This window comes from Pantoea pleuroti (assembly GCF_014156615.1).
Classification (GTDB): domain Bacteria; phylum Pseudomonadota; class Gammaproteobacteria; order Enterobacterales; family Enterobacteriaceae; genus Pantoea; species Pantoea agglomerans.
In genome coordinates this window covers 57,672-113,077 of record NZ_SBFD01000006.1, presented here as the reverse complement: position 1 = coordinate 113,077, position 55,406 = coordinate 57,672, and the positions used below count along the sequence as shown (strand labels likewise).

58 protein-coding genes and 1 other RNA gene (1 of these 59 only partly in view) are annotated in these 55,406 nt (G+C 55.9%); 25 read left to right on the top strand and 34 right to left on the bottom strand.

Annotated features, from left to right (window positions below; translation table 11 throughout):
• Window positions 1-54 precede the first annotated feature (54 nt).
• The 8 genes from EPG66_RS15220 (at window position 55) to EPG66_RS15185 (ending at window position 4,335) form a co-directional block, all read left to right on the top strand.
• A complete protein-coding gene (locus tag EPG66_RS15220; RefSeq protein WP_010699781.1) occupies window positions 55-729 on the top strand; it encodes a DedA family protein in 675 nt (224 codons plus the stop codon).
• On the top strand, window positions 729-1,076 hold the full coding sequence (gene mzrA / locus EPG66_RS15215) for an EnvZ/OmpR regulon moderator MzrA (protein WP_031590949.1): 348 nt from the start codon (window positions 729-731) through the stop codon (window positions 1,074-1,076). Before EPG66_RS15220 ends, mzrA begins: the two co-directional genes overlap by 1 nt.
• 194 nt (window positions 1,077-1,270) lie before the next feature.
• Window positions 1,271-1,645: a DUF1090 domain-containing protein gene (locus EPG66_RS15210; protein ID WP_031590951.1), complete on the top strand. Its 375-nt coding sequence runs from the start codon at window positions 1,271-1,273 to the stop codon at window positions 1,643-1,645.
• A 35-nt stretch (window positions 1,646-1,680) separates the two neighbouring features.
• A complete protein-coding gene (locus EPG66_RS15205) occupies window positions 1,681-1,986 on the top strand; it encodes an ElaB/YgaM/YqjD family protein (protein WP_010256532.1) in 306 nt (101 codons plus the stop codon).
• A 2-nt stretch (window positions 1,987-1,988) separates the two neighbouring features.
• A complete protein-coding gene (locus EPG66_RS15200) occupies window positions 1,989-2,384 on the top strand; it encodes a phage holin family protein (RefSeq protein WP_031590952.1) in 396 nt (131 codons plus the stop codon).
• Window positions 2,384-2,668, top strand: coding sequence for a YqjK-like family protein (locus EPG66_RS15195; protein WP_010256526.1), 285 nt, complete (start codon window positions 2,384-2,386; stop codon window positions 2,666-2,668). The genes EPG66_RS15200 and EPG66_RS15195 overlap by 1 nt, the downstream gene beginning before the upstream one ends.
• 202 nt (window positions 2,669-2,870) lie before the next feature.
• Window positions 2,871-3,284 carry a DoxX family protein gene (locus EPG66_RS15190; RefSeq protein WP_039390592.1) on the top strand — a complete coding sequence of 138 codons (414 nt, stop codon included), beginning with the start codon at window positions 2,871-2,873 and terminating at the stop codon, window positions 3,282-3,284.
• 76 nt (window positions 3,285-3,360) lie between these two features.
• Complete coding sequence (locus EPG66_RS15185; RefSeq protein WP_115758032.1) at window positions 3,361-4,335, top strand: glutathione S-transferase family protein; 975 nt, start codon at window positions 3,361-3,363, stop codon at window positions 4,333-4,335.
• Between the two features lie 357 nt (window positions 4,336-4,692).
• Here the strand turns inward: EPG66_RS15185 and EPG66_RS15180 are convergent, their stop codons facing one another.
• The 4 genes from EPG66_RS15180 to rsmI form a co-directional block, all read right to left on the bottom strand.
• Window positions 4,693-5,106 carry a hypothetical protein gene (locus tag EPG66_RS15180; protein WP_223265983.1) on the bottom strand — a complete coding sequence of 138 codons (414 nt, stop codon included), beginning with the start codon at window positions 5,104-5,106 and terminating at the stop codon, window positions 4,693-4,695.
• Between the two features lie 13 nt (window positions 5,107-5,119).
• Window positions 5,120-5,812, bottom strand: coding sequence for a hypothetical protein (locus tag EPG66_RS15175; protein ID WP_069025417.1), 693 nt, complete (start codon window positions 5,810-5,812; stop codon window positions 5,120-5,122).
• A gap of 1,207 nt (window positions 5,813-7,019) precedes the next feature.
• An RNA gene (gene rnpB, locus EPG66_RS15170) (RNase P RNA component class A) lies at window positions 7,020-7,398 on the bottom strand.
• A gap of 33 nt (window positions 7,399-7,431) precedes the next feature.
• Window positions 7,432-8,298, bottom strand: coding sequence for a 16S rRNA (cytidine(1402)-2'-O)-methyltransferase (rsmI, locus tag EPG66_RS15165; RefSeq protein WP_031594361.1), 867 nt, complete (start codon window positions 8,296-8,298; stop codon window positions 7,432-7,434).
• A 62-nt stretch (window positions 8,299-8,360) separates the two neighbouring features.
• On the opposite strand from rsmI, the gene EPG66_RS15160 reads away from it, so the two are divergent.
• Genes EPG66_RS15160 through dolP form a run of 4 tightly spaced genes read left to right on the top strand, consistent with a single transcriptional unit; the run spans window position 8,361 to window position 11,927 of the window.
• Window positions 8,361-10,385: a penicillin-binding protein activator gene (locus EPG66_RS15160; protein ID WP_182687387.1), complete on the top strand. Its 2,025-nt coding sequence runs from the start codon at window positions 8,361-8,363 to the stop codon at window positions 10,383-10,385.
• Window positions 10,343-10,738 (top strand): YraN family protein, encoded by a 396-nt coding sequence (locus EPG66_RS15155; protein ID WP_031594359.1) that lies wholly within the window; start codon window positions 10,343-10,345, stop codon window positions 10,736-10,738. The genes EPG66_RS15160 and EPG66_RS15155 overlap by 43 nt, the downstream gene beginning before the upstream one ends.
• A gap of 14 nt (window positions 10,739-10,752) precedes the next feature.
• Window positions 10,753-11,340 (top strand): DnaA initiator-associating protein DiaA, encoded by a 588-nt coding sequence (gene diaA, locus EPG66_RS15150; protein ID WP_010256507.1) that lies wholly within the window; start codon window positions 10,753-10,755, stop codon window positions 11,338-11,340.
• A gap of 14 nt (window positions 11,341-11,354) precedes the next feature.
• Window positions 11,355-11,927, top strand: coding sequence for a division/outer membrane stress-associated lipid-binding lipoprotein (gene dolP / locus EPG66_RS15145; protein ID WP_010256504.1), 573 nt, complete (start codon window positions 11,355-11,357; stop codon window positions 11,925-11,927).
• Between the two features lie 52 nt (window positions 11,928-11,979).
• On the opposite strand, the gene EPG66_RS15140 is transcribed toward dolP, so the two are convergent.
• Entirely contained in the window at window positions 11,980-12,684 is a 705-nt protein-coding gene (locus tag EPG66_RS15140) for a pirin family protein (protein WP_010256500.1), read from the bottom strand.
• Window positions 12,685-12,813: 129 nt separating this feature from the next.
• On the opposite strand from EPG66_RS15140, the gene EPG66_RS15135 reads away from it, so the two are divergent.
• Entirely contained in the window at window positions 12,814-13,713 is a 900-nt protein-coding gene (locus tag EPG66_RS15135; protein ID WP_013359142.1) for a LysR family transcriptional regulator, read from the top strand.
• A gap of 9 nt (window positions 13,714-13,722) precedes the next feature.
• Here EPG66_RS15135 and EPG66_RS15130 read toward each other — a convergent pair whose 3' ends face one another.
• The 11 genes from EPG66_RS15130 to pmbA form a co-directional block, all read right to left on the bottom strand.
• Window positions 13,723-15,645, bottom strand: a complete 1,923-nt coding sequence (locus tag EPG66_RS15130) for a BglG family transcription antiterminator (protein ID WP_031594357.1) — start codon at window positions 15,643-15,645, stop codon at window positions 13,723-13,725.
• A gap of 107 nt (window positions 15,646-15,752) precedes the next feature.
• On the bottom strand, window positions 15,753-16,493 hold the full coding sequence (gene dagF, locus EPG66_RS15125) for a 2-dehydro-3-deoxy-phosphogluconate aldolase (protein WP_143991037.1): 741 nt from the start codon (window positions 16,491-16,493) through the stop codon (window positions 15,753-15,755).
• Window positions 16,490-17,611, bottom strand: a complete 1,122-nt coding sequence (locus tag EPG66_RS15120) for a DgaE family pyridoxal phosphate-dependent ammonia lyase (RefSeq protein ID WP_182687385.1) — start codon at window positions 17,609-17,611, stop codon at window positions 16,490-16,492. The genes dagF and EPG66_RS15120 overlap by 4 nt, the downstream gene beginning before the upstream one ends.
• Entirely contained in the window at window positions 17,595-18,725 is a 1,131-nt protein-coding gene (locus EPG66_RS15115; protein WP_182687384.1) for an amidohydrolase/deacetylase family metallohydrolase, read from the bottom strand. Before EPG66_RS15115 ends, EPG66_RS15120 begins: the two co-directional genes overlap by 17 nt.
• A 43-nt stretch (window positions 18,726-18,768) precedes the next feature.
• Complete coding sequence (locus tag EPG66_RS15110; RefSeq protein WP_010256482.1) at window positions 18,769-19,410, bottom strand: DUF4310 family protein; 642 nt, start codon at window positions 19,408-19,410, stop codon at window positions 18,769-18,771.
• Window positions 19,411-19,421: 11 nt separating this feature from the next.
• Complete coding sequence (locus EPG66_RS15105; RefSeq protein WP_008925780.1) at window positions 19,422-20,198, bottom strand: DUF4311 domain-containing protein; 777 nt, start codon at window positions 20,196-20,198, stop codon at window positions 19,422-19,424.
• Window positions 20,199-20,326: 128 nt separating this feature from the next.
• Window positions 20,327-20,626 carry a DUF4312 family protein gene (locus tag EPG66_RS15100; RefSeq protein ID WP_010256479.1) on the bottom strand — a complete coding sequence of 100 codons (300 nt, stop codon included), beginning with the start codon at window positions 20,624-20,626 and terminating at the stop codon, window positions 20,327-20,329.
• A gap of 2 nt (window positions 20,627-20,628) precedes the next feature.
• Window positions 20,629-20,985 (bottom strand): SFCGS family glycine-rich protein, encoded by a 357-nt coding sequence (locus tag EPG66_RS15095; RefSeq protein WP_010256477.1) that lies wholly within the window; start codon window positions 20,983-20,985, stop codon window positions 20,629-20,631.
• 13 nt (window positions 20,986-20,998) lie between these two features.
• On the bottom strand, window positions 20,999-21,334 hold the full coding sequence (locus EPG66_RS15090; protein ID WP_031594489.1) for a glycine dehydrogenase: 336 nt from the start codon (window positions 21,332-21,334) through the stop codon (window positions 20,999-21,001).
• Window positions 21,335-21,629: 295 nt separating this feature from the next.
• Window positions 21,630-22,016 (bottom strand): cytochrome b562, encoded by a 387-nt coding sequence (gene cybC / locus EPG66_RS15085; RefSeq protein ID WP_031594490.1) that lies wholly within the window; start codon window positions 22,014-22,016, stop codon window positions 21,630-21,632.
• A 63-nt stretch (window positions 22,017-22,079) separates the two neighbouring features.
• Entirely contained in the window at window positions 22,080-23,420 is a 1,341-nt protein-coding gene (pmbA, locus tag EPG66_RS15080; RefSeq protein WP_182687382.1) for a metalloprotease PmbA, read from the bottom strand.
• A 115-nt stretch (window positions 23,421-23,535) separates the two neighbouring features.
• Between pmbA and yjgA the strand changes: the two genes are divergently transcribed.
• Complete coding sequence (gene yjgA, locus EPG66_RS15075; protein ID WP_010256467.1) at window positions 23,536-24,081, top strand: ribosome biogenesis factor YjgA; 546 nt, start codon at window positions 23,536-23,538, stop codon at window positions 24,079-24,081.
• Window positions 24,082-24,121: 40 nt separating this feature from the next.
• Here the strand turns inward: yjgA and EPG66_RS15070 are convergent, their stop codons facing one another.
• Both EPG66_RS15070 and mpl read right to left on the bottom strand, forming a co-directional pair.
• Window positions 24,122-24,862, bottom strand: a complete 741-nt coding sequence (locus tag EPG66_RS15070; protein WP_115758027.1) for an oligogalacturonate-specific porin KdgM family protein — start codon at window positions 24,860-24,862, stop codon at window positions 24,122-24,124.
• A 352-nt stretch (window positions 24,863-25,214) separates the two neighbouring features.
• The gene (mpl, locus tag EPG66_RS15065) at window positions 25,215-26,567 is read right to left on the bottom strand and encodes a UDP-N-acetylmuramate:L-alanyl-gamma-D-glutamyl-meso-diaminopimelate ligase (RefSeq protein WP_182687380.1); all 1,353 of its coding nucleotides are present in this window, start codon (window positions 26,565-26,567) and stop codon (window positions 25,215-25,217) included.
• Between the two features lie 168 nt (window positions 26,568-26,735).
• Here mpl and fbp point away from each other — a divergent pair, with 168 nt between their 5' ends.
• Window positions 26,736-27,743, top strand: a complete 1,008-nt coding sequence (gene fbp / locus EPG66_RS15060; RefSeq protein ID WP_010256459.1) for a class 1 fructose-bisphosphatase — start codon at window positions 26,736-26,738, stop codon at window positions 27,741-27,743.
• A 62-nt stretch (window positions 27,744-27,805) separates the two neighbouring features.
• On the opposite strand, the gene EPG66_RS15055 is transcribed toward fbp, so the two are convergent.
• Window positions 27,806-29,365 carry a methyl-accepting chemotaxis protein gene (locus EPG66_RS15055; RefSeq protein WP_031594492.1) on the bottom strand — a complete coding sequence of 520 codons (1,560 nt, stop codon included), beginning with the start codon at window positions 29,363-29,365 and terminating at the stop codon, window positions 27,806-27,808.
• A gap of 169 nt (window positions 29,366-29,534) precedes the next feature.
• On the opposite strand from EPG66_RS15055, the gene EPG66_RS15050 reads away from it, so the two are divergent.
• The 3 genes from EPG66_RS15050 (at window position 29,535) to ppa (ending at window position 31,087) form a co-directional block, all read left to right on the top strand.
• The gene (locus EPG66_RS15050; protein WP_064704055.1) at window positions 29,535-29,945 is read left to right on the top strand and encodes a lysozyme inhibitor LprI family protein; all 411 of its coding nucleotides are present in this window, start codon (window positions 29,535-29,537) and stop codon (window positions 29,943-29,945) included.
• Window positions 29,946-30,006: 61 nt separating this feature from the next.
• A complete protein-coding gene (locus EPG66_RS15045) occupies window positions 30,007-30,456 on the top strand; it encodes a DUF441 domain-containing protein (protein ID WP_003855520.1) in 450 nt (149 codons plus the stop codon).
• Between the two features lie 100 nt (window positions 30,457-30,556).
• Window positions 30,557-31,087, top strand: coding sequence for an inorganic diphosphatase (gene ppa, locus EPG66_RS15040; RefSeq protein WP_003855519.1), 531 nt, complete (start codon window positions 30,557-30,559; stop codon window positions 31,085-31,087).
• Between the two features lie 59 nt (window positions 31,088-31,146).
• Here the strand turns inward: ppa and EPG66_RS15035 are convergent, their stop codons facing one another.
• From EPG66_RS15035 to tamA, 3 genes are read right to left on the bottom strand one after another with little or no spacing between them, the layout of a single operon-like run.
• Window positions 31,147-31,500 (bottom strand): gamma-glutamylcyclotransferase family protein, encoded by a 354-nt coding sequence (locus EPG66_RS15035; protein ID WP_010256451.1) that lies wholly within the window; start codon window positions 31,498-31,500, stop codon window positions 31,147-31,149.
• Between the two features lie 2 nt (window positions 31,501-31,502).
• Window positions 31,503-35,270 carry an autotransporter assembly complex protein TamB gene (tamB, locus tag EPG66_RS15030; RefSeq protein WP_182687377.1) on the bottom strand — a complete coding sequence of 1,256 codons (3,768 nt, stop codon included), beginning with the start codon at window positions 35,268-35,270 and terminating at the stop codon, window positions 31,503-31,505.
• Window positions 35,267-36,982, bottom strand: coding sequence for an autotransporter assembly complex protein TamA (gene tamA, locus EPG66_RS15025; RefSeq protein ID WP_182687530.1), 1,716 nt, complete (start codon window positions 36,980-36,982; stop codon window positions 35,267-35,269). Before tamA ends, tamB begins: the two co-directional genes overlap by 4 nt.
• A 518-nt stretch (window positions 36,983-37,500) precedes the next feature.
• Between tamA and paeA the strand changes: the two genes are divergently transcribed.
• A complete protein-coding gene (gene paeA, locus EPG66_RS15020) occupies window positions 37,501-38,823 on the top strand; it encodes a polyamine export protein PaeA (RefSeq protein ID WP_010256442.1) in 1,323 nt (440 codons plus the stop codon).
• 178 nt (window positions 38,824-39,001) lie between these two features.
• Here the strand turns inward: paeA and EPG66_RS15015 are convergent, their stop codons facing one another.
• Complete coding sequence (locus EPG66_RS15015; protein WP_003855513.1) at window positions 39,002-39,208, bottom strand: DUF1107 domain-containing protein; 207 nt, start codon at window positions 39,206-39,208, stop codon at window positions 39,002-39,004.
• A gap of 314 nt (window positions 39,209-39,522) precedes the next feature.
• Here EPG66_RS15015 and EPG66_RS15010 point away from each other — a divergent pair, with 314 nt between their 5' ends.
• On the top strand, window positions 39,523-40,080 hold the full coding sequence (locus EPG66_RS15010; protein ID WP_069025426.1) for a YtfJ family protein: 558 nt from the start codon (window positions 39,523-39,525) through the stop codon (window positions 40,078-40,080).
• A gap of 74 nt (window positions 40,081-40,154) precedes the next feature.
• Here the strand turns inward: EPG66_RS15010 and cysQ are convergent, their stop codons facing one another.
• On the bottom strand, window positions 40,155-40,898 hold the full coding sequence (gene cysQ / locus EPG66_RS15005; RefSeq protein ID WP_031592749.1) for a 3'(2'),5'-bisphosphate nucleotidase CysQ: 744 nt from the start codon (window positions 40,896-40,898) through the stop codon (window positions 40,155-40,157).
• A 293-nt stretch (window positions 40,899-41,191) separates the two neighbouring features.
• Between cysQ and EPG66_RS15000 the strand changes: the two genes are divergently transcribed.
• The gene (locus EPG66_RS15000) at window positions 41,192-43,135 is read left to right on the top strand and encodes a bifunctional 2',3'-cyclic-nucleotide 2'-phosphodiesterase/3'-nucleotidase (protein ID WP_115758024.1); all 1,944 of its coding nucleotides are present in this window, start codon (window positions 41,192-41,194) and stop codon (window positions 43,133-43,135) included.
• A 44-nt stretch (window positions 43,136-43,179) separates the two neighbouring features.
• Here EPG66_RS15000 and bamJ read toward each other — a convergent pair whose 3' ends face one another.
• Window positions 43,180-43,800 (bottom strand): BamJ family beta-barrel-assembly machinery protein, encoded by a 621-nt coding sequence (bamJ, locus tag EPG66_RS14995; RefSeq protein ID WP_010256433.1) that lies wholly within the window; start codon window positions 43,798-43,800, stop codon window positions 43,180-43,182.
• A 220-nt stretch (window positions 43,801-44,020) separates the two neighbouring features.
• On the opposite strand from bamJ, the gene EPG66_RS14990 reads away from it, so the two are divergent.
• Window positions 44,021-44,698, top strand: coding sequence for a LysM-like peptidoglycan-binding domain-containing protein (locus tag EPG66_RS14990; protein ID WP_152551375.1), 678 nt, complete (start codon window positions 44,021-44,023; stop codon window positions 44,696-44,698).
• Between the two features lie 79 nt (window positions 44,699-44,777).
• Here the strand turns inward: EPG66_RS14990 and rplI are convergent, their stop codons facing one another.
• Genes rplI through rpsF form a run of 4 tightly spaced genes read right to left on the bottom strand, consistent with a single transcriptional unit; the run spans window position 44,778 to window position 46,218 of the window.
• Window positions 44,778-45,227 carry a 50S ribosomal protein L9 gene (gene rplI, locus EPG66_RS14985; RefSeq protein WP_039390559.1) on the bottom strand — a complete coding sequence of 150 codons (450 nt, stop codon included), beginning with the start codon at window positions 45,225-45,227 and terminating at the stop codon, window positions 44,778-44,780.
• A gap of 39 nt (window positions 45,228-45,266) precedes the next feature.
• Entirely contained in the window at window positions 45,267-45,494 is a 228-nt protein-coding gene (gene rpsR / locus EPG66_RS14980) for a 30S ribosomal protein S18 (RefSeq protein WP_002210155.1), read from the bottom strand.
• Window positions 45,495-45,498: 4 nt separating this feature from the next.
• Complete coding sequence (gene priB, locus EPG66_RS14975; protein ID WP_031592744.1) at window positions 45,499-45,816, bottom strand: primosomal replication protein N; 318 nt, start codon at window positions 45,814-45,816, stop codon at window positions 45,499-45,501.
• 6 nt (window positions 45,817-45,822) lie between these two features.
• Entirely contained in the window at window positions 45,823-46,218 is a 396-nt protein-coding gene (gene rpsF / locus EPG66_RS14970; protein ID WP_003855334.1) for a 30S ribosomal protein S6, read from the bottom strand.
• Between the two features lie 405 nt (window positions 46,219-46,623).
• Here rpsF and EPG66_RS14965 point away from each other — a divergent pair, with 405 nt between their 5' ends.
• Window positions 46,624-46,830, top strand: a complete 207-nt coding sequence (locus EPG66_RS14965; RefSeq protein WP_010256150.1) for a hypothetical protein — start codon at window positions 46,624-46,626, stop codon at window positions 46,828-46,830.
• Window positions 46,831-46,879: 49 nt separating this feature from the next.
• Here the strand turns inward: EPG66_RS14965 and yjfP are convergent, their stop codons facing one another.
• Entirely contained in the window at window positions 46,880-47,629 is a 750-nt protein-coding gene (yjfP, locus tag EPG66_RS14960; RefSeq protein ID WP_064704059.1) for an esterase, read from the bottom strand.
• A 158-nt stretch (window positions 47,630-47,787) separates the two neighbouring features.
• Between yjfP and EPG66_RS14955 the strand changes: the two genes are divergently transcribed.
• The gene (locus EPG66_RS14955) at window positions 47,788-49,719 is read left to right on the top strand and encodes a methyl-accepting chemotaxis protein (protein WP_182687375.1); all 1,932 of its coding nucleotides are present in this window, start codon (window positions 47,788-47,790) and stop codon (window positions 49,717-49,719) included.
• Between the two features lie 56 nt (window positions 49,720-49,775).
• A complete protein-coding gene (gene bsmA, locus EPG66_RS14950) occupies window positions 49,776-50,102 on the top strand; it encodes a biofilm peroxide resistance protein BsmA (RefSeq protein ID WP_031592741.1) in 327 nt (108 codons plus the stop codon).
• Here the strand turns inward: bsmA and EPG66_RS14945 are convergent.
• The 4 genes from EPG66_RS14945 to nsrR form a co-directional block, all read right to left on the bottom strand.
• Complete coding sequence (locus EPG66_RS14945; protein ID WP_182687373.1) at window positions 50,076-51,704, bottom strand: isovaleryl-CoA dehydrogenase; 1,629 nt, start codon at window positions 51,702-51,704, stop codon at window positions 50,076-50,078. The two genes, bsmA and EPG66_RS14945, sit on opposite strands and share 27 nt — an antisense overlap.
• Window positions 51,705-51,924: 220 nt before the next feature.
• Window positions 51,925-52,659 (bottom strand): 23S rRNA (guanosine(2251)-2'-O)-methyltransferase RlmB, encoded by a 735-nt coding sequence (rlmB, locus tag EPG66_RS14940; protein ID WP_010699804.1) that lies wholly within the window; start codon window positions 52,657-52,659, stop codon window positions 51,925-51,927.
• Window positions 52,660-52,728: 69 nt separating this feature from the next.
• The gene (rnr, locus tag EPG66_RS14935; RefSeq protein WP_010256132.1) at window positions 52,729-55,221 is read right to left on the bottom strand and encodes a ribonuclease R; all 2,493 of its coding nucleotides are present in this window, start codon (window positions 55,219-55,221) and stop codon (window positions 52,729-52,731) included.
• Between the two features lie 16 nt (window positions 55,222-55,237).
• Window positions 55,238-55,406: the 3' end of a nitric oxide-sensing transcriptional repressor NsrR gene (gene nsrR, locus EPG66_RS14930; protein WP_031592739.1), read on the bottom strand. Its footprint extends 275 nt past the window's final position; only the last 169 of its 444 coding nucleotides appear in the window; its start codon lies beyond the right edge, outside the window; it ends in the stop codon at window positions 55,238-55,240.

Sequence of the window (55,406 nt, the reverse complement as noted above, 5' to 3'; positions counted from 1 at the left end):
CTGCGTTTAAGTCCCTGTGGGACATGTTTAACAATGATGTTCAGGAATGAATTGATGGATATTTTGCAATCGTTGCTGCATGCCCTCTGGCAGCAGGACTACGAAACCCTCTCCGATCCCACGCTGGTATGGGCCATTTACGGCGTGCTGTTTATGATTTTGTTTTTGGAAAATGGCCTTCTTCCCGCTGCATTTCTGCCGGGTGACAGTCTGCTGATTCTGGTCGGCGTACTGATTGCCAAAGGCACCATGAGCTTCCCCCTGACGATTCTGGTTTTAACGACCGGTGCTAGTCTTGGCTGCTGGGTGAGCTACTTACAGGGCCGCTGGCTGGGTAACACGCCTACGGTGCAGAAATGGCTCTCCCATCTTCCCGCCCAGTATCATCTGCGCGCGCACAGCATGTTCCATCGTCACGGCTTATCTGCCCTGCTGATTGGTCGCTTTATCGCGTTTGTGCGTACTCTGCTGCCTACCATCGCCGGATTGTCAGGCCTCAGTAATGCCCGCTTTCAGTTCTTCAACTGGGTAAGTGCGTTCCTGTGGGTGGTGATTCTGACCGTTATCGGCTTCGCGCTGGGTAAAACCCCGATTTTCCGTCGTTATGAAGATGAGATGATGTTCTTCCTGATGATGCTGCCGCTGGCGCTGCTGGTATTTGGTCTGGTGGGATCGCTGGTAGTAATATGGCGTAAGCGTCAGGCGAATCAGAACGGGAAAGCCGAGTAATGAAACTGCTGCAGGCTATTCCTAAACGGTGGTTACCGTGGTTGATCGCTGGCGCCTTTGCGCTGGTCGCGCTTTGTGTGGTCCCCGGCCTGATGAAGCACGAGACGGTGGTGCAGATTCGGGTTTCCCATGCTGGCGCAACTCTGCCCGATGGTTTTTATCTCTACCAGCAATTAAGTGCGCAGGGTATTCGTATCAAAAGCATTACGCCTGCGGGTGATGCACTGATCATCCATTTTGATAGCGAAGAGCAGAGCCTGGCGGCCCAGAAGGTGTTACGCCGTCTGCTGCCACAGGGCTTTATTGTGGCGCAGCACGATCACTCTCAGCACCTCTCACTGGCGTAATCTCCCGACTCCCCTCTCCTTTTCAGACCGTCGCGCCATCGCTCGGCGGTCTGAAAGGCGCTCTATCTCCCGGTCTTCTTTGAACTTTTTACTATGGGTGTCTATGCTTAAGCGAGAGTCGATTCATAGCACCCGCAGTCATATGATTACGCGGGTGATGACGGATCAGGTCGCAATGGAAGGGTCCAGGACCAATGAAATATCAAGTATTACTGGGAGTCGCGCTGTTTTCGCTGTCGGGTTCGCTGCTGGCGTCAGAATCGCTGTGTGAGCAGAAAGAGCAGGATATTCAGCGTGAAATCGGGATGGCGCAGAAGCATAACAACCAGCGCCGGGTTAACGGACTGGAGCGCGCGCTGACCGAAGTCCGGGCCGATTGCAGCGACAAAAAGCTCGAGGCCGCCCATCTGGAAAGAATTAACGCTCAGAAGCAGAAAGTTGCTGAGCGTGAGCACGCACTCAGGGAAGAGCGTGAAGAGGGCCATGACAAGGAGAAGATTGCTAAGCGACAACAAAAACTGGATGAAGCGCGCCGGGAGCTGAAAAAGTTACAGGCGGAGCCCTATTAATCGGAACTAACCAACTGATGTTAAAGGAGTATTTTATGTCTAAAGACACATCATCGGAACATTTGCGTGCTGAACTGAAAAACCTTGCCGATACCCTGGAAGAGGTGCTGAGCAGCAGCACTGAAAAATCCAAAGGCGAGCTGGATAAACTTCGCAATAAAGCGCGTGTGGCGCTGGATAGCTCACGTGAACGTCTGGGCGAATCAAGCGAGCGTATTGCTGCTACCACCCGCGAAGCGGCGCAAAAAGCCGAAGGCTACGTGCGTGAAAATCCATGGCATGGTGTGGGTATCGGTGCAGCGATTGGCGTCGCACTGGGCATGCTCATTTCGCGTCGATAATTATGGCTGACTCACAGCATAACCACGGCCCGGCTAAAGGGGTCATTAACATCGGCCAGCGCATTGTTACCACGCTGGTTGGCATGGTCGAGACGCGCGTTCGTCTGGCAGTGGTGGAACTGGAGCACGAGAAAGCTAACCTGATTCAGCTGCTGTTGATGGTTGGCCTGACAATGCTGTTCACTGCATTTGGTCTGATGAGCCTGATGGTTCTGATTATCTGGGCAGTGGATGCGCAGTACCGTCTGATGGCCATTGGCATCACGACCGGCACGCTGCTACTGCTGGCGGTTATTCTGGGGCTCTGGACGCTTCGAAAATCACGTCAGTCCACGCTGTTGCGCCACACGCGCAAGGAGCTGGAAACAGACCGGGATTTACTTGAGGACCAGCGCTGATGAGCCGCCGCGAGCGTGAAGAACGCATCCATGAACTGCTTAAGCATGTGCAGCAGCAGCGGCTGGATTTAAGCGCTGCGCGGCGTGACTGGCTGGAAGGCACCGCCCATTACGATCGCGGCTGGTTCACTTTCCTCAGCTTACGCCGCTATCTGGCCATTGGCAGCAGCGCGCTGGCCATCTACTCCGTTCGCAGTCCCAACATGCTGTTACGCTGGGTAAAACGGGGATTCGGCGCCTGGAGTACCTGGCGCATGATCAAGTCCGCTCTGCCACCGCGTTAATTTTGCTAAAAGCCGGTCCTGAAAAGGCCGGCTTTTCTTCATCAGAATTTCTGAAAAACACTGACAGTATATCTCGCTTACAACCTTTCCACTCCGCGACTATCATCTCCAGCTATCAACCCAATGAACGCAATACTGCTTTCAGCGGGCATAAACCTTGCGGGCAGCGTGCCCTGCATCCCTGATAGCGCTGGAGTAAATGATGAAAAAATTCGAAGACGTTGGTTTGTTACTGGCTCGCATCCTGATGCCAATCCTGTTCATTACGGCTGGCTGGGGCAAAATCACCGGTTATGCAGGCACTCAGCAATATATGGAAGCAATGGGCGTCCCGGGCTTTATGCTGCCGCTGGTTATCCTGCTGGAGTTTGGCGGCGGTCTGGCCATCCTGTTTGGTTTCCTGACCCGTTTCACTGCCCTGTTTACTGCAGGCTTCACCATCCTGACCGCGTTTCTGTTCCACAGTAACTTTGCCGAAGGCGTGAACCAGCTGATGTTCATGAAGAACCTCTCTATCGCCGGTGGTTTCCTGGTGTTAGGTCTGGTGGGTCCTGGTGCATACAGCATTGATCGCCTGATCAGCAAAAGAAAACCACAGCCAGCGATTGCGCGCTAATCTCACATAAAGCGTAATGCCACATATACTTAGCAGGGCGGGGACATTTCCCCGCCCTGTTTGCATTGGAGCCATTATGGGACAGTTAATTGACGGTGTCTGGCATGACACCTGGTACGACACTAAATCTACCGGCGGACGTTTCAAGCGTTCAGAGTCGGCTTTCCGCAACTGGGTTACCGCGGATGGCAGTGCCGGTCCGGTGGGTAAAGCGGGATTTGTCGCCGAACGCGACCGCTATCATCTTTATGTCTCACTGGCCTGCCCCTGGGCACACCGCACACTGCTGATGCGTCAGCTGAAGGGCCTGGATAGCATGATCGATGTCTCCGTGGTGCATCCGCTGATGCTGGAGAATGGCTGGACCTTCGATGATAGTTTCCAGGATGCGACCGGCGATAAACTCTACCAGAATGAGTTCCTCTATCAGCTCTATCTGCACGCCGATCCGCAATACAGTGGCCGCGTAACCGTGCCGGTATTGTGGGACAAGCAGCAGAACACCATCGTCAGCAATGAGTCTGCCGATATCATCCGCATGTTCAACAGTGCGTTTGATGCTGTCGGTGCCCGTGCAGGGGATTATTATCCTGTTGCTCTGCATGAGAAGATTGATGAACTGAACGGCTGGATTTACGACACCGTGAACAACGGCGTTTACAAAGCAGGCTTTGCCACTTCGCAGTCTGCTTATGACGAGGCAGTCACTGCGCTGTTCCATTCGCTGTCGCGGCTGGAGCAGATTTTAGGCCAGCATCGCTATCTCACCGGCGATCAACTGACCGAAGCGGATCTGCGGTTGTGGACCACGCTGGTGCGATTTGATCCGGTCTATGTGACCCACTTTAAATGCGATCGCCATCGCATCAATGACTACAGAAACCTGAGTGGTTTCCTGCGTGATATCTATCAGATGCCTGGTATCGCAGAGACGGTTAATCTGCCGCATATTCGTCATCACTACTATTGCAGCCATAAGACCATCAACCCGAATGGTGTTATTTCGCTGGGCCCGGCATTTGACTGGGATGAACCGCACGGCCGCGGTTAAGCTGCCTGCATATCGCGCAGGGAGCAGATACAATCTGACCACAATGACAATCTAAACGCGAAGGGAACAGGGTCAGAAGAGGAAAGCGTCCCGCGCCAGGGATGGCGCGGGCCGAGCATGTCAGGGATGACGGATTTTGCGACTTTCCGATCTGACCCTGTTTCCTGCGCAGGCGCGATCTCACCGCTGACCTTCAAACCACCGCGCGTCACAAAGCAAAAACCCCGCCGAAGCGGGTTTTTTGATAAAAAGTCGAAGCTGACCGTTCAGGCAGATTGCTTTAACCACACGTCGCGTATCTGGTTTTGGGGGTAAGAGTCGCTTGATTAGTGCTGGAGATTGGGTCACTGAAGGTTGTCAGCGAAAATCTACCTTACTTAGCGTTAGCGAATGTGATTTGCTGTCATGAGATATATAGAAGTAAGGCGTAACATTACCTTCCTTTTCCCATTTTTCAGACCATCCATTATGCTCCACCGCCCTGTAACCTAAGGACGCCAGATAATTTTTAACCTCAACTAAAGGAGCATCCGTGCTGTAAACAATACTACTTTCCTGCGGTTGACTACCATCCTGCGCGGTAAACGTAAAATGATATGATTCAGAAGCACGTGGGGCCCTCCTGATATCCCTGTCAGTGTATAGATAATATGCCCATAGATTTGACTGAGTGTAACCTTCATCCCGTTCAGCCACCTTCTGCATACTACAATCAATCAGCAGGAAAATAATGATAATGACAGCGCCGATTGCAGCGATCCTTTTTAACATTTTCACTCTCTGTTTACTGAAATGCGTTAATGATTCCGGCTTTATCATTAGACCGTCGCACTATGTCATCATTCGGAGTAAATTTATATGGCATAACCTGTTTCATAAATCGCGGAAGCTGACCTTTATAAGGGCGTGGGCAGGTGAATTTTTCTATAGGATCAGGAAATAACAAGGGTAAAAAACCCGTGTTCTTATAACGACTAATTGGTCCATAATGGTCCCATCGGCGTAGGGCTGATTCTTTGCTGGCAATCTTAAGTTCTCCCCAATATACGCGGGGATAATTAACTTTATAGAAACCAAATAAGTCCGACACAAGATCCTCGCCACTGAAACCGCTATCAGTATACCAACTGAACCAGGGCATTGACTGCCAATTTTCAAAAGCGACAGCAGTACTCATCATCATCGCCAATGCAATACTCTGCCTTTCTGTGAGAGTTCTCCCTTTTTTTATCTCCCAGACATTAAAGCGACCAGTAGCAAACCGGCTGATCCCCATAGTTTGTTCATAACGCACCCGGTAATAAGAATCGCTGCCAGCTTCACCATTGGAGAACTGTGCCATAAGTTTACGAACATCATCTCCGCGAGCGTGACCCATATCAAGCCAGCCAAGCACTCCTGAATAAAGAAGCCCATGCCTAATCCCGTTTTCTGAACCAAATCGGGATGAATCCAGGATTTCTCCACGATTGCTCAAATTGGGTACCTCACAAATCCACGAGTCATAATTCCCTCTATTTAATTTCCATTTACCCTGTAAGGAATATTACAAAATTTAACCACAATAACAATAAGCACAAACCACAGGAAAAGTTCTATTTAGTGAATACCAGGTGTACGGTAACCTGCGAAAAATGATGCACCGGTATTAGCTGTACCTGTACTCAGTATCGAATATTTTGCTATATAGGCAATGCTTCGACTTTGTGATGTATATGAAGCTGTAATTGCTGTTGATGTAAATGCAAAAAGTTTTTCATTCTCTGTAGTCGTCTGCCCAGGGACGCTGAGCATGATGCACCAAACTTCGACATTGATCGCTGCATGCTTATACCCCACAAAGCAAAACCCCGCCGAAGCGGTAATGCCAGTCAGTTAACGACAGGTGATAACGCAGTCTGGTGTCGCTCAGGGGCTGGCGGTCCTCGCGCCGCTGCGCGGTTCCTTCACTTCATTCCTCTGCCTGACGGACCGCCGGGGATGGCACATCCTGTGCCGCCCCGCCTTTCGCCCGCGTCCTGCGGGCTCTCCTGGCAGACTCATTCTGTTCAGCGCTGCGGGTTGCCTGCTCCTGATCACCACCAGTCTGCTCTTAAGCTTCTGGTGCGTGCTGTTAAAAAGGGCACGAGAGTGGAGGCCTGAGCGCCTCTGTTGCTGAAAGGGCTATCCGCAGCGCTGAGGCGTGATGGCGGGCCAGAAGTCCACGCCGGGAAGCGTGGACAGTTCGGGGCCGGCCAGGGAGGGCCGATCCCCGAACGGTTCGTCGGCACGACGTCAAAGCCGAAGGCACCGCGTGAGCGGCGCGAGGACGGCCCGGCAGCAGCAGCGGTGCGCTGGCCCGCACTGCGGCTCGCTCGCCCACAAAAAAAGCTGCCACGTTTGACCGTGACAGCCTCTACAAATCTAATCTTAACTGATCAGCATTACGCCGGAGCGGGGTTTTGGTAAAAAGCCGAAGCTGACCGTTAAGCCGCGTTCTTTTCATAGAAAGCGTCGTGGGCAGTCATTCATCCTGTCACCGCGCAACACAAAGCAAAAACCCCGCCGAAGCGGGGTTTTTGATAAAAAGCCGACGCTGACCGTTAAGCCGCATTCTTTTCATAGAAAGCGTCGTGGGCAGTCATTCATCCTGTCACCGCGCGTCACAAAGCAAAAACCCCGCCGAAGCGGGGTTTTTGATAAAAAGTCGAAGCTGACCGTTAAGCCGGGTTCTGTCGTGGACAGTCATTCATCTAGGCCAGCAATCGCTCACTGGCTCAAGCAGCCTACCCGGGTTCAGTACGGGCCGTACCTTGTGAACCCCTATTTGGCCTTGCTCCGGGTGGAGTTTACCGTGCCACGAACTGTTGCCAGTCGCGCGGTGCGCTCTTACCGCACCCTTTCACCCTTACCTGATCCCATTTCTGGGCCATCGGCGGTTTGCTCTCTGTTGCACTGGTCGTAGGCTTGCGCCTCCCAGGCGTTACCTGGCACCCTGCCCTATGGAGCCCGGACTTTCCTCCCCTCTGCCCGTCTCCCCACAAGTGAGGACGACGACAAAGCGGCGACTGTCTGGTCAGCTTCGGCGCGGGATAATAGGACATTCGCCGGCGTTTGTCACGCCTCTTGCTGCTCCAGCGCATACTTATAAAGCGCATTTTTCTTCACGCTGTGGATCTCAGCGGTCAGCGCAGCCGCGCGTTTCAACGGCAGCTCTTTTTGCAGCAGCGCCAGCGTACGCAGCGCATCGGCCGGTAACGCATCGTCATCATCAACTTTGTACCCTTCGACAATCAGCACCATCTCGCCTTTGCGACGATTCTCATCTTCTTTTACCCACGCCAGCAACTCGCCGACCGGTGCACCGTAGATCGACTCCCAGGTTTTAGTCAGCTCGCGCGCCAGCACCACGTAGCGTTCGGCACCCAGCTCACTCACCATATCCTGCAGGCTGTCGATCAGACGGTGGGTCGACTCATAGAAAATCAGCGTGCGCGGCTCCTGCACCAGCGCCCGCAGGGCGTCGCAGCGGCCTTTGGTTTTGGCGGGCAGAAACCCTTCGTAACAGAAACGATCGGATGGCAGTCCTGCAGCACTTAATGCAGCAATGGCAGCACAGGCGCCCGGCAGCGGCACCACACGGATGCCCGCTTCGCGGCAGCGACGCACCAGATGGTAGCCCGGATCGTTGATCAGCGGCGTGCCAGCATCAGAAACTAAGGCTATGCTTTGACCCTCCTGCAGCTTCGTCAGCAGCAGTTCAGCCTTGTGCTGCTCGTTGTGGTCATGAAGTGAGAAGAGTCGCGCATTGATGGCGAAATGTTGTAGCAACAGTCCGGTATGACGTGTATCTTCCGCAGCGACCAGATCGACGCTCGAAAGCACCGTCAGCGCCCGCTGGGTGATATCCCCCAAATTACCAATCGGGGTTGGAACGATGTAGAGCGTGCTGGCAGAAATCTCTGCCCGATCGAGTTGTTTCATTGTTTCATCCGAATTGCCGATTTAATATTGAGCATCTTGAAAAAAACATCACTGGATACAGTATGCTTCCTTCAAAAGTCGTTCGTCATAAAGCAGGACGCTTTCTGCCTGTCATTCTTGCTGGGCTGATTTTAGCCGCATGTAGCGGTCAGGGGCCGCAAACCTCAACCGTCAATATTCAGGGGCCCGTCACAGCCAGCTCCGCTTACTATCTGCAGCAAGCGCAGCAAAGCAGCGATGATAGCAAGACCGACTGGCAATTACTTGCAATCCGCGCCCTGTTGAAGGAAGGAAAGTATCCTGAGGCGACTCAGCAACTGAGCCAGTTGCCGCAGCAGCTCTCTGAGACGCAGCAACAGGAATCCCTGCTGCTGAAAGCGCAATTGCTGATTGCACAGCAGAAGATCAAAGACGCCGAACCGCTGTTAGCGGCAGTGAAAACCGGCGCACTGTCGCAGGATCAGCTGGCGCGTTATTACAGCCTGCAGATTGCCAGCGCACAGGGTCGCCCTTCACTCTCGCTGCTGCGCAACTATATTGCCCAGGAGCCGCTGCTGAAAGGCACCGATCATCAGGGCAATATCGACGCCACCTGGCAGACACTGACCCAGATGTCGCCGCAGGAAGTCAGCAACCTGGTCATCAATGCCGATGAAAATGTGCTGCAGGGCTGGCTGGATCTGCTCGCGGTCTGGCGCGCCAACACGCAGGATGCTGAGATGCTCAAGCCAGGCATCAAAGACTGGCAGACCCGCTATCCGCAGAACCCGGCGGCCAAAACGCTGCCGACGCAGCTGAGCCAGATGCAGAACTACACCAAAGCTTCAACCAGCATCATCGCGCTGCTGCTGCCGCTGAATGGCCAGGCGCAGGTGTTCGCCAACGCGATTCAGAAAGGCTTTAATGATGCGAAGAATGGCATCTCCGCACCGGTCGCTCAGCCTGCGGCAGCTCAGCCCGCCGCTTCTGATGCAACAGCCAGCACCCAACCCGCTGCCGCTGCTGGTTCTTCCACCGATCCAATCAGCGCGCCGCAGCAGCAACAACCTGCCGACACGACGCCACAGCCTCAATCTCAGCCTGCTGCCGCAGAACCGGCCAGCAACGCACAGATCAAGGTCTATGACACCAGCAGCCAGCCGATTGAGCAGGTGATGCAACAGGCACAGCAGGATGGTGCCACCATCGTGGTCGGCCCGCTGCTGAAGAGCAACGTTGAGAAGGTCGCCAACAGCCAGACGCCACTGAATGTGCTGGCGCTCAACGAGCCGGAAAAGATCCAGAACCATCCGAATATTTGCTACTTTGCGCTTTCTCCTGAAGACGAAGCGCGTGATGCGGCGCACCATATCTGGGATCAGGGCAAACGCCAGCCGCTGTTGCTGGTTCCGCGCAGCGGACTGGGCGATCGCGTCACCAACGCCTTTGCTCAGGAGTGGCAGACGCTGGGTGGCAGCACGGTGATGCAGCAGCGCTTTGGTTCGACCTCAGAGCTGAAACAGGGTATTAACAGCGGCGCGGGTATCAGCTTATCCGGTACGCCAGTGAACGCTGCACCTGCCGAGCCGCAGGGTGTTACGATTGCGGGCCTGACTATCCCGGCACCGCAGCAGAACACGCCAGATGTGGTCAGCACCAGCAGCGGTGGTGGCGTCGATGCGGTCTACATCGTCTCAACGCAGGACGAACTGCAGCTGATCAAACCGATGATCACCATGCGCACCGGCAGTCGCAGCAATATCTCGCTCTACGCCAGTTCGCGCAGTGCGCAGGCAGGTGCCGGCCCGGACTTCCGTCTGGAAATGGATGGCCTGCAGTTCAGCGATATTCCGCTGCTCTCCGGCAGCAATCCTGGCCTGATGCAGCAGACGTCGAAGTCATTCAATAATGACTATTCGCTGGTGCGTCTCTATGCAATGGGAATGGATGCCTGGACGCTGGCGAATCACTTTAACCAGATGCGTCAGTCACCTGGCTTTACGCTGGACGGCAATACCGGCAAGCTCAGCGCCAACACGGATTGTGTGATCAACAGGAAGTTGACATGGAACCAGTATCGTCGGGGCGAAATCGCACCGGCCAACTAAATCGGCGTCAGACTGGCGCCAGGCATGAAGAAGATGCCCGGCGCTATCTGGAGCAGGCTGGCCTGAAATGGGTCGCCAGTAATGTTCACTTTCGCAATGGTGAACTTGACCTGATAATGCGTGACGGGCACTGTTGGGTGTTTGTTGAAGTTCGCTACCGACGCGATGCGCGTTATGGTGGCGCGCTCGCCAGCGTAACCCGGAATAAACAACAAAAGCTGCTGCGCGCTGCCGCTCTCTGGCTGGCGCAACGCGGCGGCAGTTTTGAAACAGTGAATTGCCGTTTCGACATCATCGCCATTACCGGCACGGCGCTCGAGTGGCTGCCGAATGCCTTTAATGCAGACGTTTAGAACCAGGTGGTCGTGTGCAGGACAGAATTAAAGCGTGTTTTACCGAAAGTATTCAAACTCAGATTGCCGCAGCCGAAGCGTTGCCCGATGCCATCTCCCGCGCCGCTATGACGCTGGTGCAGTCGTTACTGAATGGCAATAAAATCCTGAGCTGTGGCAACGGTGCCTCATCCGCCAATGCACAGCACTTCGCCGCCAGCATGATCAACCGTTTCGAGACCGAACGCCCAAGCTTACCGGCGCTGGCGTTGAGTGCCGACAACGTGATGCTGACCGCGATTGGTAATGACCGCCTGCACGATGAAATCTATGCCAAGCAGGTGCGCGCCCTGGGACACGCAGGCGATGTGTTACTGGCTATCTCAACCCGTGGCAACACCCGTGACATCGTTAAGGCCGTAGAAGCGGCGGTAACACGCGATATGACTATCGTTGCGCTTACCGGGTATGATGGCGGAGAGCTCGCCGGACTGCTGGGTCCGCAGGATGTGGAGATCCGCATTCCGTCGCACCGCAGCGCCCGTATTCAGGAGATGCATATGCTCACCGTTAATTGCTTATGCGATCTGATCGATAACACTCTCTTTCCCCATCAGGAATGACCGAAGGAGCACGAATGAAAGCATTGAATGCTATAGCTATTCTGTTAACCGCCATGCTGCTGCAGGGCTGCGTTGCGGTTGTGGCGGGTGGCGCAGCGGTTGCCACTAAAACGGCCACCGATCCACGCTCGGTGGGTACGCAGGTTGATGACAGCACGCTTGAGCTACGCGTGACTAACGCGCTGGCTAAAGATCAGCAGATTAAAACCGATGCCCGCATTATTGCCACGGCCTATCAGGGCAAAGTGTTGCTGACCGGTCAGGCGCCTTCGCAGGAGATCGCCGGTCGTGCCAAACAGATCACCATGGGCGTTGATGGCGCAACCGAGGTCTATAACGAGATCCGTATCGGCCAGAAAGTGACGCTGGGCACCACGTCGTCAGACACCTGGATTACCACCAAAATCCGCTCGCAGCTGCTGGGCAGCGATCAGGTGAAATCTTCCAATGTGAAGGTGACGACGGAGAATGGCGAAGTGTTCCTGCTGGGTCTGGTGACACCGCAGGAAGCGCAGGCAGCGGCTGATGTCGCCAGCCGCGTCAGTGGCGTGAAGCACGTCACCACGGCCTTCACCATGCTGAAGTAATACGCAAAACGCAAAAAAGGCGGCCATGGCCGCCTTTTTTATTGCCCGATGTTCAGACGGGAATGTCGATGACCAGCGCGCGGGTCGCGGTTTTCGCCGTCAGTTGCAACAGCTTCTCTTCCTGCAAAAAGGCACCATCGCCACAGCCCAGCTTCTCCTGATGATCCGTGCCGGACATCGCTTCCAGCGAACCGTGAATCGACTGCAGATAGGCTCGCGGCCCCTGTAACCGCAGCGAATGTTTTTCGCCTGGTGCCAGCTCGACCTGATGAATCCACACCTGCTGACGCAGTTGCAGACTGTCGTCCATGCCATCCGGCGAGGCGATCAGCTGGGACAGCCGACCATCCGTCAGGGCAATTTTCTGCATCCGCGGATTTTCACGCTCCGGACAGGCGGCCAGCCAGAGCTGCATGCGTGTCAGCGGTCGATCTTTGCTCAGGTTCATTTCGGTGTAACTCACACCCGGCTGGGCAGAGAGCAGCAGCGCCTCCCCTTCCCGCACGCTGATCGTGTTGCCTTCGCTGTCGCGGTATTCAGCTTCACCCTGCAGCACGATGTTCAGGACATCAACCTGTGGATAGGTGCGCGGCTGAAAAGCGGCACCCGGCGCCAGCACTTCCTGGTTCAGTACGCGCAGCGACGCGTACCCCATCAGTTTGGGATCAAAATAGTGACCAAAAGAGAAACTGTAGCGCGCCTGTAACCAGCCGAAATCGGCCTGACCACATGCGGACGCACTGCGTGTCGTTATCATTGTTTACCTCCAGCATCCGGTGACGAGGATCGGCCACGGACTATATGCTCCCATGGTAAAAGTCTGGACGCCGGATTGTTAGCCAGTTAATCTGCCGGGCATGTTCAAATTTCCTGACAGAGAACCGGGATGGCTAAAGAGCGTGCGTTAACCCTTGAATCTTTACGCGTTATGGATGCGATTGATCGGCGTGGCAGTTTTGCCGCGGCGGCGGATGAACTGGGGCGCGTCCCTTCCGCCCTCAGCTACACCATGCAAAAGCTGGAAGAAGAGCTGGATGTGGTGCTGTTTGACCGTTCCGGTCACCGTACCAAATTTACTAACGTGGGACGCATGCTGCTGGAGCGTGGCCGGGTGCTGCTGGAAGCGGCGGATAAGCTCACCACCGATGCTGAAGCGCTGGCGCGTGGCTGGGAAACCCATCTGACCATCGTCACCGAAGCGCTGGTGCCCATTGATGCACTGTTTCCGCTGGTGACGCGACTGGCCGACAAGGCCAATACGCAATTTTCACTGGTGACGGAAGTGCTGGCAGGCGCGTGGGAACGGCTGGAACAGGGCCGGGCCGATATCGTGATCGCTCCCGATATGCACTTCCGCGCCTCCACCGAGATCAATACGCGCAAGCTCTACACCATGATGAGCGTCTACGTCGCCAGTGCTGATCACCCGATTCATAACGAGCCTGAACCTCAGTCTGAAGTGACGCGGGTGAAATACCGTGGCATTGCGGTCGCAGATACCGCGCGTGAGCGTCCGGTGCTGACCGTGCAGTTACTGGATAAGCAGCAGCGCCTGACCGTGAGCAGCATGGACGATAAGCGCCGTGCGCTGCTGGCTGGCCTGGGCGTGGCGACCATGCCCTATTCGCTGGTGGAGCAGGATATTGCGGAAGGCCGTCTGCGGGTGGTGAGTCCGGAATATACCCGCGAGGTCGATATTATTATGGCGTGGCGGCGTGACAGCATGGGCGAAGCCAAATCCTGGTGCCTGCGTGAGATCCCGCGCCTGCTGGCGAAGAAAAACTAAAGCGCTGATTCAGGGCGAGGGCCACGAGCGGCTCAGGCAATCCATCGCCACTGCCCTGAAGCGGGTGAAATCGGTGCTGTCCCGCAGGCGGGTCATCGCCCTTTCACGCAGGAACGTCACAAACAGATCGTATATCGCCATCGCCTCTTCATATTCACTTTTGCTGATCGCCAGCAGGAAAATGACATAGGCAGTATCGTCTCCCCAGGCGATGCCGTGCGGCGCCAGCACGGTGTAAACCACGGTTTTCTTTGCCAGCAGCCCCAGCGAGTGCGGCAGCGCAATGCCTTCGCCGAGCATGGTGCTGACAATCGCTTCGCGCTCTTCAACCGACGGATAGAACGCCGCATCCACAAATCCCTCCGCCTCCAGTTGATCGCACAGCTGGCGAAACAGTTCAGACTGGGTCATCGGCCTGTCGACGATATGAAAGTGCTGGGCATCAAAAAATTTCGCCAGCATATAGGGCCGGGTACGGTCCACCAGCACCAGCTTGCCAATCTGTTCCAGCTGAAAACCGGTGGGAAACGGCGACATCACCACTACCGGTTTCTCTTTTTCGCTGAGCCGGATGGTAGAGATAACAAAATCTTCGTCGATGCGGCTGCGCGCCTCATACTCGCGCTGGGACAGGCGGGCCGTGACCTGCAACTGCGGATATTTGCGCAGCAGCATCGCCTCAATCATTCGCAGCGTAGAGTTACCGCTGTCGCAGACCAGCAGCACCTGCGGATGACGCTGATAACCGACGTCATAGTGGCGCTCCAGCCCGACACCGATATGCAGCACCAGAAAGCCAATCTCATTCTCGGTGATCACGTAAGGGGTATATTTTCCCCAGCTGGTCACCGCCGCTAAGGTGACATCATAGGCCATGGGATAGTGCTGTTTGATGTTGCTGAGCAGCGGGTTGGGAATATGAATCTGATAGCGCACCCGCGTAATCATGGTTTTGATGTGGGTGAGCAGGTCAGCACGCAGCTGCTGATCGTTTTGCAGATTGAAGTTGTAATGGGTGTTGATAAAGCTGAGCAGATAATCCACCAGCGCGTCGGCGTCATCAGCATTGATGGCGCTGGGAGCAATCGCCTGAATGCGTCGCGCGGCGATATTGACCCGCAGCCAGTTCTCTTCCGCCGGTGAAATCGGTTTGCTGACCAGCGGACGCATCAGATTAATCAGGTGATGGGCCGCTTCACGCACCTCATCACCAATCTCCTCTGCACCCGGATCGTTAAGCGGATAGCCTTCACTGATGCGCCGCACCGCCACGGCGCAGTAAAGCCGCAGATAGCGTTCACCCTCATCGCTGAGCCGAATGTTGTGCTGAGCAAAACAGCTTTGCAGCAGCGGGCGCAGCGTCTCCAGCATGCCGCTGTTCAGCGCTTCGATAGTGAGCAGCGGGCTCTCGGGCTGCGCCTGATCGATTTGCCATAACAGGTCGGTCAGGCAGGTACGAATTGCCACTTCGCTGCCAAACAGCTTCATGCCGTAGTGTGGCTTGCTCTCAATGGTGAGGTGATAGCGCCCCAGCCATTCGCGCACCTCCGCCATATCATTCTGCAGGGTGGCGCGGCTGACAAACCACTCCTCTGCCAGCTCTTCAAGTTTCAGGGAATAGGCGGCGGTAAGAAAGCGGGTCAGCAGGTAGCGAACCCGATCCGGCGAGGTGCGCGGCACCCGCAGCGGCGACGCGGTATGCTGTTGCAGATGCTGAAAGCGCTGAGCATCCTCAATCTTCAGCTGATAGCCCGCGCCACGATTGAGGACAAACTGCGCGCCATGTTCTGCCAGCAGCGCATTCAGCGCCGTGATATCGGTACGCACGGTGCGTGTCGAGACGGCGAAACGCCGCGCCAGCTCATCCTGAGGCAGCGTTTCGTTTTGCATGGCATCGAACAGTTGCGCAAGGCGCTGATTGGGAAATCTCACAAGCGTTACCTGTTTGCAGACAGAAATAGGGAACATCAGCCTACGGAGATCGTCTCGCAACGTCCATGTTGCGCGATCTGCCTGTAACAGGCAGATCGTGTTGATCTCTAAGCCAGCAGCGTTTTACAGATGGCCAGTAACTGCTTCACATCTTCAACGCGGGTCTCTCCGCTGGCTTTGTCGATGATCGAACTGTAGACGTGCGGGATCACTTTGCTGACGCCCGACTCCAGCGCTATGCGCACGATCTCACCGAAATTTTCCAGATCGATGCCGCCGGTTGGCTCCAGCCAGAAATCCAGCTTTGCACAGGCTTCCGCCACAGCGCGATACTCATCCACCGCCTGCAGACCGCCCATCGGGAAATATTTTACCGAGCTGCCGCCCATATCCTGCAGCATCGCGATCGCCGTTTCGACGGGCACAATCCCGTCACGCTGTTTTGAGCTGCGCGGTCCGGTGGAGATTTTCACCTGCCCTGGCGTGCCGGTGGGCGAGATCAGACCGTTCACTATCGTCTGCGACTGCCCCAGCAGCGCACGGCTGGTGGCGACGCCGGTAAAGACCTGATTCACATGCTGCGGTTGCAGCACTGCCGCGATCTCACTCACCATCTGTGACTGGTTAGGATCGCCCGCACCCAGACCAATCGAGAGCGCATTATCGATCAGCGCGGCATACTCGCGCATATCGGCGATAGCGGCTTCATTGCTGGCGTAGTTTTTCGACAGCACGCCGACCAGCACATGCCCTTCTGCCGCCTGCCAGATAGCGCTCGCATTCTCTTTCGATCCCGCCAGTACGTTAAGGCAGAGACGATCCTGATAGAAATTGGGGGTCAGCGTCATGCGTTTTTCTCTCCGTTTAACAGTGCCTGAATGCGGGTGAAAATAGTGTGCAGTTGATCGGCGCTGACGCTGCGTACGTCCGCCTCAATGATCCCTTCGTTTGCTTTGTATCCACGGAAGTAGATCGCCACATCGCCGTTTTTCAGCGCCTGCACCAGATCGCCGGTGCGCTGCTGGATCGCGGCTTCGTCGAACTTGATCTCAGCACGGGCGATGTCGCGTCCGGCTGCGTCCCACACTACCCGGGCCGTCACGCCATTCAGACCGTTGAGCTGTTCAATGAACGGCGTCATTTTTTCTGCCATCTGCGCGCCGCTGATTTTTGGCTGCGTCAGATAGTTTTCAATCGCCTGGGTCAGCCCCAGGATCCCCTCTTTGCCCACTTTCATCGCGCGGCCAATGCCGTTGGTCTGGCGTTTGACCCACTCAACGTAGTGGTGTCGGCCAATCACCAGTCCGCTGGTCGGCCCTTCAATGGCTTTTGCTCCGCTGTAGATCACCAGATCTGCCCCCGCCTGGTAGTAGCATTGCAGATCCTCTTCAGCCGCCGCATCGACGATCAGCGGGACGCCATGCTGGCGCGCAACGGCTGCGGCCTGCGCCACATTGAGATGGCTCTTCTGCACACAGTGGTGCGATTTTACATAGAGGATCGCCGCGGTCTGTGGGGTGATCGCCGCCGCCAGCTGGGCGGGTGAGCACTCGTTGCTGTAACCCGCTTCCACCAGTTGTCCGCCACCCAGTGCCACCATGCTGCCGACCGGTGCGCCATAGTTCACGTTGTGCCCTTTCGGCACCACAATCTGATGCGGGACGGTCAGCGGCGCGGCATGCAGGTTATCCACCAGCCAGTCGTTGTCTTTCACAATCACCGCCGCCACGCTCTGGGCGATACCGGCCGAGGCGCAGGAGACCACCAGCGCGTTCTCCACCTTCAGCAGACCGGCGATATAAGCACCGGTCTTATCCACCAGATCTTTCATTTCGAAGTAGTGATCGAGGCCATATTTTACCGTATCGATCACCTCACTCGATGGCGTAGAGACGCCGAGGATCGTCATACGGCCAGAGGCGTTAATCACCGGCTTCAGGCCATACTTTTCATATACCGAGGTCATGCGCTATTCCTTCTTCAGTCGCGATCCACGTACCAGCAACGACGGCCGCCAGCGGGACCAGATGCTTCTCACCTGCGACCTGTTCACCTTCTGAATCGATGAATGGCCGGGTTTCCTCTTTGACGCTAAACACAGTCAGATCGGCGTCGTAGCCGACTTTCAGCTGGCCTTTGCGATGCAGGCGCAGTCCTGCCGCCGCATTGACCGTTACGCAGTCAATCACCTGCGGCAGCGTCATACCGACACTGAAAAATTTCGACATCACATGCGCCAGGTTGTGAACCGGTCCGGCCAGACGATTGCGGCAGTAGATGTCAGAGCTGATGGTGTCGGGCAGAATGCCCTGCGCAATCGCCGCGCGGGCGACTTCAAAGCTGAAGCTGGCACTGCCGTGGCCGACATCGAGTTTGACGCCACGCGCGATAGCCTGTTTTACCGCTGCTTTGAGTTCGCCCTGCGGCGTCAGGATACGGTTGGGTTTGCCGTTAAAGCAGTGCGTGATGATGTCGCCCGTGGTGAGCAGATCCGCAATCTGGTCGAGATTGGGCGGATTATTGCCAATGTGAACCATCAGCGGCAGCCCGCCGGTTTCCTGCTGGATCGCCTTCGCTTTGATCAGCGGTTGCACACCATTCTCGCCCACCACGCTGCTGCTGATGCGCGCCTTAAGGCCGACAATAAAATCGGGCAGCCGCGCCACCGCCTGCTGCACCGCCTCGCCATCTATCTGTTTCATGTCAGCCAGCTCATTCTGGGTGACGATGCCAGTGCGGGCGATATTGATCAGCGCATAAACCTGGGTCTGTGCCGCGCGTGTCAGCCGGTAAAAGTCATCAATGTGCTCTGCGCCGGTGCTGCCCGCATCGACAACCGTGGTGACGCCATGCGCAACACCAATCGCATCCGCTTCATCATGATAAATCGGTGATTTGGGATAGCAGTGAACGTGGGAGTCGATCCAGCCTGCGCTGAGGTAGTAACGGCCAGCCAGATCGCGCTCGTGCTGTGCGTTGCCCTGCACCTTGCCTATGGCGGCGATGCGGCCATCCTGCAGCGCAATGTCGACCACCTGCTCATCGCTGAGACGCGCACCGCGAATAATCAAGTCGTACATGGTTTCTCCTTAACGGCAGCCCGCTGCCGGGCTGCCGGTGAGATCAGAGAGCAATCGGAAACAGTGCCCCGAGGATCATCGCGCCGAGGATGGCGCCGCCGGTAATGGGCTTGTTCCAGAGATAGAAGAGCAGCGCGCCCAGCAGCGAACCCAGGCCAATCGGAATGGATGCCGCCATGGCTGACAGGATGATCAGCGGCCCCAGAAAGCGCCCCGAGGCATTACCCGCCCCCATCATCACGTCTGCGCCGTAGGTTGAGTCGCTCTGATTGATGGTGAATTTACGCGCCAGAATAATCAGGTAGCCAATCGCCACACCAATTACCAGGCCCGTCGCCAGCGAGGCAGCGAAGTTCGCCACCGGGAAGACAATGCCCGCACCCAGCAGCAGTGCCGGAACGCCCAGCCCGACGCCGGTCTGAATCGCCCCGCCGATATCCAGAATGCCCACCAGCGAGCCTTCGATGATACGGGCGAACAGGAAGCTGGCACCAAAGGCAGCGACCGCGCCGTAGACGCCGGTCTCCATGCCTGCGCGCAGCATCGACACAAACGCCACTTCGTTGAACGCGCCGATGCCATAGAGGTAATACATGTGTGTCCCGGCAAAGACGCCAGAAGAGAGCAGGCCAACAAAGATCGGGAAAGACCAGTCGGCGTACCAGAAGCCTTTATTTTCGTTCATCGCATCGCCTCTTATTTGCCGCTGACTGAGTTGTGGATCATGTCGAGCCAGCCGGGAATGCCGAGCTGGAAGGACTGCAGCAGCTTCATGTCGAAACCACGGAAGAAGCCGCTCAGCACAAACAGCAGCACGATGGCGGTCATCATGACTTTGGTGACCCGGTTCCAGCCGCTCTCTTCAACGCCTTTACCGATCAGGATACCCAGCACCAGTCCCGGCACGGCATTGCCCATGATCAGCTGCGCCAGACCGCCAAAAATGGTGGCCCAGAAGCCTGACTTTTTGCCCGCGTCGATTGCCGCCAGCCAGAAGATCACCGGCATGACGGTGTTCACCAGCAGGTTAGCGGCGGGCACCAGCACTTTGACCGCCGTGACCTGCAGTGCAGCCGGAACAGCCGAGGCGGTGGAGTTGAGGAAGGCGACCACGATCATGCCGATGATGCCGCAGGCGATGGCCATTTTTTTCGGATCGTGCAGCGTCTCCGCCACATTACGATTCTTCACCATCAAGGCGGCCGCACCCCAGTTTGGAATGATGCGATGATCCACATCCTGAGTGAATGAACCGGCTGCGACAGATGATGCCCAGGCATTGAAAAAGAAGCCAAGACCAAAGGAGAAGTGGGATGCCGGATCGCCCTCGCAAGAGTTCAGCTCGCCCAGCGTACGGAAAGCGCCCATGCCCTGAGTGGTTGGCGCGTGGAACATGCGCGCCGCACCCGCGCCGACGCCGACCCCTACCAGCCCGCCAATGATCAACGACTTAAACAAAATGATTAAAAACATGTTGTTGTACCTTGTTGTCGTTTTTACCTGCCCTATCGCACGCCACCGCATCGCCCACGCCTGATCATCGCGATGTCGCGACAGCAGAGCATCGGGCAAACGGCTGGCTGGCGTTAACAGGCTCTGTTTTACGATGCCGCCGTGAACGCCACCTGTTCGGTGTCGAAAACGGTGACGCTGACGGTGATCTCCAGCGTGACGCTGAAGCTCCGCCGTTGGCGCGCCAGAAAGAAGAAGAGAAACTTCTCGGTTTTGACGCTCTCCTGCGCGCGCAGCACCCGGACATCCTGAGGTTCAATGCGCAGCAGAATTTTTTGCGTCGCGCGCAGAACCTGGTTCTGCACACGACTCAGGGCATCGGCAAAGGCTTTCGCTTTGGTGTCGCCTTTGCCCTCGACCGTCACCTGGGTAACGTATTGTTCTTTCATAATCAGCTGCCGTGCTTCTTGTTCCAGGCCTGCACCAGCCGCTCGCCTAACTCTTCTTTATCCATAAAGCCGAAGCCCAGCACCGTGGCACCTTCATTGATGGCGGTGACGCCTTCGTCGACAGAACGCATGCCATGCTTTGCTTTGTAGCCATATTTGTTCTGAGCGGTGATAGCACCAGCGCCGCCGCTGCCGCAGAACGAGATGCCGAAATCGGCGTTTTCCGCCTTCATCACGTCACCCAGTTTCATGTCAGCGGCGACACCTGGCACCACGACGGCACGGCCACCCGCTTTTTCGATGCCCGCAGCTACTTTCTGTCCTTTACCTAAACGATCGCCAATCACTACTGTTACCATGTTGTGTTCCTCTCTAGTTGTTTGATCGCGCGACTTCAATATGCACTGACAGCAGCCAGGCCTCTTCGCGGGGCAGATTGCCAAACAGATCGACGACCTGCTGCGCCAGCGCTAACGTTTCCGGCGGAATATCTTCAAACAGCTCCGCTTCCACTTCCGGCAGCGGCTCACCGCTCAGCGAGCGTGACGCCATGGCACCGACATGCGATTGCAGCATCTGCTGCTGAACCGCATTGGGCTGAATACCCTGCTGCTGATAGATCGCAGCAATCTGCGTCATCACGCTGTCAGCCAGCTGTTGCACTTTCTCAGGTGCCGCTTCATACACCGGGACGCCGTTATTACTCACCTTGCTACTCCTGTTAAACCGGATAATTCGCGTTAAAAACAAATTAACGGTCATCGCCCCGGCTGTGGAGAGGCAACATTTCCAGCAGCAAGTGGAAATTGAAGTGAAGGTTGTGCGTCAGATCGCAGGCTGCATGCTTAGTGCGACATGCGTCGCAAAATGCGCAATTTGATGGATTAAATCGTGAAAGGCGGCGATGTTGTGCGGCGACAAGCCGGACGCGCGGGGGTTCAGGGTGCGGTGATAAGCAGAAGTGATGGTAAAAAACCGCCGGTCGGGCTGACCGGCGATCTGATTAACGGAATTTCTTATGGTTAGTATTGCGGATGTCGTCGAACTTCGCTGCTTCGCGCTTTGCACCATCCACGTTGTTGGCTTTCGCCAGCGTGCTGACCACATCGATCTGCGCGATCAGCGAGTCGATACCGGCATGGAAATCTTTCACCTGTGGACTGTCAGCCGGCTGGCCTTCCAGCTTATCCGGCGTGCCCTTTCGCGCATCCTGTGCCGCGGCACGCATTTTGGTTAACGCCTGCTGCATCTCCTGGGCATTGTCACTTTTTTTGACGATTTTCAGGTTCGCATTCAGTGTATCCATATCCTGCTCCAGATCCGCCGCATAGAGACTGACGCTGGAGAACAACAGAGAAGCCGACAACATTGCAATCACATGCTTACGCATCATTACTTCCTTTTTATTGTGATGAAAAAAAAGCAGCCAACCGGCTGCTTCAGGAATCCATCTTTATTGTCCCGCTATCTTCATCTCAGGCAGTAACACTGAACCGCACTGGATATTGCTGCGGGTTTCAATATCGTCACCGATGGTCACCATGTTGCGCCACATCTCTTTGAGATTTCCGGCGATAGTCACTTCGCTGACCGGGTACTGAATAACGCCATTCTCGACCCAGAATCCGGCCGCACCGCGTGAGTAATCACCGGTAATCGCGCTGACGCCCTGACCCATCAGTTCGGTCACCACTAACCCGGTGCCCATCTGCTTCAGCAGGTCGTCAAAGCTGTGGCCCTGGCCGGCAATGCGCCAGTTATGAATGCCGCCAGCGTGACCGGTGCTGGTCAGGCCCAGTTTGCGGGCTGAGTAGCTGGTTAACAGCCAGGTCTGCAGCACGCCATCTTTAATGATGTCGCGCGCCTGGGTACGCACCCCTTCGCTGTCGAATGGCGTGGAGGCGATCCCTTTCAGCAGATGCGGCTGTTCATTGATGGTGAGCCACTCCGGCAGGATCTGCTGACCCATAGAATCCAGCAGGAAGGTCGATTTACGGTAAACGTTGCCGCCGCTGATCGCGCCAACCAGATGACCAAATAAGCCGGTTGCCACTTCTGAGGCGAAAATCACCGGGGCTTTCATGGTCGGAAGTTTACGCGGTGCCAGACGGGAGAGCGTGCGGCGCGCGCACTCTGCACCGACCCACTCCGGGCTCTTCAAATCTTCAAACGCGCGGCCAATGGTGTAGGCGTAGTCGCGCTCCATGTTGCCATCCTGCTCGGCAATCACGCTGCTGGAGAGCGAGTGACGGCTTGAGCAGTAGCTCTGCAACATACCGTGGCTGTTGCCAAAGACTTTGATGCCGACATGGCTGTTGAAGCTGCCACCTTCGGTATTGGTAATACGCTTGTCGGCGCGCAGTGATGCCTGTTCCGCCTGCGCAGCCAGTTCAATGGCGCGGTCAGCATCAATCTCCCACGGATGGTAGAGATCCAGGTCTGGCGCATCATAGGCCAGCAGCTCTGCGTCGGCCGGACCGGCAAAGGGATCGGGCGAGGTATAGCGTGCAATATCAATCGCCGCCTGCACGGTGCGTTTGATCGCGTCCGGGCTGAGGTCGGTCGATGAGGCGCTGCCTTTACGATTCTGATGATAGACGGTGATGCCCAGCGCACCGTCGCTGTTGAATTCGACGTTTTCCACTTCGCCATAGCGGGTGCTGACCCCGATGCCGGTGGTTTTACTGACTGCCACTTCCGCGCTGTCAGTGCTTGCTTTAGCCAGTTCAAGTGCCTGCGCAATGGCCTGCTCCAGTACTTTTCGCTGTTCTGCAACCTGAGTAGATACGTTCATCGACCTGCCGTCTAATCTTATGTGTGAATGATTTGAGTCTATCAGAGTCAGAGAACAATTTCGCAGTCACCCGATAAACTGGTAGGATTAGCCTCTTTTTTTTGGGAGCCCGGAAATGACCAAACAGCCCGATGAGTGGCTCGACGATGTGCCAGATAATGACGAAGAAGAAGATGAAGAGATTATCTGGGTCAGTAAGAGTGAAATTAAACGCGATGCAGAAGAGTTAAAGCGCCTGGGTGCCGAACTGGTTGATCTGGGTAAAAACTCGCTGGATAAAATCCCGCTGGATGAGCGCCTGCGTACCGAAGTTGAACTGGCACAGCGCATCAAGAAAGAGGGTCGCCGCCGTCAGCTGCAGCTGATCGGTAAACTGCTGCGCAGTATTGATGTGGAGCCGATCCGCGTTGCGCTGGACAAGCTCAATAATCGCCATAACCAGCAGGTTGCGCTGTTCCATAAACTGGAAATGCTGCGCGATCGTCTGATTGAACAGGGTGATGAAGCGATGGGCGACGTGATTGCGCTTTATCCCGATGCCGATCGTCAGCAGTTACGCAGCATGATCCGTAACGCGCAGAAAGAGAAAGCGGGCAGCAAGCCGCCGAAGTCTGCCCGTCAGATTTTCCAGTATCTGCGCGAACTGGCCGAAGCGAAGTAACGCCATGGCGGGCAGCCTCGCCCGCCTCCCGGCAGCGCATTCATCGATAGATGTAGAGAATACCGGTACGCAGCCGCAGCTGGCGTTCGCTCGATGTCGCAGAACGTCCGATATCGCCAAAGGTGACATAAGGCACCCAGACGCGATCGTTGCCAAGCGCATAATCGAACTGTAACTCCTGTTCGTAATCATCATGTTTATTGGCAAAGAGTTTCGCATCCGCGTGCTTATACACCAGCTTATACGTAGTGGTTAGCCGATCGCTTTTATTTCGCAGATAGAGATCAAAACGGTTGGCAGTGCGATGCCGGTCAGTATCGCAATAATCAATACCTCCGGTACGGCATTGATCGTCATGTGCATAATCGGTCAGCTCAAGACGATAAAGGCCACCGAGAGACCAGCGATCATTAAATTTATACCAGGGTGCCACACCAAATTTCCATTCAGTGCGCGAGGAGTTAAACTCTGGCTGAATAAAAGGCGACACTGTCCAGTTCCCCCAGTAATACGATTTCAGAAATGTCACCTCCACCACATTTAACACGGTGTCGTTATAATATTTGTCTTTTGGATCGGCGCCGCCGGTTTTGAATTTGGTTTCGACGCCGAGAAACATATTGTCCGGCAGCGTGGTGCTCAGACCCAGCTTGTCGTAGTGCGTGCGGTCGCGAAGGCGGTACTCATGCCGGTAATCAACGGTGGCAGTGGCCAGCGCCGCAGCAGAACTGCATAACAGCGCGGCGCCCAGCAAAAACGGCAATGAAATATTATTTCCCATATGAACATCCTTATTAGTGGTAATCAGAGCAATGAATTATCCGAACTCATTCATTTAACTCAAAGTTAACTTATATTTAAAATATTCATCAATATAAGACCGCGCATAAAGATAACCCGTTATTTATTCCTTTAACCTTAAGGCTTTAATTGTTATTCCTCAGCAACAACAGGGATGATGCTAGAAATAACCGGCGAGAGCGGCCTTTCTGTTTCAGACACTAATAAGAAAAATATGGCAACGGCAGGAAGAGTGAGCAGATCGAATTCAAAAATATGCGGGATTTATTGAGGGAATAATATTTCCGGGAATAACGCTTTTAAAAAAGCGCCCGAAACGGGCGCCTGTGACATTATGCCAGCCTGTCCAGCAGCTTCTGGTGGATGCCACCAAACCCGCCGTTGCTCATGACCAGAATCGTGTCGCCTGGCTGAGCGGCTTTGGCCACCATTTCCACCAGGGTATCGATATCCGCGCTCCAGTACGCAGGCGGAATGCACGCTTCTGCGACATCTGATACCTGCCACGGAATATGGTGCGGCTGGAACAGAAAGACCTCATCAGCACGCGCCAGCGACGGTGCCAGATCGTTCTTGCTGACGCCCATCTTCATGGTATTAGAGCGTGGCTCCAGCACAGCCAGGATACGCGCTCTGCCGCCAACTTTGCTACGCAGGGCAGCCAGCGTCGCCAGAATCGCGGTCGGATGGTGGGCGAAGTCATCATAGACTTTGATACTGTTCACTTCGCCGCGCAACTCCAGCCGTCGACGCGCATTGATAAAGCTGTTCAGCGCCTGGCCTGCATCTTCCGGCTTCACACCCACATGGCGCGCGGCAGCAATCGCCATCAGCCCGTTGTGCATATTGTGTTCACCCACCAGCGCCCAGTTCACTTCCCCGACTTTTTCGCCGTCGAGCCAGATTTCCCAGTGAGAGGCATCGTTAGTGAGCTTCTTCGCCTGCCAGCGCCCGTGCTCGCCGACGTTCTCCTGTTCGCTCCAGCAGCCCATCGCCATCACCTGTTTGAGGTTAGGATCATGTTCCGGCAGCAGGATCTTGCCCTGGCCCGGCACGATCCGCACCAGATGGTGGAACTGCTTCTGGATCGCCCGCAGATCGTCAAAGATATCGGCGTGATCAAACTCAAGATTATTGAGGATCAGCGTACGTGGGCAGTAATGGACAAACTTGGAACGCTTATCGAAAAACGCGCAGTCGTACTCATCCGCCTCAATCACGAAGAATGGACTTTTTCCTAATTTTGCCGAGACATCGAAGTTTCCGGGTACACCACCAATAATAAAGCCTGGCTCAAGGCCGCAGGCCTCAAGAATCCACGCTGCCATGCCGGCTGTGGTGGTTTTGCCGTGGGTTCCCGCGACCGCCAGCACCCAGCGATCGCGCAGCACGAAATCGTGCAGCCACTGCGGGCCAGAGAGGTAAGGAATGTTGCGTTCCAGCACTGCTTCCACGCAAGGATTACCCCGCGTCATCGCGTTGCCGATTATCACCAGGTCAGGCACCGGGTCAAGCTGGCTGGCGTCGTAACCTTCTGTTAATTCAATGCCTTGCTGTTCAAGCAAAGTACTCATAGGTGGGTAAACGTTGGCGTCTGACCCGGTCACCTGATGACCAAGTGAACGGGCCAGCATCGCCAGACCGCCCATAAAAGTGCCACAAATCCCGAGGATGTGAATGCGCATTACGTGATCCATTACTCAAAAGTTCGGCGCACAGTGTAACGCCGCTAGCAGATGGAAGAAACGGATTAGGACTATGGTTTTTGAAGTTCAATCGGCTAAACTGCGTACGCATCCGTTGGCAGACTGTTACGCGTGCTGCCACTCCATCGAAGATTCAGGGAATGTGTTATGAAAACGTTGGGCGAATTTATCGTCGAGAAGCAGCATGACTTTCCGCACGCTACAGGTGAACTGACAGCGCTGATTTCCGCTATTAAGCTGGGTGCCAAAATCATCCACCGCGATATCAACAAAGCCGGTTTAGTGGATATTCTGGGTGCCAGCGGCGTCGAGAATATTCAGGGTGAGCAGCAGATGAAACTTGATCTGTTTGCCAACGAGAAACTGAAGGCAGCACTGAAGGCACGCGGCATCGTCGCCGGTATCGCTTCTGAGGAAGAAGACGAGTTTGTGATCTTTGAAGGTGAAGAAAACGGTAAGTACGTGGTGTTAATGGATCCACTGGATGGTTCTTCTAACATCGACGTTAACGTTTCCGTCGGCACCATTTTCTCTATCTACCGCCGCGTCAGCGAGCCGGGTACGCCGGTTGTTGAAGCGGACTTCATGCAGCCAGGCAACAAGCAGGTCGCTGCCGGTTACGTGGTTTACGGCTCCTCCACCATGATGGTTTATACCACCGGTGCAGGCGTGCATGCGTTTACTTACGATCCGTCTCTGGGTGTGTTCTGCCTTAGCCACGAACGTATGACCTATCCACCAACGGGTTACACCTACTCTATTAACGAAGGTAACTACATTCGTTTCCCGCAGGGTGTGAAGAAATATCTGAAGTTCTGTCAGGAAGAGGATCTGCCAACGCACCGTCCTTATACCTCACGTTACATCGGATCGCTGGTCGCGGATTTCCATCGTAATCTGCTGAAAGGCGGCATCTACCTCTACCCAAGCACCGCCAGCCATCCTCAGGGTAAGCTGCGTCTGCTGTATGAGTGCAACCCGATGGCGTTCCTGGCAGAGCAGGCGGGCGGTAAAGCCAGCGACGGTCAGAAGCGTATTCTGGATATTCCACCGGTCACGCTGCATCAGCGCTGCCCGTTCTACTGCGGTAACGAGGCGATGGTGAACGACGTTGAGCGTTTCCTGGCCGAGTTCCCGGATTGCCGTCAGGGTTAATCCGGCAGTGATATAAAAGTCATATAAAAAGCAAGGGCGCGATTTTCGCGCCCTTGCTGTTTTTACGCCGTCTGCAACCTGAACTGCGCCATGGTTGCCTGAAGCTGATCGGACTGCGCTTCCAGCGACTGGGTCGCGGCGGTTGCCTGCTCCACCAGTGCCGCGTTCTGCTGCGCCGCCGCATCCATCTGTGTGACCGCCAGATTGACCTGCTCAATGCCACGGCTCTGTTCGTCGGAGGCCATCGAGATCTCTTTCATCAGCGCCGTTACGCGCATGACCTCACCAGAAATCTCATCCATGGTTTCCCCGGCCCGCGTCGCCATCTCGCTGCCCTCTTTCACCCGCGACTGTGAATCACTAATCAGCGTACGGATCTCTTTGGCCGCGTTAGCGCTGCGCTGTGCCAGCGTGCGCACTTCATTTGCCACTACCGCAAAGCCACGGCCCTGTTCGCCTGCGCGCGCCGCTTCAACGGCGGCGTTGAGCGCCAGGATATTAGTCTGGAAGGCGATACCATCAATCACGCCAAGAATGTCGCCGATACGATTGGCACTGTCGGTAATCTCATGCATTTTTTCCATCACGTAGCAGACCACCTCTGCGCCGCGATCGGCGGTATCAGAGACCGCGTTAGCCAGCTGGTGCGCCTGCTGGGCGTTGCTGGCGTTAAGCCGCACGGTTGCCGTGAGCTGCTCCATGCTGGCCGCAGTCTGCTCCAGCGAGGCGGCGGACTCTTCGGTACGCTGCGACAGATTGACGTTGCCCGCGGCCAGTTCACGGCTGCCGATGTCGATCTGCATACTCGCTTCGCGCACCTGACTCACCGAGGTACGCAACGACTGCTGCATCCCGGCGAGCGCATGATTAAGCCGCCCCAGCTCATTGTTGCCCGACGGTGGCAGCACCTGCGAGAGGTCACCCGCCGCGACCTGCTCAAGATGGAGAATGGCCAGGTTCAGCGGCTGCAGCAGCATCCGACGCAGCAGTTGCCAGGCGAGCACCAGCAGCAGCAGTGTTAATACCACCGCCACGGCGATCAGGATTTTCATTTTGGTTTCGTTGTAGGCCGCCTGCGCCAGCTGGGCCTGCGTGATTTGATCGGCCAGCTGGCTGAAGTCCGTGACGGCCTTGTTGTAGCTGGCCGCCAGCGTCGCCAGGTTGCCTTCCAGCAGCTGGTAATACTCGTCGGTATATTGCTTATCCAGGGCGTTCATCATCGGTTTGATGCCCTGGTCGAGATAGGCTTTGTAACTGGCCGAAACCGCATCGGCCAGCTTTTTGCCGTGCGCCGTCACCGTTCCGGCGTCCACAAAGCGCTTCAGGCTTTGCTGTGATGAGACCACATCCGCCTGCGACAGTTTTGTTACTGCCGCCCCCTCTTCCAGTAAACCAATTTCAATTTTACGCACCGCCAGCGCGGCGTTAGCGCGGGCCCGCATCAGATCGGCATTGCTCTGGTAAAGACTGTTCAGCTCGATCCCCTGAATGCGGTTGATCACATCCAGCGAGCGATTCCCTTTGTTAATTGCCACGATACCCATAAAACTCACCGCCAACAGCAGCAGTGTCATAAATGCCAGCAAGGCCAGCAACCCCGTGCGAAGTGATAACTGTTTCATCCAGATAGTTTCCGTGTATGTGAAAAGGCAAATTTTCCAGCGGCCCTAAAACGGATGAAGTATCGGCAGTAACGGCGCGAAACTTTAACCCTGATTAGTGTTAACAACTTGATCATCACGGGAACATCCATCAAGCTAATCGCCGCTTATCCGTTCTCCGGAGAAAAGAATGAAACCAGGATTACTTCTGATGCTGCTGTGCCTCAGCACGGCGGCGCTGGCAGAGGATATGCCCCAGGACGCCTCGCCCGACCGCTGCCTCAATGACGCCTCTACTACCCTTGCCATGAACCAGTGCTACGCTGCGGCCAATCGGGCCTGGGATCAGGAGATGAATAAGCAGTACAACAAACTGATGAAAACCCTCTCCGGCGAACCTAAAAACAAACTGCGTGTCGCACAGCGCGCCTGGCTGAGCTACCGCGACAGCTGGCTTGAGGCGAGCCGCAGCCAGCTCAGTACACAAGGCTCGCTGGGCAGCGTGGCGCTGAACGCTCAGAGCCTGAGCCTGGTGCGCAATCAGGCACTGATGTTGCAGTCACTTGGTAAAGGCAGCTGTGCTAACCCCGATGACTGCTGATCGATAACCGGCTTTTGCGCTGACTGAAGTCAGCGCACTCATTAACCTTCAGGGAGAAGCCATGGCTGCTTACGCCTCGACCATCATTCTGATTTGCCTCGCCGTACTGAGTTATTTCGTTCACAACAACGCGGTCACGATTTCGATTCTGGTGCTGCTGGCGATTAAAATCACCCCGCTGGCTCAGTTCTTCCCCTACGTAGAAAAACAGGGCATTACCTTAGGCATCATTATTCTTACCGTGGCGGTGATGGCCCCGCTGGCAAGCGGCTCACTGCCCGCCTCTGCGCTGATCAAGTCGTTTGCTAACTGGAAGTCGATTGTGGCGATTCTGGTAGGGATCTTTGTCGCCTGGCTGGGCGGCCGTGGCGTGAACTTTATGAGCGTCCAGCCTTCGGTGATTGGTGGTCTGCTGATTGGTACGGTGATTGGCGTGGCGTTCTTCCGTGGGGTGCCGGTAGGACCACTGATTGCCGCAGGCATTGTTTCGCTGTTTGTGGCGGCTAAGTAGCGTTTGGGCGCATTCCGAAACGCCAAAAAGGGGGCATACTTTCAGAGTCAGTTGGCTATAATAGCCGACACTCAACATACGACTACTGAAGGAATGCCAGATGAGTTTGAACCAGGTGCCAGCAGGTAAAGACCTGCCAGAAGATATCTACGTTGTCATTGAGATCCCAGCGAATGCTGATCCGATCAAATATGAAGTTGATAAAGAGTCTGGTGCCCTGTTTGTAGACCGTTTCATGTCTACCGCCATGTTCTATCCGTGCAACTACGGCTACATCAACCATACCCTTTCTCTGGATGGTGATCCGGTTGACGTACTGGTTCCGACCCCGTATCCACTGGTTCCAGGCTCAGTGATCCGCTGCCGTCCGGTTGGCGTGCTGAAAATGACCGACGAGTCTGGCGAAGATGCCAAGCTGGTTGCCGTTCCGCACACCAAACTCTCTAAAGAGTACGATCACATCAAAGATGTGAACGACCTGCCAGAACTGCTGCGTGCACAGATCACCCACTTCTTTGAGCACTACAAAGATCTGGAAAAAGGCAAATGGGTGAAAGTGGATGGCTGGGATAATGCCGAAGCCGCTAAAGCTGAAATCATCTCCTCTTACGAGCGCGCACAGAAGAAGTAATTCTGCTGCCGGTTTGTGAGTCGAAAAAAAAACACCGTCCGGATGGACGGTGTTTTTGTTCAGGCCTCTGGCTCCTCATCGCGCTTCAGCCAGTCACCACTCATGATGCGCTGGCGTCCTGCCACTGAGCGTTGATAGACATAAAGCCATGCACTGCCAAACGGCGTCTGAGTCAGATAACGTTTGTACTCTCCCCCTTTGGTGCGAAGCGCATCCAGCTCCGCAAGGGTTGAGGCATCAATGCGGTACACCTCACAATGTACCGCTCCATTGCCCTCAATCACGCCGGGATAATGGCCCAGACTGTAAAGCTCAAAGCCTTCAATCTGGTGATCACCCAGCCACTGCGCATTCGTCATCCAGTGACTGTTTCCCTGTTTGCGCCGTAAACTGCCGTAGACAATTATTCGCATTGCTAAAACTCAAACTGATAGAGCAAATCGAGAGCCTGATCCACACCGGATACGGCTTCCAGATAGAGTTTAGGCATCAGGCGGTAACGCAAGGTTAACGTCGCCAGTGAATCAAATATGCCAACACCGTATTTTACCTGCAGACCCGGTAGCACATAGCCGCTGACCTGCACCTGCTGGCTGTCGCCAACACCGGCAGTATCAACAGCGAGATTGCTGACACCGAATGTCTCCCCGATTTTACCCACAACCTGCCCACTTTGTGCAACCCCTAAGCCAACAAGTGCTGAAGTGAGGGCGTTACTGTCGCCGTCGCTGCCCAATCCCTGACCGCGCAGCAGATAGGAAAGCGCTTCCTGTTGCGACATCGCCGGATCGGAGAAGACTTCCGCTTTTGGCTCATCCGCCAGGCCAGTGACGCGCAGACCCGCGGTGACGCCATCCTCGGTAGCATCCGGGTTACGGATGGCTTCCAGGTTGACGTAAGGCTGATCCGGCGGACCGGCAAACTGCAGCTCGCCTTTACGCACGATCAGATCCTGACCATAAGCGTGGAAGCGACCGGACGGAATGTTGATCTGACCGTTCAGGCCGAGTCCTGACTTATCCTGCACCATTTTCAGATCGCCATTCAGCTTCGCTTTCAGGCCAAACGCAGAGAGTCGCACATCGTTGCCGACGTGGATCACCAGATTGCTGTTAATCGGAATCGCGGCGGTTTGCGGTGCAATCGGCTTCAGCTGTTTATCCAGCAACACCTCATCCGACGAGACGCCGGTGGCGCTTTCCGGTACTTCCTGCACCGTGATGCGCGCCCATGGAATATCGACCCGGCCATCAAGATTAAAGGCCGCTGGCGTCGCTTCAAACACCAGATCCGGCGAGACATCCATGCGCACCATCGGCGGCACGGTCACGCGAACCCGGCTACCCTGCGCCGCAATGCGCGCACGCCAGTTGTCGAGCTGGCTCCAGTCTGCGTTACCGCTGAGGTTGATATTGCCCTGCCCGGTCTGCACCAGCCCGTTCAGGGTGGAGCTCATGCCGTTAAATACCAGATTCAGGTTGGCACTGGTCAGATCAACCGGCATAAAGTTGCCATCCACATCCACACCCGTCAGGCCAAGCTGACCAAATACCTGCGGCTGCTGCACGCTGCCGCCCAGGCGCAGGCTGCTGTTCAGGCTGCCTTTGATCTTCTCGCCCTGCATCAGCGCCGGATTGAGCATCGCCAGCGAGACATTGCGGATGTTGACGTTACCGCCCAGCGTACGGCGGTTTTGCGGTTCGTCGATCTGCACATTGCCATCCAGCTGACCGTTATTGGCGATGCGGATCAGCCAGTCGAGCTGGGCGCGTCCGTTTCGCAGCGCGGCATTGAGGTTCAGCGTGTCAAAGGCGATCGGCAGATTGTTGCCCTGCACATCCTGCACCACTTTCACGCCGTTGCCCGTCAGCGCCACGGTACCGGTCGGCAGGCTGCCATCGGAAGTCCAGTTGACGCGCACGTCGCCGCTGAACAGGCCGCTAAGCTGAGTCGCATCCGGCATAAACGGCTTCACCATCGCCAGGTCAAAGCGATTCAGCACCACATGCGCCTTGCCTGCCGGGCCCGCTTCAACCGGCTCCGGCACACAAATTTGCGCATTGGGGTTCTGCCAGCAGTGCGGCCCGATGGTTGCCGTCTGGCGGCTGTTCAGATAGTCGATGGCCATGGCGCGGGTCAGACGCCACTCACCGACTGGCGTATCAAAGTGGGTGTCGTTCAGCGACCCTTTCCAGCGCTCGGTCTGGCGATCAAAGCTGCCGTTCAGCGCCAGCTGGCCAGAGACCGGTTTGCCCTGCACATTGAGCTTCAGCTGATGCTGATGCTCATTGCCGTCCGCATTCAGCGTCAGCAGGCTGATGTTCAGCGCATCCTGCTTCAGTTGCTCGACGCGCAGTTGCAGTTTACCCGCCACCTGCTCGCCGGAACGGACGTCGCCATTCAGGGTGACGCGATTGATCTGCATCTGCTGCCAGCGCAGACCACGGGCATTGAGATCGGCCAGCAGCTGCGGTGCCTTCAGGGTGCCACGCGCTTTTATTGTGCCGTTGATGACGCCGCCCAGACCCGGCAGCGCATTGTCGAGCTGGGGCGCGTCGATGCTGGCATCGAGATCCAGACTGTCGCCCAGCGCCCCTTTAACATCCAGATGGTTGCGTCCCAGCGCCAGCTTAATGCCCGGCACCGTCCACTGGTTGTAGCTGTTACCGGTCAGGGAGCCATCAGCGGTCACGGCGTTCTGTTTCACATTGCCTTTCAGCTGTAGCTGCGGCACGCTCAGTTGCCAGCTGCCGCCATACAGACTGCCGCGGGTGGTGATTTTGCCATCCAGCCGTGCTGGCCAGTCGGGATACTGTTTAGCGGTATTAATTCCCGCCAGCGTCAGTTCACTGCGCCAGCTTATCGCCTTGCTCCAGTCCACCAGCGCGGTGAGATCGATATTGCCCTGCAGCGCAGCCACGCGCAGGCGGTCGAGGCTGAACTGCTCAACGTTGCCTTTACCCGTCAGCGAGATCGTCGCCGGTGGTACAGATTCACCCTTCACGGCGGTCTGCAGCGACATCACATAGTCGGTGGCTTTGCCTTTGAACTGATAGTCCAGGTTATCCGCCTGATACGCTACCGGACCGGTCAGCGGCCAGCGTAACTGCGGACTGGTCAGCTTCAGTGACAGCGGCAATCCCGCCACCGCCAGCTGGGTCGTAGCGTCCAGCTGGGCATTCACCGGACCGGAGAGGTTCAGCCCCATCTTCAGCTCGTCGCGCATCGCGCCATTAAGTTTCAGCGCGAGCTTTTCGCCTTTAATCGGATCGGTATTCACTGTGCCGTTAAGGGAGAAATCGACCGGCCAGTTATCCGCCAGCGTCGCCTGACCGCTACCCTTGAGGTTGCCGAGGTTCGAGTCCACCTCCAGCGTGCTGAGCTGCATCTGGCGGTCAGCGGTTCTGGCTTTCAGCAGCAACCGGCTCACAGAAATATCGGTGTCGCCGGTAATGCGCAGCTGTTCACCCAGAATCTGCTGCACCTCAATATCCAGCGGCAGACGGAAATCAGGCATCTCAGGCAGCAGGGGTTGCGCAAACATCGCCTGCAGCGTTTCACCCAGCGGTTTTTCAGCAGGATGTGGCTGCTGGACTTTCGGCTCCACCACCTCGTCATTGACCACTTTCGCCGCTTTCGGCAGCGCAATCAGCAGGCTTTGAATATGGGTCGGGTTCAGCGTCAGCGCACGATCCTGCCACTGCAGGCCGGTAGTGAAGTCGAGCAGCGATATTGCGGTGTCATCAACTTTGACATTGATATTGTGCAGGCCAAAGTGACGCAGCGTGATGGGGTATGGCGTGCTGAGGTTAGTGTTGCCACTCTCCTCTTCCGGCGCTGGTGCGGCTGGCGTCATTTTCTTGCTGTCGACCACCACGCTGATATCGCGCAGGGAGACATCGTTAACGCACACGGAGGAGTGCAGCAGGCAGTTGAGATCCACCGCCAGATGAATTTGCCCGGCATCGACACTGACGCCAGGCATTTCGTAACGCAGACCGTTAAGGGTCAGGTTACGCCAGCCCCCATCGACCTGTTTGATTGACAGGCCCGGCACCCAGCGCGACGCACCTTTCAGCACTAAATGCAGCCCAGGCGTGGTACCGATTAAAAATGCTACGCCGCCCAACAGCACGACCAGAAAGATCAGAATGCCGATCAGGACCTTTTTCCACAGCTTCATAGTTCTGGCCCCAGCCCTACGTAAAATTGTAATCCATGCTCTTCGTCATCCCCGATGGGTCTGGCGATATCAAATTTGATTGGGCCAACCGGTGAAGACCAGCGCACGCCGACACCCGCACCGGTTTTGACGTTACTTTGCTTGATGTCGTTAACCGCTTCGCCCGAGTCGACAAACACCGCGCCCCACCATTTCCCGGTGACGTTGTACTGATATTCCAGCGATCCGGTGGCGAGTTTTGATGCACCGGTGAGTTTGCCGTCATCATCGCGCGGTGAAATATTTTTGTATTTGTAGCCACGAATACTGCGGTCACCACCGGCAAAGAAGCGCAGATCCGGCGGCACTTTGTCGAAGTCGTTGGTTTCGATCCAGCCCAGATTGCCGCGCGCCACAAAGCGATGACTGTCGCCTAGGGTACGGATCCAGACGTTTTGCGCCTGCAGGATCAGGAAGTCGACGTCTGAACCCCAGGTGGTATCAGAGACGTCTGCCGAATAGCGCTGTGAATCGCCCCAGGTCGGCATCAGGCCACCACGGGAACGGGTGCGGTTTACGCTGACGCCAGGATAGAGCAGCATAGTGGTGTTGGTCACGCTGCCCTGAGTAAAGTGATCCAGGCTCCAGCGCAGGTTGACCGCCTTCTGCCAGCCGCTGCTGCTGTCCCAGTTGCGCGACATCGCAAGCGTCGTGGTATCTGCTTTGGTGTCGTTGAGGTCGGTGCGCTTCAGGCCGCCGGAGAAGGTGTAGTACTGCTCAAGCGGGCTTTTCAGCAGCGGCACTTTATAGCTGAGATCGACCTGCTGTTCCGGCGCGGAAACATAGGCGCTGGCCGCCAGGCTGTGACCGCTGTCGTTGATCCACGGTTTTTTCCAGGTCCCTTTCAGGCGCGGACCGACGTCTGTGGAATAGCCGACGCCGGTTTCAATGGTGTTTTCGGTGCGGGGTGACATTACTGCGCTCAGCGGCAGGAATTTGGTCTGTCGTCCCTTGCTGAATTCCGGCGCGACCACCACCGAATTAAACCAGCCGGTGGCGGAGAGGCGGCGATTCAGCTCGGCTAAATCGCGGGAGCTGTAGTAGTCTCCCTCTTTAAACGGCACCAGGTTTTGCAGGTACTCTTCGCGAATTTGCGATCCCTGGAAAGTGACGTCGCCGAAGCGATAGCGTTCGCCACTGTCGTAGTCGATATCCCAGAACGCTTCACGCCGCTCCACCGAGACACCAAGCTGGCTTTTTTTAAACGTGCCGTCGAAATAGCCGTTACGCAGTGCGAGATTAGAGAAGCCGCTTTTGAATTTGTCATATTGCCCGTGGTTAAGCTGGCTGCCCACTTCAGGGCGTCCCTGCTTCACCCAGGCTTTGTAATCCGCGTCATTACGCGCATCGCCTTCGACCACAATCGTGCTGCCGCCGATTTTTACCGGTTCACCAGGCGTTACATGTGCCACTAATACCGGTCGTCCACCCTGCGCAGGCGCGGGGCGGGATTCGAAATCGATGGTGGGCTCGTAATAACCGAGCGCGCGCAGCCCCTCTTTTATCGCAACAGAAACGCGCGCGCGAAAGCGGCCATCATTAGAGACCTCATCGCTGCCGATGGTGGACAGACGCGCTCTGACATTCTTTTGCAGATCCCCGGATAAGCCGTCTACCTGTAATCGCACTGTTGCCGCCTCAAGGGCGGGCGCGGCAAGCAGCAGGCCAGCCATGCAATAAACATAAAATCGTGGCACCTGTACTCCTGTTAATCATGCCGGCCCCTTTTCCGCGGGGCGCTTATTAATCTTCTTTGCCCGCACTACCGCAACGGCAACATCCTCATCATAGCCGCACTTTATGGCAAACGGCGGAGCAACACTGACATCTAAGTCAAATAACGGGGCTATTGTCGGTAAATGGGGTGAGCGATACAACTCCTGCGGGTCGGAATGATCAGTCCGATATGACTCACTCAGATAAATCCGAGTCTGTAACCGGCCGCTCTGGCTGCTAATGCGCCCTTAAGCAGCGGTTTGCCCTCTGGCGGCGCGATGAGCGCTCCTGCTATAATCGGCCACCACAGGCATGCCGCCTGTTTTCATTTCTGCCCCGACATGGCGTTTGTTGTCGAACTGGCGCAGACATTTTTGGCACGGATAGCTTTGTTTCACGGATAAACCAACTCTGTTTGCGCTTACCCACGCTGCCCAGGCCAAAAATGACAAGTGGATAACCCTTTGGATCTCATATGTTAGATAGCTTACTTGTCATTCTGTTACTGATCGTAATCAGTGCCTTTTTCTCCCTGTCGGAGATCTCGCTGGCGGCCGCCCGTAAGATCAAACTGAAACTGCTGGCCGATGAAGGCAACGTAAATGCGCAGCGCGTGCTGAAAATGCAGGAAACGCCGGGCATGTTCTTCACCGTGGTGCAGATTGGCCTCAACGCCGTCGCCATCCTGGGGGGTATTGTCGGCGATGCGGCGTTTTCACCGGTTTTCAGCGGCCTGTTTAACCGGTTTGTCTCGCCGGAACTGGCGGAGCAGCTCAGCTTTATCTGCTCCTTCACCATTGTCACCAGCCTGTTTATCCTGTTTGCTGACTTAACCCCAAAGCGGGTCGGCATGGTCGCACCGGAAACCATCGCGCTGCGCATCATCAACCCGATGCGTTTCTGCCTGCTGATAATGCGTCCATTGGTGTTTCTGTTTAATGGCCTGGCTAACGTCTTCTTCCGTATTTTCAAGCTGCCGATGGTGCGTAAAGATGACATCACCTCCGACGACATCTACGCGGTGGTGGAAGCCGGTGCGCTGGCTGGCGTGCTCCGTAAGCAGGAGCATGAGCTGATTGAAAACGTGTTTGAGCTGGAGTCACGTACCGTTCCCTCCTCCATGACCTCACGTGAGAATATCGTCTGGTTTGATCTGCATGAAGATGAGACCAGCCTCAAGACCAAAATCGCCCAGCATCCTCACTCGAAGTTTCTGGTCTGCAGCGGCGATATCGACCATATCGTTGGCTATGTCGACTCCAAAGAGCTGCTGCTGCGCGTACTGGGTAATCAGAGCATGGCGCTGAACAGCGGCCTGCAGATTCGCTCAGCGCTGATCGTGCCGGACACGCTGACGCTCTCTGAAGCGCTGGAAAGTTTTAAAACCGCCGGAGAAGATTTCGCGGTGATCATGAACGAATATGCGCTGGTTGTAGGCATTATTACCCTGAATGATGTAATGACCACGCTGATGGGCGATCTGGTTGGTCAGGGTATGGAAGAGCAGATTGTGGCGCGCGATGAGAATTCATGGCTGGTTGAAGGCGGTACGCCGATTGATGACGTGATGCGCGTGCTGGACATTGATGATTTCCCGCAGTCAGGTAACTACGAAACCATCGGCGGCTTTATGATGTATATGTTGCGCAAGATTCCGAAGCGTACCGATTTTGTGAAGTTTGCTGGCTATAAGTTCGAGGTGGTGGATATTGATAGCTATCGCATCGATCAGCTGCTGGTCACCCGCATCGATGAACGACCACCGGTGCTGAGCATGACAAAAAGCGAAGAAGAGTAGAATGACCAGCAACCTGGCCCAGCAGGTATAATTGCTTCAGGCAGTCTGAACACGGACAGCGCGGAACAATCCGAAGCAGACGTAGTCTGTGAGAATTGTGAGCAGTGCTCAGGTTCAGAGTAACAAATAGAATGGCCTGACTGGCCAGACACTAAGGGCGCCGAGGGCGCCCTTATGATTAGTTGAACTCAAGTTTGAGACGAACGACCTGGCGGTTAATTTCTGACATCACGCTCAGGTGCTGTTTGTCTTTGACGCGCGGGATTAATACTTTCCCTTTGTCGAACTCGAACGCGCCGACGTCCTTGATATACAACCTTCCTTTGAACAGCGTTTTTACATATTTCGCTATTTGTAGCGGATTATAGCGCTGGAAGATCTTCATACTGACTAACTCCTGTACATTTTTAAGCACGCTTCGCCGTTTCCAAATTTGGTTCCAGCCCATGAAGCGCGAATTCGCGATAACTATAGAACACTCAAACCTACTAATGTTCCTAAAAGTGATTTTTTTTACTGAATTGACACATCATTACAGAACACTCTGTTATCAGGCTCACACAACACAGTATAAACCTTCGTTGGTTAAGGAATTGTGGCGGCCATAACAAACCTGACACCTTTCCAGGACAGGCGCATCATCCCTGCTTACTATTGCAGTAAAATGACTAACTGGTCTGATCACTCAAGGAAATAGCAATGCGAATAATTCTGGCAGCTTTAGCGTTGTCTTTACTGATACCGGCAAGCGTGATGGCTCATGACCTCAGGCAGGATATGCGGGTACCGGCCGTTGGCGTGAACGACAAAGGCGAGCTGTTATTGCAGCAGGATAAGTTTAGCTACAAAAACTGGAATAGCGCGCAGCTCAGCGGAAAAGTTCGCGTGGTTCAGCACATCGCGGGTCGCTCATCCGCTAAAGAGATGAATGCCGCATTGATCGAGGCGATTAAGGCCGCGAAGTTGCCGCATGATCGCTATCAGACCACCACCATCGTGAATACAGATGATGCCATTCCCGGTACGGGCATGTTTGTACGCAGCAGCGTCGAGACCAACAAGCAGCAATATCCGTGGTCGCAGTTTGTCGTCGACAGCAAGGGCAATGTGCAGCATGCCTGGCAGTTACAGCCGGGCGGTTCCGCCATTGTGGTGCTGGATAAGCAGGGTAAGGTGAAATTTGTGAAGGATGGATCGCTGACGCAGGATGAAGTGACGAAAGTGATTACGCTGGTCACATCCCTGCTGAAGGATTAATCGCTGAAGCCCCGGTGGGAAGAGAATCGCCCGCCGGGGTTTCAGCCTTCAGCAGGCTGAGCGCTCAGACAGCGTTAAAACAGTGAAACGCGGAAGCCAGGATTAAGGAAGGATTCGCGCGGCGCGTAGTCCAGAGTTTTACCCTGCCAGTCGTGCACATGCGCGCCCGCCGCCATCGCCACGGCATGGCCCGCGCCCGTATCCCAGATGTTGGTGGGTCCGAAACGGGGATAGAGCTGGGCTTTTCCTTCTGCCACCAGGCAGAACTTCAGTGAGGATCCGGTCGCGACGGTCTGATGTTCACCTAACTGCTTCAGATACTCTTTCATCTCATCGTCGTCGCCATGTGAACGACTCACCACCACCAGCGGAGGTCGCGCATCACGGACATGAATCTGTTCACGCTGACCGCCCTCCTCTTTCCACGCTTTGCCGTCTGCAGCGGAGTACATCACGCCCAGCACCGGCGCATAGACCACGCCCATTACCGGCTTGCCCGCTTCGATCAGCGCAATGTTAACGGTAAATTCGCCGTTACGTTTGATGAACTCTTTGGTTCCATCCAGCGGATCGACCAGCCAGTAGCGCTGCCAGTGCTGACGCACCTCCCAGGCGGGCGGATCTTCTTCTGACAGCACCGGCACATCAGGCGTTAACTGTGTCAGGCCTGCGAGGATCACTTCGTGCGCAGCGATATCCGCGGCGGTCACCGGCGAATCATCCGATTTGTGAGAAACGTCAAGCGGCGCGGCACCGTTATAGACCTGCATAATCGCGTCGCCTGCTTCGCGTGCCAGTTGGCAGATTTGCTCTAACATTTTTCACCTCATTGTGTCTGTCTGCTGCCGGATCAGCTCATCGTCAGATAGTGACATTTTAGCAGTTCCGCCTGAAGTACCCATTTACAGGCACTCCGGCGATTCAATTTATAGATATATCAATATCATAGTTACCCATTTATCGCCACGCCTGTGCCGCTACGCCTCCATCGTTTAAGAATCCGTCGCTGACCGATGCGCCAAAACGTTATACCCATCACGATTTAAAATGACTATCTGTCATGCTTTTACATTATTTTGAGATCCTTATTTATTTTGCAGCAGGAGCAAGCATGTTTAAGCCCGGAATGATGTTACTGGCACTGAGCGTTTCCATCGCCACTCAGGCGGCGACGGTGGATTTGCGGATACTGGAAACCACCGATTTGCACAGCAATATGATGGATTTCGACTATTACAAAGACACGCCAACCGAGAAGTTTGGTCTGGTGCGAACTGCCACGCTGATCCACGCCGCACGCCAGGAGGTGAAAAACAGCCTGCTGGTCGATAACGGCGACATCATTCAGGGCAGCCCGCTGGGTGATTACATGGCGGCCAAAGGATTACGTGAGGGCGAGATCCATCCGGTCTACAAGGCGCTCAACACGCTGGATTACAGTGTCGGTAACCTCGGTAATCATGAATTCAATTATGGCCTGCCCTACCTGAAAAAAGCGCTGGCAGGCGCGCGTTTTCCCTATGTGAACGCCAACGTGATTGATGTGAAGAGCGGCAAACCGCTGTTTACCCCTTACCTCATCAAATCCACTACGGTGGTTGATCGCGAAGGCAAGACGCAGACCCTGAAGATAGGTTATATCGGCTTTGTGCCGCCGCAGATCATGGTGTGGGATAAAGCCAACCTGCAGGGCAAGGTACGCGTCGATGACATCACCGAAACGGCTCGCCGCTACGTGCCTGAGATGCGCGCACAGGGCGCCGATGTGATTATTGCTATCCCCCACTCCGGCCTGAGCAGCGAGCCGTATCACACGATGGCGGAGAACTCGGTTTACTATCTCAGCCAGGTGGAAGGCATCAACGCCATCCTGTTTGGTCATGCGCATGCGGTCTTCCCCGGCAAGGATTTCGCTGACATCAAGGGCGCAGATATCGCCAACGGCACCCTGAACGGTATTCCGGCGGTGATGCCAGGCATGTGGGGCGATCACCTTGGCGTGGTTGACCTGGTGCTGAACAATGAGGGCGGACGCTGGCAGGTGAGCAGCGGCAAAGCACAGGCGCGGCCAATCTATGACACCGCAGCGAAGAAATCGCTGGCGGCAGAGGATCCGGCGCTGGTGAAGGTACTGGCTGACGATCACCGCGCCACGCGGGAGTTTGTGGCGAAGCCCATCGGCAAGTCCGCCGATGTGATGTACAGCTACCTGTCGCTGGTACAGGACGATCCGACGGTACAGATCGTCAATAATGCCCAGCGCGCCTACGTGGAACATTTCATTCAGGGCGATCCGGATCTGGGCCGCCTGCCAGTGCTCTCTGCTGCTGCGCCGTTTAAAGCGGGCGGACGTAAAAACGATCCGGCAAGCTATGTCGAAGTGGAGAAAGGCGCGCTGACCTTCCGTAACGCGGCCGACCTCTATCTCTATCCCAATACCCTGGTGGTCATGAAAGTCAGCGGTGCGCAGGTAAAAGAGTGGCTGGAGTGCTCAGCGGGCCAGTTTAATCAGATCGATCCCCACAGTACGAAAACGCAGTCGCTGATCAACTGGGATTTCCGCACCTATAACTTTGATGTGATTGACGGGGTTAATTACCAGATTGATGTGACCCAGCCCGCGCGCTACGACGCAGAGTGTCAGCTGATCCATCCTGAGGCCTCACGTATCCGTCAGCTTAGCTGGCAGGGTAAACCCGTCGATCCACAGGCGACCTTCCTGGTGGCGACCAATAACTATCGCGCTTACGGCGGCAAGTTTGCCGGCACCGGGGATAAATACATCGCCTTTGCCTCGCCGGATGAGAACCGTTCCGTGGTTGCAGCCTATATCAGCGCGGAAACCAAAGCGCACGGTGAAGTTCAGCCGAAGGCGGACAATAACTGGCGTCTGGCACCGATTACCTCATCTACCCCGCTCGACATTCAGTTTGAAACGGCACCGGGTGATAAAGCGACCGGATTTATTAAGCAGCATGCGCAATATCCGCTTCAGCCCAAAGGGACAGATGCGATCGGCTTTGCTCTGTGGCAGGTGAATTTACAGCAGAAATAAGGCGGGGGAAAACGCTGCAACCGGGGGGGTTGCAGCGTCCAGAATTACAGAATTTCCAGCAGTTCGACTTCGAAGATCAGGGTGCTGAATGGTGGGATAGAGGCACCCGCACCGCGCTCGCCATACGCGAGGTTCTGTGGGATCACCAGTTCCCATTTTGAGCCAACCGGCATCAGGGTCAGCGCTTCAATCCAGCCTGGGATCACGCCGCTTACCGGGAATTCCGCCGGTTCGCCACGGGCAACAGAGCTGTCGAATACGCTGCCGTCGATCAGTTTACCGGTGTAGTGAACGCGTACGCGATCCTGACGTGATGGGATTGGACCTTCGCCCTGCGTAATCACGCTGAACTGCAGGCCTGATTCGGTGCTGCTCACGCCTTCACGCTGCGCATGTTCCTGCAGGAACGCCTGACCTTCTGCGGCCATGGCTTCGGTGCGCTCACGACGCACGCCTTCAGCGCGTTCATGCACTTCACGCAGTGCGCGATGAACCACATCAACCGGTACGGCCGGCGAGTTCCCTTCCAGCGCGTCGCGCAGACCCGCGAGCAGTGCTTCTGGTTGCAGACCCTGCAGACCAGATTCCAGCAACTGCTGGCCAACCTGTAAACCAATACCGTAACTTGCTTGTGCTTCGACGCTGTCGAAAGAAGGGGTAGTCATCTTCGTTCCTTTCACTCTCGGATAAATTCGAACCGGCAGCATAGCAGCGCAGGCCGCTGGCGTAAAATGCCCTGCATCGCAGATGACTTTTGCCGGGGAAAGAGAAACAATAGAGCCGTCAATTTTATCAATGCTGGCAGGCACTTCGCGCCGGTATTGCCCATACTATAACTATCGGGGGGGATCACCCCCTCTGTAGCACACGAATAAGAGAGCAAACATGGGCCAGATAGCCCCACGACGCCGCAGGATGCGTGCAAAACATCTTGTATCCCGGCTGCAGACCTGGCTGGCCGCACGCAGGCTAAAGCAGCCTGCCGGAGAGGAGGAACCCCGCATGGCTTCAGACACGTCATCCCGCCTGCCGACATGGCTTCAGCGTATCTGGCATTTTACCGACCACATTCGCTGGATGGACCCGCTGCCTGCGCCGCACCGTCGTGGCATTGTGGCCGCACTGCTGGTGATGCTGGTGGCGTTCCTCTGGCCCGCCAGCACGCTGCGCTATCCGGTCGAGCAGCCGGTCGCACCCCAGACGGAAAAAGAGGTGCCGATGCAGGCGGATATTTATGAGAACAACAGTAGCCGCCAGCCGTCATCCTCACCGTCTCAGCAGACGCCAAAAGCCGATTCTCAGGGCGAGTGGCGCAACCTGACCATCGCTTCCGGTCAGACGCTGGCGCAGCTGTTTCGTGATAACAGTCTGCCGGTCAATGATGTGTTTGCGATGGCGCGAGTGGAAGGCAGCGATCAGCCACTCAGCTCACTGAAAAGTGGTCAGCAGGTGAAAATCCGTCAGGATGCGCAGGGGGCTGTAACAGGGTTGACGGTCGATGGCGCAAACGGCCCGGTGCTGTTTACACGTCAGCCAGACGGCAGCTTTATTCGCGCGCAGTAACGCGAACAGCGGCGATTGAAAGGCACAAAAACAAAAACGCCGGCACAGGGCCGGCGTTTGTGTAGTGCTCAGTTAATAATTAACCAGCAACTACTTTCACATTCAGTTTCGCGAATACTTCGCTGTGAACCTGGAAGCTTACTTCATGCTCACCGGTAGTGCGCAGAACGCCGTTCGGCAGACGAACTTCGCTCTTAGCCACTTCAACGCCTGCTGCAGTGACTGCATCAGCGATGTCGCGGGTACCGATTGAACCGAACAGTTTACCTTCATCGCCCGCTTTAGACGTGATGGTTACAGTGCCCAGTGCATTGATTTTCTCAGCGCGTGCAGTTGCTGCAGACTGAACGTCAGCCAGTTTGGCTTCCAGTTCAGCACGGCGTGCTTCGAAGAACTCAACGTTTTTCTTGGTAGCAGGAACAGCTTTGCCCTGTGGTACCAGGAAGTTACGAGCGTAGCCCGCTTTAACGTTAACCTGATCACCCAGGCTGCCCAGGTTTGCTACTTTATCAAGCAGAATAACTTGCATTACCTTATCCTCTTAAAGTCGTTAATGGACAGTTGCCGATTACTGATGACGATCAGTGTACGGCAGCAGAGACAGGTAACGCGCACGCTTGATGCAGCGAGCCAACTGACGCTGGTATTTTGCACGAGTACCGGTGATACGGCTCGGGACAATTTTACCGCTTTCGGTAATGTAGTTTTTCAACGTTGCGATGTCTTTGTAATCGATCTCAACAACGCCTTCCGCGGTGAAACGGCAGAACTTGCGACGACGGAAATAACGTGCCATTAGGCTAGTCTCCAGAATCTATCAATTCAATCTGCTCGGCATGGAACACCACTTTGCTCTGGCCATTTCGTGCCTGATGGCAACTAATGAAACCGTCGAGTGTGAGTTGCGTGCCGACCGTTATATGTTGAGTAATCACCTGATGGGCACTGCCGCTGATAATAACCGGCATACGACACCAGGCTTGCCGGTGAAACCCGGCCTCCTCCTGCACTGAGCGGTGCTCAAGCACGAACTGACAGTGAGGAATTCCTGACGGGCTAATTTTTCGAACCGGCGTCTTGCACACAGTGCCAGACAAGCGCAGTCGATTAACCGTCACGATGGATTACTCTTCAGAATCCCCAGCATCTGACTCATCAGCGGATTCGTTAGCAAAATCTTCGCGACGATCACGACGCTCATCTTTCGCTTTAACCATCGGTGATGCTTCAGTTACCGCGTTTTTAACGCGCATAACCATGCTACGGATAACGGCGTCGTTGAAGCGGAAGTTCGTTTCCAGCTCATCGATCGCTTCCTGCGGCGCTTCAACGTTCATCAGAACGTAATGCGCTTTGTGCAGTTTATTGATCGGGTAAGCCAGCTGACGGCGGCCCCAGTCTTCCAGACGGTGAATCGTGCCTTCTGCACCAGTGATAGCACCAGTGTAACGCTCGATCATGCCAGGAACCTGTTCGCTCTGGTCAGGATGAACCATAAATACGATTTCGTAATGACGCATCGAAATTGCTCCTTACGGATTATTCAGCCTCCTGTCGGGGTCAACCGCGGCCCATGGAAGCAAGGAACGTTATAGGCTGTGTCCCACAAAGGTTCGTTGTCACGAGCGTTTGTGGGACACAGCCTGAGAATGCGGCTGAAAAATTGACGCGTAATCATACTGGCGGCGACGGCTAAACTCAAGCGCACATTTCAACAAATGCCATCCGGCGTGCCATATACGGTAGCTTTTCGTGCTAATCATGTGAATACAGCGCGTTAAGCGGGAAAGGTTCAAAAAAGCTGATAAAGAGGTTCAGGCGGACGATCTGGCGATAATGTGCACAGTCGCTAAACTTAATGCAGACGTTGCGGTTTGGCTTATCGGCGTCTAACAGAGTGTGTTCCCTGAAGTGAGGAGTCGGGCATGAAAACGTTCGTCATCGCCACTTTACTGGGTCTCTTCCTGTCTCCACCCGCTCTTGCCAGCAATGCTGACTGTGCGCAGCAGATAAGAAGTCACAGCAGCGAAGCGGCATCGGGTTATATCTACGTTAATCGGCTGGATGCGCCACAAAAGAACCCGGTCAACGCGCCTGCCAGAGCAGCAGAGAAATCGTCTGCGCACTGGTAAGTGCCGGTAAGTTTACGGGCGGCAGATTCACTCTCCGCCCGTTCATTTTTTATAGCTGCTGTTTAAAAAAGCTGACCAGCGCCGTCAATGCTGATGGCGTGATCTTATGTCCAATCTGTTTTTCCGACAGCGAAGTCAGATGCTGCGCCAGCCCGTTGTCCCGCAGCGCCCTCTCCAGCCGGACGCTCTCCGCCCAGGGCACCACCTCATCCGCCTCACCATGCCACAACAGCAGCGGACGGTTTGCCAGTGCCTCCAGCCGGTTGCAGGGATCGTAGTCCGCCAGCGGTGCCATGCGGGCAGCAAACTGCGCTTGCTGCTCAGGCGTGTCGGCCACCAGCGGCGGAAACAGCGACTGACTGAGCTGCATAAAATAGCCCGATCCCATCAGGCAGGCGACGCTTTGAATCTGCGGATAACGCGCCATCGCGCCCAGCGCCGTCATGCCGCCCATCGACGCGCCCGCCACCGCAAAGCGCTCGCCGGCGATCAGATCGTCAGCGCGCAGCGCCGACTCCAGCAGCGGCAGCTCATCAATGTTCTGTTTCAGAATCTCCCAGAAGCGGCCAAGGCGTGCATCGGCATCGCCGTGATAGCGCGCGCCGTGCAGATCCGCATCCGGCATCACCGCCCGGAACCCCGCCTGAGCCAGCGCGACAGCGAAGTAGGCGTAGACCTCTTTTGAAGAGGTAAAGCCGTGATAAAACAGCACGGTGGGCAGTGGCTGATGCCGTTGTCCGGCAGGCGTGGCGTGCAGGCATTCGATACCGGCCAGCGTTTCTGTGGTGAGTTCAATCATGGTCTCTCCTGAGAAGGGGCAAGGCGTGCCGATTGAGTGTACGTCTGCGGGTTAATTTACGAAATCCCCTGCTGCGTTTAGTCGCCAGATTTCGGCCTAAACTTTTCCCGCGCTTTGCCGTTGATGTTGTGTCCCCCTAATTTGATCAAAGGTAATTTATGAAGCGTCTCTCTCTCAGCGGCCTGAGTCTTGGAGTTAAGCTGTCTGTACTGACGTCTTTCAGCGTAGCGCTATTGTTGCTGGTTCTGACACTGACCCAGAGCCACACCGCCTCGCGGCAGCTGGAAAATCTCGCCATTGATGACATGCATAACCAGGTGCAGGGCATCAGTGAAATGGCCACCATGTTCAATGCTACCCTCACCGAAGAGGTGGCTCACTACACAAGTCTGTTTACCAGCTTCCTGCCTAAGCGTTTTAGCCTGGATGAAGGCTCCCGGGTGCAGGTCGGCGCCTTTTCGACGCCGGTGCTGCGCGCCGGGTTAAAAACGCTGAACCTCGACCAGACCGCGGTAGACGATTTCACAGAACGCACCGCCGCTGTGGCGACCATTTTTGTACGCGACGGCGATGATTTTATCCGTATTTCCACCTCGCTGAAAAAGCAGGATGGCAGTCGCGCGATCGGTACGCAGCTTGACCGCAACGGCGCCGCCTGGAAAAGCGTCAGTCAGGGCGACGTCTATCAGGGGCTGGCGACGCTGTTCGGCCATCGCTACATCACACAATATCAGCCGGTAAAAGATGAGAGTGGCAAGGTCGTCGCCATCCTGTTTGTCGGCGTTGGCATTGATAAGCAGTATGCGCTGATGCGTGAAAAAATCCTGGCACGCAAGCTGGGTGATAGTGGTCATTTCTTTGTGCTCAACGGCACCCCCGGCAAGACGCAGGGAGTGTATCTTTTCGATCAGCACGACGAAAGAAAACGACCCGCCTGGGATGACGCGACACTCCAGCCGCTGCTGACTCAGCCACAGGGCATGCTGCAGGCAGAGATCAACGGCGAGCAACAGATTCTGGCCTGGCAGCAGCTGCCGGGCTGGAACTGGGTGATCACCGGTGAAGTTAACCGGGCCAGCCTGCTCGCCCCGATTACACATAGCCGTAACCTGTTCCTGATAACCGGACTGATTCTGGTGGTGGTTTTTGCGCTGGGGTTTGTCTGGTACAGCCGTCGGGCGATTACCCGTCCGCTGCAGCAGGTGATCCATCTGGCGGAGCAGTATGCCGCCGGGAATCTGCAGGTCCATATGGATACCCAGCGTCGCGATGAAGTGGGCCAGTTGATCGTTGCGATCAACGGCATTGGCGATGGCCTTGAGAAAATCGTCAGCCAGGTGCGCGGCGCGGCGCAGGAGATCAGCGACGGCACGGACACCATCGCGGCCAGCAGTCATAACATCAGCGAGCAGATCGGACGTCAGGCCAGCAGTGTGGAACAGACCTCCGCCAGCATGGAGCAGTTTGGCGCAACGGTTGAACACACCGCAGACAGCCTGCGTCAGGCGATGTCACTGGTGGCCGAAGCCAGCGATATCGTCAGTCACGGCAGCCAGACGGTGGTGCGCTCGGTCAACACCATGTCGGCAATTAAGGTTTCATCACAAAGCATTGCGGATATCACCCACGTGATTGAGTCGATCGCCTTTCAGACCAATATCCTGGCGCTGAACGCCGCCGTTGAAGCGGCACGTGCCGGGGAACAGGGCCGTGGATTTGCCGTGGTGGCTGCAGAAGTGCGTGCGCTGGCACAGCGTTCTGCGCAGGCCGCTAAAGAGATTGATGGACTGATTGCGACCTCCATCAGCAATGTAGCGGAAGGCCATCAGTTATCTGAGCAGACGCGCGATGCGATGAGCGACATTGTGACCCACATCGAGCAGGTGCAGGCGCTGATGGGCGAGATCAACGTCGCGGCGCAGCAGCAGGCGGCAGGCATCGGCCAGGTTAATCTGGCGATGAACCAGATCAGCCAGGCAACTCACCAGAACAGCGAACTGGTGACACAGGCGGAAAACAGCGCGCAGAACCTGAGTGATAAAGGGCATCACCTGACCCAGCTGGTCAGTGTATTTAGCCTTAAATCCTGACGCCATTCAGGGCGATGGCATACACTTAATGCTTCGTCCTGAAAGAGGGTTTTGCTATGCGTTTCGCTTATTTACTGATGATAAGCCTGCTGCTGGCAGGCTGTTCCGCGCTTGATACCACGCCAAAAGCACCGCCCGCGCCGACGCAACAGGCGCAGGAAATTTCACGGGCGCAGAGTGGCGGTTTGCCGAAGCTGGGCAATATTACCGTTAACGTGCGCGGCTCACCGGATGATGCCGGGCGGGCCGTGGCCACCCGGGCTAACCAGGCCGGTGCGGCTTACTATCAGATCGTGGCGCTGAGTGAAACAGTGATGCCCGGTCTCTGGTACGCCAGCGCGATTCTTTACGGCGCATCACCTGCCACAGGCGCGGGCCAGTAAACGGTCTGTGATTGCTGTCTCAAGCGGGCGGGAGCCACGTCGATCGAGCCACTGCTGGCACCAGGCATCCGCCAGCGGTGGTTCGCCATATTTCAGTAGCTGAGCGCCTGTCGCAAGCTGCAGCAGCGTGCGGGTCACCTCGCGCGCCTGCTCTTCGGGGACTTTGCTCATTCGCAGCCGTAACTGACGCCAGCGCGCATCGAAATGACGATTACTCCCTTTCACCGCTTCAAATTCCTGACTCAGCATCTCCGAAACCTCTGCCTGACGGGTGAGCACGCGCAGTACGTCAAGACACATCACGTTGCCCGCCCCTTCCCAGATGCTGTTGACCGGTATGTCACGATAGAGGCGCGGCAGCTCGCTCGCTTCGCAGTAGCCGATGCCCCCCAGCACTTCCATCGACTCCGCGACGAACGGGGCACCCGCTTTGCAGATCTGATATTTTGCAGCCGGAGTTAATAAGCGGGCAAACGTGACCTCATGCGGTTTTGCCGGTTGTGACCAGGCGCGCGCCAGCCGCATCAGCAGCGCGGTTTGCCCCTCCAGCTGCAGCGCCTGCTGTGCCAGAACCTGACGCATCAGCGGCTGATCCACCAGGTTTTTCCCCATCACCTGGCGCTGATGTGCATGCCAGAGTGCCACCGAGAATGCACGCCGCATCTGGCCATGACTGCCGAGTGCGCAGTCGAAGCGCGTCATACCGCCCATTTTAAGGATCAGCCGCACGCCTTCGCCCTCTTCTCCCAGCAGCCAGCCGGTCGCATCGCGAAACTCCACCTCACAACTGGCATTTGAGCGATTACCAAGCTTATCTTTAAGCTGCTCAAGCTGGATGGCGTTGCGTGACCCGTCAGGCAACAGGCGCGGCAGGAAGAAACAGCTTAATCCGGCCGGCGTCTGCGCCAGCACCAGATGCGCATCGCTCTGCGGCACCGAGAAGAACCATTTGTGGCCGGTCAGCAGGTAGGCTTCACCCGGGCCGCGCGCGCCCAGCGGCTCGGCCCGGGTGGTGCTGGTGAGCAGATCGCTGCCGCCCTGTTTTTCCGTCATGCCCATACCGATCAGCAGACCCCGCTTCTGGTCGCCGGGCTGCGCATGGGTGTCGTAACGATCGCTGAGCAGCGGATCGAGCCAGCCTTCGAACGCGGCGGGCAGATAAGTCTGCAACAGTGGAATGGCCGCGTGCGTCATGGTCACCGGGCAAAGCGTGCCCGCTTCAACCTGCGCGTGCAGAATAAAGCGCGCAGCCCGCGCCACGCTGGCCTGTTCACGTACTGTGGGTTGCCAGCTGAGATTGTGCAGGCGGCTGGCGCAGACACCCTGCATCAGCAGGTGCCAGGCGGGATGAAAACGGACTTCATCCATCCTTACGCCACGGGCGTCATAGCGCAGCAGTTCCGGTGGCTCCGCATTGGCGAGCCGGCCCAGCTCCAGCGACTCGGCGCTGCCCAGCTGTAGGCCTACGGAAGCCAGCCATTCCCGGTCCCATCCGGCGCCTTCGCGTGACAGTGCCTCGCCGAGCGGCGTATCAGACAGGAACAGGTTGCTGTTGCTCAGAGGATGGGGCTGATTAAAAACGGTGTGTGTTGTCCAGGTCATAACCACTCCTCGCGGATGTCACTCAGTAAGTATACCCGTCGTCTTTCAAGCTGCATTTTTGTTGGCTGCGTTCACTTACCCGAATCACTTACTCATGTAAGCTCATCGGGATTCGTTCTCTTGCCGCCTCAATGGAACCCGAAATCCTTTGGGTATATACGAATGACGCGCAGTTATGCCTGGTACAGAAACTAATTTGTGGCGAAGATCACATCAGGGATCAGGCGTTGCGCTGACGCACCGCTTCAAACAGGCAGACACCCGTAGCAACCGAGACATTCAGCGAAGAGACGCTGCCCGCCATCGGAATGCTGATCAGCTCATCGCAATGCTCACGGGTCAGACGACGCATGCCTTCCCCTTCCGCGCCCATCACCAGCGCCATCGGACCGGTCATTTTGCTCTGGAAGACAGTATGATCAGCTTCACCTGCGGTACCGACAACCCAGATGTTGTACTCCTGCAGCAGACGCAGGGTACGTGCCAGGTTGGTGACGCGGATCAACGGCACATTCTCTGCCGCGCCGCTGGCCACTTTTTTGGCCGTTGCATTCAGGGGCGCAGAACGATCTTTCGGCACGATAATCGCGTGAACACCGGCCGCATCGGCACTGCGCAGGCAGGCACCCAGATTGTGCGGATCGGTGACCCCGTCCAGCACCAGCAGGAAGGGTTTGTCCAGGCTCTGCAGCAGATCCGGCAGATCGCCTTCCTGATACTGACGACCCGGTTTTACCCGCGCCACAATACCCTGATGTACACCGCCTTCAACCTGGCTGTCGAGCCACTTACGCTCGGCCAGCTGAATCACGACCCCCTGAGCTTCCAGCGCGGCGACCACGGGTTGCAGGCGACGATCGTCGCGGCCTTTGAGGATAAAGACTTCCTGGAAACGTTGTGGATCACGTTCCAGCAGCGCCTGCACGGCATGGATACCAAAAATAATTTCGCTCATCGATCTGCTCAGTGTTTGGAAATGAATGAATGACCGCCCTTTCTCAGTGAGAAAGGGCGGGTGCGCGCATCAGTCAGGCTGCGCCTTTTTTCTGGCGCGCTTCGCCCGGGTGGCGGCGGCGATTTTACGGGTTTTTTCCGAGACGTTTTTACTTTTATTCTCGGTATTTGCAGCGGCGGGCTTACCCTTGTCGCCCCGGAAAGCGGCGTCCGGCTCGAAGTTGGACTTCTTGCTCGCATCACGACGGCGTTTCGCTGGCGCTTTGTCGTCACGCTTCGCCCGGTCACGTGCGGTTTTGCCTTCACCACGTACCTGACGCTGGCTGGAGATCAGGGCAAAGTCGATTTTACGCTCATCCATATGGACGGCTTCAACACGCACTTCAACCGTGTCACCCAGACGATAGGTGCGACCGCCCGATTCACCGATCAGACGCTGACCTACCGGGTCAAAACGATAGTAATCGTTGTCGAGCGTCGAAACGTGGACCAGACCATCAATGAACAGATCGCTTAGGCGTACAAAGAAGCCAAATCCGGTCACGCTGGAGATGACGCCGTTGAAGACGTTGCCAACCTGATCCTGCATGAAGTCACACTTGAGCCAGTCCGCGACGTCACGGGTCGCTTCATCGGCGCGGCGTTCGGTCAGAGAACAGTGCAGGCCCAGTTGCAGCATCTGCGGCATGTCGTAGTGATAGCCACCGGTTGCTGTCGTCATATCTTTGGCGACGCTGCGATCTCTCGGCATCAGGTATTTAATAGCGCGCTGTACCAGGCCTTTACCTTCATCCTGCTCTTTTGCCAGCAGATATTTGATGGCGCGATGCAGCGTCAGATCCGGGTAACGACGGATTGGCGAGGTAAAGTGCGCATACGACGAGAGTGCCAGACCAAAGTGACCACGGTTTTCCGGGTCGTAAACGGCCTGCTTCATCGAACGCAGCAGCATGGTTTGCAGCATTTCCGCATCAGGACGATCGGCAACCTGCTTCAGCAGCGCCGCATAGTCGATTGGCTGCGGTTTGTTGCCGCCAGGCAGACTCAGTCCCAGCTCGTTGAGCACGGTACGGAAGCTCTTGATGCTTTCGTCAGTCGGGCGATCGTGATCGCGGAACAGCGCCGGTTCCTGATTTTTCTCAACGAAGCGTGCCGAGGCGATGTTAGCAAGGATCATGCACTCTTCGATCAGCTTATGAGCGTCATTACGTGACACTCGCTCAACACGCTCAATACGGCGCTCGGCGTTGAAGATAAACTTCGCCTCTTCCGTTTCAAACGAGATACCGCCGCGCTCTTCACGAGCGGCTTCCAGCGCATGATAGAGGTTGTTCAGCTCTTCAAGGTCTTTAACCAGCGGCGCATACTGCTGACGCAGCTCTTTGTCGCCCTGCAGGATGTTCCAGACTTTGTTGTAGGTCAGACGCGCATGGGAGTTCATCACCGCTTCGTAGTGCTTGAAGCCGGTCAGTTTACCTTTGGTCGAGATGGTCATCTCGCACACCATACAGAGGCGATCGACCTGTGGGTTAAGCGAACATAAGCCATTCGACAGCACTTCCGGCAGCATCGGCACAACCTGCGACGGGAAGTAGACCGAGGTTCCGCGCTGATGCGCTTCGTCATCCAGTGGAGTGCCAGGACGGACGTAATAGCTGACATCCGCGATAGCCACCCACAGGCGCCATCCGCCACCGCGCTTCTTCTCACAGTAAACAGCATCATCAAAGTCACGGGCATCTTCACCATCGATGGTGACCAGCGGCAGCTTACGCAGATCGACGCGGCCTTTTTTGGCCTCTTCCGGGACTTCTTCTTTCAGTTTACTGACCTGAGCTTCCACTTCCGGCGGCCAGGTGTGCGGGATTTCATGCGTACGCAGCGCCATATCCACGGCCAGGCTGGTGCCCATATCATCGCCCAGAATCTCGGCGATTTTACCGATCGCTTTGCTGCGACGGTTCGGACGCTGGACCAGCTCAACCACCACCACGGAACCCATGCGGGCATTCATCGTCTCTTCAGGCGGGATGAGGATGTCAAAACTCAGGCGACTATCGTCCGGCACCACGAAGCCGGCACCGGCATCGGTAAAGTAACGGCCAACGATCTGATTGTTGCGGGGTTCCTGCACCCGGACCACGCGCGCTTCGCGGCGGCCTTTGCGATCGGCACCCAGCGGCTGCGCCAGGATTACGTCACCGTGCATACAGAATTTCATCTGTTCTGCGGAAAGGTAGAGGTCATCTTTCTGACCTTCTGCCCGCAGGAAGCCGTAGCCGTCTCGGTGGCCAATGACTTTACCGCGCAGGAGATCAAGACGTTCAGGCAGGGCATAACACTGACGGCGGGTGAACACCAGCTGACCATCACGCTCCATGGCGCGAAGGCGGCGACGCAGCGCCTCAAGGTGTTCTTCTTCCTGCAGATTCATCTCTTCAGCCAGCTCTTCACGGCTGGCCGGTTTTTCACGTTTTTCTAACAGAGCCAGAATAAATTCACGGCTCGGAATAGGATTTTCGTATTTTTCAGCTTCTCTATCCTGAAAAGGATCTTTTGACATAGCGGTTCCTCCGATGTCATTTAATATTTATTTCCACCGGCGATCTGGACAAGATGATCTCATAAAGTGGTGTATTTCCTTCGACCAGATCTGCCAACGTATAGCTATCCAGTTCCTGCAAAAATCGCTGCACCGCATCATGTAACGCCTGCTTCAGACGACAGGCTGGCGAGATGGAACAGGAC

What these genes read in the sequence shown, in the direction of transcription:
- EPG66_RS15220 (WP_010699781.1), top strand. Translation starts at nt 55, where the DNA reads ATGGATATTTTGCAATCGTTGCTGCATGCCCTCTGGCAGCAGGACTAC.
- mzrA (WP_031590949.1), top strand. Translation starts at nt 729, where the DNA reads ATGAAACTGCTGCAGGCTATTCCTAAACGGTGGTTACCGTGGTTGATC.
- EPG66_RS15210 (WP_031590951.1), top strand. Translation starts at nt 1,271, where the DNA reads ATGAAATATCAAGTATTACTGGGAGTCGCGCTGTTTTCGCTGTCGGGT.
- EPG66_RS15205 (WP_010256532.1), top strand. Translation starts at nt 1,681, where the DNA reads ATGTCTAAAGACACATCATCGGAACATTTGCGTGCTGAACTGAAAAAC.
- EPG66_RS15200 (WP_031590952.1), top strand. Translation starts at nt 1,989, where the DNA reads ATGGCTGACTCACAGCATAACCACGGCCCGGCTAAAGGGGTCATTAAC.
- EPG66_RS15195 (WP_010256526.1), top strand. Translation starts at nt 2,384, where the DNA reads ATGAGCCGCCGCGAGCGTGAAGAACGCATCCATGAACTGCTTAAGCAT.
- EPG66_RS15190 (WP_039390592.1), top strand. Translation starts at nt 2,871, where the DNA reads ATGAAAAAATTCGAAGACGTTGGTTTGTTACTGGCTCGCATCCTGATG.
- EPG66_RS15185 (WP_115758032.1), top strand. Translation starts at nt 3,361, where the DNA reads ATGGGACAGTTAATTGACGGTGTCTGGCATGACACCTGGTACGACACT.
- EPG66_RS15180 (WP_223265983.1), bottom strand. Translation starts at nt 5,106, where the DNA reads ATGTTAAAAAGGATCGCTGCAATCGGCGCTGTCATTATCATTATTTTC.
- rsmI (WP_031594361.1), bottom strand. Translation starts at nt 8,298, where the DNA reads ATGAAACAACTCGATCGGGCAGAGATTTCTGCCAGCACGCTCTACATC.
- EPG66_RS15160 (WP_182687387.1), top strand. Translation starts at nt 8,361, where the DNA reads ATGCTTCCTTCAAAAGTCGTTCGTCATAAAGCAGGACGCTTTCTGCCT.
- EPG66_RS15155 (WP_031594359.1), top strand. Translation starts at nt 10,343, where the DNA reads ATGGAACCAGTATCGTCGGGGCGAAATCGCACCGGCCAACTAAATCGG.
- dolP (WP_010256504.1), top strand. Translation starts at nt 11,355, where the DNA reads ATGAAAGCATTGAATGCTATAGCTATTCTGTTAACCGCCATGCTGCTG.
- EPG66_RS15140 (WP_010256500.1), bottom strand. Translation starts at nt 12,684, where the DNA reads ATGATAACGACACGCAGTGCGTCCGCATGTGGTCAGGCCGATTTCGGC.
- EPG66_RS15135 (WP_013359142.1), top strand. Translation starts at nt 12,814, where the DNA reads ATGGCTAAAGAGCGTGCGTTAACCCTTGAATCTTTACGCGTTATGGAT.
- dagF (WP_143991037.1), bottom strand. Translation starts at nt 16,493, where the DNA reads ATGACGCTGACCCCCAATTTCTATCAGGATCGTCTCTGCCTTAACGTA.
- EPG66_RS15120 (WP_182687385.1), bottom strand. Translation starts at nt 17,611, where the DNA reads ATGACCTCGGTATATGAAAAGTATGGCCTGAAGCCGGTGATTAACGCC.
- EPG66_RS15115 (WP_182687384.1), bottom strand. Translation starts at nt 18,725, where the DNA reads ATGTACGACTTGATTATTCGCGGTGCGCGTCTCAGCGATGAGCAGGTG.
- EPG66_RS15110 (WP_010256482.1), bottom strand. Translation starts at nt 19,410, where the DNA reads ATGAACGAAAATAAAGGCTTCTGGTACGCCGACTGGTCTTTCCCGATC.
- EPG66_RS15105 (WP_008925780.1), bottom strand. Translation starts at nt 20,198, where the DNA reads ATGTTTTTAATCATTTTGTTTAAGTCGTTGATCATTGGCGGGCTGGTA.
- EPG66_RS15100 (WP_010256479.1), bottom strand. Translation starts at nt 20,626, where the DNA reads ATGAAAGAACAATACGTTACCCAGGTGACGGTCGAGGGCAAAGGCGAC.
- EPG66_RS15095 (WP_010256477.1), bottom strand. Translation starts at nt 20,985, where the DNA reads ATGGTAACAGTAGTGATTGGCGATCGTTTAGGTAAAGGACAGAAAGTA.
- cybC (WP_031594490.1), bottom strand. Translation starts at nt 22,016, where the DNA reads ATGCGTAAGCATGTGATTGCAATGTTGTCGGCTTCTCTGTTGTTCTCC.
- pmbA (WP_182687382.1), bottom strand. Translation starts at nt 23,420, where the DNA reads ATGAACGTATCTACTCAGGTTGCAGAACAGCGAAAAGTACTGGAGCAG.
- yjgA (WP_010256467.1), top strand. Translation starts at nt 23,536, where the DNA reads ATGACCAAACAGCCCGATGAGTGGCTCGACGATGTGCCAGATAATGAC.
- EPG66_RS15070 (WP_115758027.1), bottom strand. Translation starts at nt 24,862, where the DNA reads ATGGGAAATAATATTTCATTGCCGTTTTTGCTGGGCGCCGCGCTGTTA.
- mpl (WP_182687380.1), bottom strand. Translation starts at nt 26,567, where the DNA reads ATGCGCATTCACATCCTCGGGATTTGTGGCACTTTTATGGGCGGTCTG.
- fbp (WP_010256459.1), top strand. Translation starts at nt 26,736, where the DNA reads ATGAAAACGTTGGGCGAATTTATCGTCGAGAAGCAGCATGACTTTCCG.
- EPG66_RS15055 (WP_031594492.1), bottom strand. Translation starts at nt 29,365, where the DNA reads ATGAAACAGTTATCACTTCGCACGGGGTTGCTGGCCTTGCTGGCATTT.
- EPG66_RS15050 (WP_064704055.1), top strand. Translation starts at nt 29,535, where the DNA reads ATGAAACCAGGATTACTTCTGATGCTGCTGTGCCTCAGCACGGCGGCG.
- EPG66_RS15045 (WP_003855520.1), top strand. Translation starts at nt 30,007, where the DNA reads ATGGCTGCTTACGCCTCGACCATCATTCTGATTTGCCTCGCCGTACTG.
- ppa (WP_003855519.1), top strand. Translation starts at nt 30,557, where the DNA reads ATGAGTTTGAACCAGGTGCCAGCAGGTAAAGACCTGCCAGAAGATATC.
- EPG66_RS15035 (WP_010256451.1), bottom strand. Translation starts at nt 31,500, where the DNA reads ATGCGAATAATTGTCTACGGCAGTTTACGGCGCAAACAGGGAAACAGT.
- tamB (WP_182687377.1), bottom strand. Translation starts at nt 35,270, where the DNA reads ATGAAGCTGTGGAAAAAGGTCCTGATCGGCATTCTGATCTTTCTGGTC.
- tamA (WP_182687530.1), bottom strand. Translation starts at nt 36,982, where the DNA reads ATGGCTGGCCTGCTGCTTGCCGCGCCCGCCCTTGAGGCGGCAACAGTG.
- paeA (WP_010256442.1), top strand. Translation starts at nt 37,501, where the DNA reads ATGTTAGATAGCTTACTTGTCATTCTGTTACTGATCGTAATCAGTGCC.
- EPG66_RS15015 (WP_003855513.1), bottom strand. Translation starts at nt 39,208, where the DNA reads ATGAAGATCTTCCAGCGCTATAATCCGCTACAAATAGCGAAATATGTA.
- EPG66_RS15010 (WP_069025426.1), top strand. Translation starts at nt 39,523, where the DNA reads ATGCGAATAATTCTGGCAGCTTTAGCGTTGTCTTTACTGATACCGGCA.
- cysQ (WP_031592749.1), bottom strand. Translation starts at nt 40,898, where the DNA reads ATGTTAGAGCAAATCTGCCAACTGGCACGCGAAGCAGGCGACGCGATT.
- EPG66_RS15000 (WP_115758024.1), top strand. Translation starts at nt 41,192, where the DNA reads ATGTTTAAGCCCGGAATGATGTTACTGGCACTGAGCGTTTCCATCGCC.
- bamJ (WP_010256433.1), bottom strand. Translation starts at nt 43,800, where the DNA reads ATGACTACCCCTTCTTTCGACAGCGTCGAAGCACAAGCAAGTTACGGT.
- EPG66_RS14990 (WP_152551375.1), top strand. Translation starts at nt 44,021, where the DNA reads ATGGGCCAGATAGCCCCACGACGCCGCAGGATGCGTGCAAAACATCTT.
- rplI (WP_039390559.1), bottom strand. Translation starts at nt 45,227, where the DNA reads ATGCAAGTTATTCTGCTTGATAAAGTAGCAAACCTGGGCAGCCTGGGT.
- rpsR (WP_002210155.1), bottom strand. Translation starts at nt 45,494, where the DNA reads ATGGCACGTTATTTCCGTCGTCGCAAGTTCTGCCGTTTCACCGCGGAA.
- rpsF (WP_003855334.1), bottom strand. Translation starts at nt 46,218, where the DNA reads ATGCGTCATTACGAAATCGTATTTATGGTTCATCCTGACCAGAGCGAA.
- EPG66_RS14965 (WP_010256150.1), top strand. Translation starts at nt 46,624, where the DNA reads ATGAAAACGTTCGTCATCGCCACTTTACTGGGTCTCTTCCTGTCTCCA.
- yjfP (WP_064704059.1), bottom strand. Translation starts at nt 47,629, where the DNA reads ATGATTGAACTCACCACAGAAACGCTGGCCGGTATCGAATGCCTGCAC.
- EPG66_RS14955 (WP_182687375.1), top strand. Translation starts at nt 47,788, where the DNA reads ATGAAGCGTCTCTCTCTCAGCGGCCTGAGTCTTGGAGTTAAGCTGTCT.
- bsmA (WP_031592741.1), top strand. Translation starts at nt 49,776, where the DNA reads ATGCGTTTCGCTTATTTACTGATGATAAGCCTGCTGCTGGCAGGCTGT.
- EPG66_RS14945 (WP_182687373.1), bottom strand. Translation starts at nt 51,704, where the DNA reads ATGACCTGGACAACACACACCGTTTTTAATCAGCCCCATCCTCTGAGC.
- rlmB (WP_010699804.1), bottom strand. Translation starts at nt 52,659, where the DNA reads ATGAGCGAAATTATTTTTGGTATCCATGCCGTGCAGGCGCTGCTGGAA.
- rnr (WP_010256132.1), bottom strand. Translation starts at nt 55,221, where the DNA reads ATGTCAAAAGATCCTTTTCAGGATAGAGAAGCTGAAAAATACGAAAAT.